Source organism: Streptomyces sp. AA1529 (assembly GCF_000280905.1).
Lineage (GTDB): Bacteria > Actinomycetota > Actinomycetes > Streptomycetales > Streptomycetaceae > Streptomyces.
This window is the reverse complement of the sequence record NZ_ALAP01000103.1, coordinates 114,436-172,106: the sequence shown is the minus strand read 5'-3', so window position 1 is coordinate 172,106 and position 57,671 is coordinate 114,436. Positions and strand designations below refer to the sequence as shown.

Sequence of the window (57,671 nt, the reverse complement as noted above, 5' to 3'; positions counted from 1 at the left end):
GGAGGTGCGCACGACGCCCAGCCGGTCGGCCGCCTCGACGAGCGCCGCCGCACGCCGCTCGTGTACGGCCATTTCCTCGGCGTCCCCTGCTTCCTCAGCGTCCTCAGCTTCCTCGGCTTGCGCGGCCTCCGCGGCTTGCGCGGCCTCCGCGGCTTGCGCGGCCTCCGCGGCTTGCGCGGCCTCCGCGGCTTCTTCGGCGACTTGATCGGCCGCCGCCCGCGCCGCGGCGTGCTCCTCGCTCCGCCGCCGCTCCTCCGCCGCCCGCAACCGCTCCTGGTCGGCGTGGCGCTGCGCGGTGCCGGCATGGCGGGTGAGTGCGTGCTCCACCGTGCCGAGCAGCGCGGCGAAGCGGATCGCCGCGCCCGATCCGGCCGCGGCCCGCAATCGGTCGAGCAGTTCGGTGCAGTGCCGCCGGCCTTCCGGGTCGTGTAGCGCGCCGTCCGGCCCGACCGCGGCCAGTTGCTGTTCGAACCGCGCCAGTACGGCGTCGTAGCCGGCGTCCGGTTGCGGGGCGTCGCCTCGGCTGCTCAGCAGGACGAGGCGGCCGCGCAGTTCCTCGACCGCCCCGCCGAGCGGCTCCCCACTGCCGACCTCCCCGCGCAACTGGACCAACCGCCCCTCGACCGCGGCGAGTTCGGCGGCCGGGGCGTCCGGTTCGACGGTCCGCACCCGGACGAGCAGGTCGTTCACCTCGTCGAGGCGGCGGGAGTCAGCAGCGGCCTGCTCCTCGCGTACCCGGGAGGCGTGCGCCTCCTGCTCCGCGGCCCGCCGATCGGCCGCCTCCCGCTGCCTGCGCTCGACGTCGGCCCGCGCCCGATCCCGGCGCGCCGCCCGCTCGCGGGCCCGCCGGGCGGCGAGTTCGGCGCGCTCCCGGGCGCGCTGTTCCTGCCGGCTGCGGCGTTCGGCCTCACGCTGGGCACGGCGCTGCGCCTCACGCCGGGCGTAGGCGGCAGCGACCGAGACGGTGCTGTACTTCGGTGATCCACTCATGTGTCCCTCCGGGCCTGGGTGTGCAGCACGAAGCCGCGTTCCGCGAGGTGCGCCTCGAGTCCCGCGCGGAATCCGGGCGTCGGCGGCACCCCGGCCCAGGAGAGCGCCCCTCCGGGCTCCACGGACACCTCGATCCCGGCGCTGGTGTCGGGTTCGGAACGCAGGTCGGGGTAACGGTCGGTGAGCGCGACGAGGCGCTGGTTCGAGGAGCCCCGCCAGCGCAGGCTGCCGTGCAGGGCCGCCACGTAGGGTCCGTCGACGAGGAGATCGAGGCGCCGCAGCAGGGCGAGCCGGTCGGCCCCGCCCCTGCACAGGGCCTCGTATCGGAGGCCCGAGTAGGCCATCGCGCTGAAACCGGGGCGCCGCGCGCGGACCGCGTCGAGCAGTGCCGCCAGCCCGGCCGCCTGGCTGAAGGGCTCTCCGCCGGAGAGGGTGACGCCCTCCACGTCCGGCAACCCGCACAGCCAGTCGGCGAGTTCGGACACGCTCCGGTCGGTGCCGCCCTCGAAGGGCAGCGTCTCGGCCGCGACGCACCCCCGGCAGCGCAGCGGGCAGCCCTGCACCCAGAGCACCGCACGGGTCCCCGGGCCGAGGACGGTGCAGCGGTCCAGCGTCCGGGCCACCGAGAGCCGGGTCCTCTCCGTCATGTGCCGTCCCTCCTTGCGTGCGCCCCGTTCCGCTCCCGTCCGGTCCCGGCCGGACCGTCGGCGGGCGGGTCGCCTCGTCCCGCCCGGTCTCCGGAACGGTCCGCGCCCCGGCCGGCCAGGTCGCACCAGGGGCACCACGGGCGCTCGATCGTGTGCACGTGCCCCGCGTCGACCCGGCACGTCCGCAGTCGTCCGGGGGCCGCTTCGGCCGCCAGCGCCTCGGCCCAGACGGCCGCGGTGGGGCGCACTCCGCCGAACGCCGCACGGAGCAGCTCCCGGATCCGCCGCGGCAGCAGATCCATGGGCGGCGCGGACGGCGGCAGCACGACCGACAGCCGGTCCAGCAGCCGGCAGCGTCCCCGCAGGACGTTGTCGTCGTAGGAGCGGTAGCCGGCCCCGTCCGCGGGGTGACCGGCGAACGGATGCAGGCCCTCGGCCAGCAGCTGGTGGACGAGGACGGCGAGAACGAAGTCGTCCGAGGTGCTGTCCGGCGGGGTGGCGGCGGGTACGCCGATCCGCTCCGGGGCCGTGTAGCCGGGGGTGCTCATCCGTCCGGGGAACACGTCGGCACCGTCCCGGAACTGCCAGGAGTCCACGTCCGCCACGCCGACTCCGCCCCGGTCGTCCACCCAGAGGTTGTCGGGCTTGAGATCGCCCACCACATAGCCCTCGGCGTGCAGGTCGGCGAGGAGCCGGGCGAGCGAGCAGGCGGCGGCGAGCGCGGTCTCCCAGGTCGCGTCCGGCAGGAAGTACCTACGGGGGGTGGGGAAGAGCAGCTGCGCCAACGGCCGGTAGGCGTGGCGCATGTCGGTCATCAGATAGCCGTCGGCGTCCGCGTTCCGGGTGCGCACCAGCACCATCGGCCAGGCGGCCCGCGGGGGTGTCGCAGCGAGCAGCCGGACCGTGCGCGGCTCGCGGCGCTGCCGGACCAGCCGGGCGAGGCGGCGCCGGTAGGCGACCGGGTCCGGCGGGTCGGGGACGAGCTTGGCCACCAGAGGCCAGTCGTCCTCGACGCCGTAGACCACCCCTTCCGAGCCGCTGCCGATCCGCTCGGTGAGGCGCCATGCGTGCCCGGCGGAGGACACCACCGTGAGAGACACCGTCACCACCCGTCCGTCAGGGCGCACAGCACTGTCAGGTCGTCACCGGTACGCGCTGCCTCCGGGCCGGCGAGCAGGGCTCTGAGGGGTTCGGCGTCGCCGCCGTTGGCGCGGAGGGTCGCCGCGAGTCCGCAGAAGAACCGCTCCGAGGGCAGCGGACCGGCCTGCGGCGGGAGCGCACGGGCCGAGGGGTGGTCGAGGGTCAGCGCCGTACAGCCGTCGGTGGCCAGGACCACTCCGGTCAGTTCCGGCTCCCACAGGGCGAACGTCCGCACCCGCAGCGCGGCGCCGGGCGAGGAGAGGAAGACCGGGCCGGGTCCGCCGGGTGCGGGCGGCGGGAGGACGAGGTGGCACCGCTCCGCGGTCTCCGGCGGCGGCCCGCCGGGCCCGGGAGGCGGCCCGGGGTCGGCCGCTTTGCGGGTGAGTACCGTGCCGAAGCAGTCGCCGACCGCGACGAACACGACCCAGGGCGGACGGAGGACAGCCGCGGCCACCGTGGCGGCCAGCGCTCCGGTGTCCACCGGCGGCGCGGAGGGTTCCTGGATCGCCCGCGGCAGCCCGCACGGTTCCGGGGGCTCGGCCCGCCCGGATCGTGCCGGGGGCCCGGCCGCGCGCAGTATCCCTTCGACGGCCCGCAGATGGTCGGCCACCAGTCGTGCGCCGCGCGCGGCGGCCCATCCCGTCCACGCCGCGGGGGGCTCGTGCGGGCCGGGGATCTCTTCGGCCAGCACCCGGCAGGCCGTGTCCACGGCGAGGTGTGCACCGAGCGCGCTGCGCTCCCTGCTGCCGGCGCCGTCCGCCACGGCGAGCACCACCGCGTCGCCCAGGTCGGCCGCTCGGAACGCGTCCTGGCAGTCCCGTCCGGCGGCCAGATGGCCGGTGCCCTGCACACTGGCCCCCGCGACGATCACAGGTGCTTCTCCTCGAGCAGCCGCATCCGCTCCTGCCGCTTCATCTCGGCCGACACCTGCTCGTGGATGTCGTCGACGGCCGCGCAGGCTCCGATGACGTCCGAGCTCCGGAACATGGCCTCCAGGATCTGCTCGAGGTCCAGGCCCTCGAGTCTCAGCGCCCCGTTGGGCGCGAGCTCCCGGAGCAGTTCCAGGTCGGCGCCGCGCACTCCGACCGCCAGGAGGACGCATTCGCCCTGCTCCTCCCCGCCGCGCACCTTCTGCGCCGTGGCGGCGACAGTCGCGGGGTCCGCGCGGCGGCCGTGCGCGTCGCTGGGTGCTCCGTCCGTCAGGACCCACAGGAACGGCCGCCGCACCTGCACCCGCTGTTCCTGCAGCGTCCGGTACCGGTCGCCGGCCAGGACCAGGGCGGTCTCCACGGCTTCGGTGAGCCGGGTGAGCCCGGACGCCTCCAGGTGCGGCGGGCTCAGCTCGTCGACCGGCACGAAGAGCCGGTCGGCCGGGGCCTCCCCGACGGGAACGAGGTCGCCCCGCGCGGGGTCGAGGACGCGCACCCGCGAGTCGAAGGTGATCAGGCAGAGCTCCACCCGGGCGCGCAGGCGCAGTTTCACCCGCACGCCGTCGAACAGGCGGACGAGCGCCGCGTTGAGCTCGTCGATCCGCGGACTCTCCGCGGGCCGCGCCATGGAGGCCGAGGTGTCCAGGAGCAGCACGACGGGTTGCCGCTCGTCGTAGCTCTCCGCGGGCCCGAAGCCGGGTGTGCTCATCCTCGGCCACCCCCGTCCTCCTCCTGGACCGCCGGGGCGGACCCGGCGGGCGGCTCCCGGTATGCGACGAGCCGCCGCCGCTCCGTGTCGTACCCCACGACGACCTCCGTTCCCGCGGGTGTCCCGGGGTCGTCCGGAAGCATCCGCAGCAGCACGCCCTCGACCAGTACGTAGGTGTCGGGAGCCGGCCAGGTCACGGTCCGGCCCGGCGCCCCGTGAGCCCATTCCGCCATCCCGCCGCCCATCCGCGAAGCCTAGGTGATGCGCCGTCAAAACGACGTGTTCCAGGGAAACTTCGTGCGGAAGGGCACCCCCCGGCGCGCCCTTCCGCACACATCCTCCGCACCGGCTCACGCGGCGCGGGACGCACTCCCATTCCACCGGGTCATCTGGTCGCCCGCCGGTCGTGTGCCGGGCGGATCCCGGCCGGAAGCCGCTCCACCAGCGCCGCCGCCTCCGGCGAACGCACCACGAAATGGATGTCCCAGTCCGCGCCGCGCGCCGCGTCCGCCTCCACCGCGGCCCATACCGCGGCGAGACCGGCACCGTACGACAGCCCGCCGCGCCCCGAGCCGAGCAGCGGGAAGCACACCGAGCGGAGCGGCGGGTCGAAGCGGTCGTGCTCCTCCGCCAGAACCGCGAGCGCCCGGGACGCGGCCCGGGTGACATCGGACTGCAGCACGTCGTAGTCGTTGGTCCCGGCCCGCGGGACGGCGACCGCCGCGTGGTAGATCCGCCGCACCCCCTGCCCGGTCAGCGCCCCCGCGCCGGTGGCGGCCACCGTGCCGGGCAGCACCGCACGCCCGGCGGCACCGTGCCGGGACGCCCAGCCGAGCAGCTCGTCGTGGAGCGGGTCCGCCAACAGGTCCCCGGTCACTCCGTGCACGGCGGCGGCCCGGCGCAGCGACGCGGCGACGGAGGACTTGAAGCGCTCGGGCAGCGCGAGATGGACGTTGACCGGGGAGACGACCACGTCCACGTCGCGCAGCAGATCCACCGGGTGCACATGGAGGGTCAACGCCACGGTCCGGCCGCCGACCGCGATCCCTACCGTGCGGTGCGTACCCGAGCCGCCCCCGTCCGCGGTCCGTGCCCCGGCGCCTCCGGCAGCCTCGGCGGCCGGCCGGCTCGCGAGGCGCACGATGTGCTCGGCGACCTGCCCGAGGACCATCACCTCGTGGTCCTTGCGGAACCGCTCGACACTCACCCCGTACACCGAGGCCGCCCTGGCGCGGCGGGAGGCCGCGGGCCAGTCGCGGGTGCCCTGCGCCAGCCCCAGGGTGTACTCGGCGGCGGTGCGCAGCGTACCGGCGTCCAACCGGGCCACGGCGAGCCGCAGCAGCGCCTCTACGGCGGCGCCGGGGGTGCGGGCACCGGGGGCCGCCACCGCCGCGGTCGACTCCAGCCCAGGCAGCACGCGCCCCCGCAGCCGGACCAGTCCCGCACGCCGAACCTTCTGCAATTCGGCGAGGAGTGACGCCTCATCAGGCGTGGTCGATGCCATACGACCACCATGCACCGGGCGTCAGCCGCGGACAAGACTGATCGCCGCGTCCGGGGACGCCGCCTCCGCTCGGTGTCCCGGGACGGGAACCTGCCTCACCTCCCCGCCGGCTCGGAGATCCGCGCCCGGAGGGGTTCGAGCAGCCGGTTGGCCGCTGCGATGCCGTCGGCGGAGTCCAGGGCCGGGACACCCCCGTCCGGCGCGACCTCCAGCGGTTTGCCGTCCCAGTGGGCGAACCGGTCGTGGAAGAGCACCAGCGCGTGCTGCGGCCGGTTGTGCCGCGACTGCCAGACCAGGCCCATGGCGCCCGGCGCCTGGGCCCGGATCTCGCTCGCCCAGCGCCTGGCCGGGACGTAGTTGCGCTCGTCCTCCAGAAGCGTGGCGTCCTGGCAGACCGCGGCCAGGTCCTCGGACTCGACCAGCGAGACCAGGTTCAGCTCGCACCTGGTCCGCACGGCGCTCAACGCGCGGCCCCGGACCGCGGCGTAGGGAATGAGCCGCAGGCCCGCGGGCGGCTCGAAGGGACGCGAGCGCAGCACGCTCTCGGCGAGCGCCGTGGTCGGGGTGTCGGCCAGGTACAGGCAGTGGTACGGGTCCAGCGACGTGCCGTCGAAGCGGTTGCCCTTCCGGTACTCGAAGGGGTCGGCGAGCGTCGGGTTGAAGACGTCCGGGGCACGGCGCGCACTGTGCACCCGCCACAGCAGGGTGCCCGCCGGGAGCACCCGGTGACGGGGGCGCAGTTGCAGCGGCGTCATGGGGAAGAGGCCGCCCATCAGTCCTCCTCCACCAACGCGGCGGCCGCACCGACCAGTTCCCGGTCGGGCAGGCGTCCCAGCAGCGAGGCGGGCGCACCGCCGAGCCAGGTGTTGCCCTCCAGCCACCAGGCCGCCGCACCCCAGGGGTCGATGTCCGCGAGCAGCAGCCGGTTGACCTCCAGGACGACCTCGTACGGAGCGCCGTCGCCCGCGGCGAACTGGAACGCCGGGTAGTGCTCACGCCCCAGCGGGTCGGAGAGCCGGATCAGTTCGGAGGGCGGCGCCGCTCCCCCGCAGCGGGCCCGCGCCTCGTCCGCCGGGAGGGCCGGTGCGCGCAGCAGCCGCTCGTGGGCGCCGAGGAGGCTTCCGGGGCCCGGATCGGGGTCGGCACCGCCCGTACCGGGGTCGATGCCGGGGCCGGTGGCGGGACCGGCCGGCGCGGAACCCGTCAGCACGGCTGCCAGCTCCCGTGCGTCCAGCACGGCCGCCGGTCCCGGCGGCACCCCCGCCAGCCGGTCGGAGTCCAGCGCGAGGTGCACCGGATGGTCGTAGGGCAGCGGCAGCCGCGTCAGAAGCACGCGCACGCCCTGGAAGGCCCTGCGCACCGCCCGGTCATCGTCCGCTGCGGTGCCCGCGAGGGCTGCCAACCGGGCGAGCAGCAGCGCGTACTGCTCCTCGCCGAGCGCCGCGCGGACATCCTCCCGGTGCTCACCGACCAGCATCAGCAGACGCTGCGCCGGAGTGCCTGGCCGGTCACCCGCACCGTCGTCGCTCATCCCCTCCCCCTCCTCTTCCTGCTCCTCTTCCTGCGTCCGGCTTCGTGCGCCCCGGGCCCGGGTGCCCCTGGTGGATGAAGGCGGCCCAGAAGCGGGCCCGGTCCAGATCGGGTCGCTCCGTCTGCCGCAGCAGCGGGCCGCGGAGCGAGCCCGGGTTCTTCCGGTCCGGGTCGAGCATCCACAGCTGCGCGGCCCTGAGCGCGTCGGCGGGGCCGAGCCCGTCGACGGTCACGTAGTGGTGGAAGACAGCCATCAGCAGCGCCGACACCGCGTCGTCGGTCCGCCACCGTGAGCCCACGACGTCCCGCGCCCCGCGCGAGACGAACGCCGTGGTGAGGGTCAGCGCCTCGTCGTGGTCGCGGGTGCTCAGATCGGTCTGGCAGGCGCTCAGCACGACCAGCGGTGCCCCGTCACCGGCGCCCGCCCGGGTGGCGTGCCCGCGGTCGGCGCCGCCTCGCGCGGAAGGCCGGTCCAGCAGCCGGGTCACGGTCAGCAGGCCGGCGTCCGGCCCGTTCCCCGGCGCGGCCCCGTCCGCTGCCGGGGCCCCGGTGTCCCCGGGGGCGGCGAGGTGCAGGGCCGAGACCGTGGGGCGGGGGCCGGCCGACCCGTGGGAGGCCACGTGGAGCAGCGACGCCCCGTCGGCGAGGAACGCGAGCACGTCCTCGGGCGTGCCGGGGAGCAGTTCCTCCTCCGGCAGCTCGAAGATCCCCCCGCACATCCGCGCTTCCCGGTAGAAGGCGTCCCGCAACGCCATGACCTCGACTTCCGCGTGCGCCAGGTCCATGCCCGGGTCGGCCAGCAGCACCGGCGCCGCCGCCGGATCCCGCGGCGCACGGCGCACCGAGCGCAGGAACTCGCCGCCGGACGCCGCATAGCTGACCACCGTCGTCCGGCACAGGTGCTCCCGGCCGGCCGCACCCTCGCGGCTCGCGGCGTGCCAGGGGACGATGCCGAGCCGCCCGCAGGGCACCAGGACGATCCGGAGCAATCCGTCCGCCCGCGCCCCCTCCGCCGTCGGCTGTTCCTCGGCCTCCCGTTCCTCCGCCGGTCGTTCCTCCGCCGGTCGTTCCTCCGCCAGCCCTTCGCGCACCCCGCCGAGTACCGGGTCGAGCACCTGGTGGGCCCAGTCGCAGAGTGCCGCGAGGGCCTCGTCCCAGGTCCGCTCGGCCGACGGGTCGGCGGGGCGGCCACTCTCCGCGGCGGCGTCGCGGGCCGCGGTGGCGTCGAGGTAGCTCTCCAGCGGGCCGGAGCCGGCACCTGACAGCAGCGGCGCCACCCCGACCGCGGCACCGAGCCGGGGCGCCACGACGAGCACCACGCCGGGGTTCTCGCCCTCGCCGGGGACGAGGTAGAGCAGCGCGTCGGCGCCGCTGTCCGCGAGGCCGTCCGAGAGGGCGCCCAGCGACGGGGTGCCGAGCAGCCCGTCCTCGTCCCGGTAGCCCAGTGCTTCCAAGGCCCGGCGGCGCAGGCTGCTCGGCATTCGGCCCGGTACACCGTCCCCGCCGGTCCCGGTGCCCGCGTCGCTCACCTCGCCGTCCCCGGCAGCCCTCCGGGCCGCCCGCCACTGCTCGGCGAGCTCGTGGTGTCCCGCTGCTTCGAGCAGTTCGGGGACCGCGGAGGACGTGGACGCCGCGTGCAGCACCAGCGCGCGGCCCAGTTCCAGCACGGCGACCGCGTCGTGCAGCCGCCCCTGGGAGGCCGCCCACAGCGCGGCCTGCACACCTCTGTTCGCACCGGAGCGGGCCGCCAGCAGCCCGTGCTCGGCACCGGCCTGGAGGAGGACGTCGGCGGCGAGCGCGGTCAGCGCCTCCTTGGCCGCCTCCAGCGCCGCGATGTCGGTCACATCGTCCTTGAGGACTCCGCGTTCGCGGTACGCCTGGGCCAGCTTCCACAGCGCGTCGGCGGCGATCCGCGGGGCCCTCCCCTCCCGGACCCGGTCGCGGACCCGCTCCAGTTGGCCGATCAGCGCGTCGAGGAGGGCGGGGTCGCGGGTGAGGGAGAAGCGCAGGGCCAGGTCGAGCGCGGCGGTGTGCAGTTCCTCCGGTGCGGCGTCGGGGGGCACGGGAACGTGCTCGTGCACCGGCGCGGGGTCGCCGCCGAGGCCCGCGCGGAGCAGGTCGAGGTCCGGGAGGGGCGGCAGCGGCAGCTCGTCGGCGAACGGGAGGGCGCTCATCCCCGCGTGCCCCGCCTCGATGTGCGGCAGCGCACGCAGCACCGTCGTCCTGTCCCCGGTGACGATGCCGAGTCTGGCGACGGCCGCGCCCAGGGCCCACAGGACGGCGCACCGGAACGGCTCGTCCTCCGGGACGGATTCCTCCAGCGCTTCGGCCTCGGCCACCAGTTCCCGGAGCATGTGAACGTCCTCCGTCTCCCCCGCCGCAATGACCCGGGTGTACAGCGCGAACGCACGCCCCCAGACAGCCGGGTCCCCGGCTCCGGCGGGCAGCACGCCTGCGAGCGAGCCGAGGTGGTCGACGACGGTCGCCAGATGGGCGCGCCCCGCCGAGGTGTCCTCGTGGGTGCCGCCGGCGCCGGGAGAGATGTTGAGCAGCAGCGCCCGCAGGCTCTCCAGCGCGTCGGTCGGGTCCGGGCCGGGAGGCGGCTGGTCCTGCACTGCGCGCAGGCGCCGGAGCAGGGCATCGAGTGCCTCGTGGTCGCCGCCCTTGAGCACGTCCTCCAGACCCCAGGTGGTGGCATGGACGGCGTCCATGGCAGCGGTGAGACGGCGGATGTCGTCCGGGGTGAGCCCGAGTCCCGGAGACGGGGGCGGACCACTCGGAGGCGGGACGCTGTCCGGGGACGGTCCCGCGGGTGGGGGCGGGCCGGGTTCCGTGGCCGCCCCGGCCGCGTCGGTCCGCTCCGCCGACGGGGGCGAGCCGGTGCCTCGTGAAGCGCCGGAGTGCCCGGAGGGCGCGCCCGGGGCAGGACGCGACGCCGGTTCCGCTTCGGGACTCCGGCCCTGCTCGGGGACCGCGTCCGGCTCAGGGGCCGCCTCCGAGCCGGAGGCCGCGTCCGGCTCGGAGGCCGAATCGGGCCCGGGAGCCGGGTCCGGTCCGCGGTCCTGGCCTGGCCCGCGGCCGGCCGGCTCGCGGTCGGGAGGTCCGGGCGGGGCCGCGGAAGCGGTGCTGCTGCCGGCGGAGCCCCCGGGCGCGTCGAAAGCGTTCTCCATCGTCTGCCGCATCTGCTCCGCGAACGGCGAGCCCGCGGGCGTCATGGTCGCGATCAGGTCGGAGAGCGACGGCCCCGACGGGGCGGTGGTGGCGCGGTGCATCTGCCGTAGCTGTGCCAGAAAGTCCTCCGGCAGCGGCAGTTCGAGCACCTCTTCGGTCAGCGTCTGGAGCTCCGCCGCGGCCCGCGCCATTCCGGCGGGGCCGGTCCGGGCCGCCCACGCGGCGTAGGCGGAGAGGTCGGGCGCGCCGCCCGAGGCGCCCGGCTGCATCTGCAGCGGCGACACGAGCGGCAGCAGGAAGAACGCCGCCCAGCGGCGGTCCTCCTCGCCGGCCACCGCGCCCTGCTCCGTACCGCGGTCCCGTACGGCCCGCAGCAGCGCCTCGGCACGCTCCCGGTCCCCCGGCCCGCCGCGCCCGGCGAGGCTCCGCGCGGCGAGCGCGCCGCCGAGCCAGACACGCACCGCGCTGCGCAGACCGGGATCGTGGTCCAGCAGCGGTGCCAATTGCTCGAGTTCGGCGACGGACGCGTCGTACGCGCCCGACGGCACGGCGCCGCCCCGCACGGCAGGAAGCAGCCGCTTGGCCCGCTCTGCGGCGTCGCCCGCCCAGGCGCGCAGTCCCGCGACCCCGCCTGTCTCCTCGCCGTTCACGGGCAGCCCGCCTCTCCGGGACCTCGACAGCCTTGTGGCCTCTCGTCCGAGCCACCGCCACTATGCCGATACGCGGGACCCGTTGGGACACGATCCCGCGCATTCCCGCTCAACGGTCCGGACCCGACGGTGAGACGCCCAGTTCGGCGCGCATCTCGCGGCGCACCTGCCGCAGCCGGCCCCACAGCGCGTCGATGCGCCGCTGGGCCGCGGACGGGGAGTCCCCTTCCCGCGGCGCGCCCTCGTCGAGGCGCCGGACGGCGCCGTAGACCGCTCCCAACTCGCGGCTCAGGTCGCCCGCGACGTCGAGCACCCGCTCCGGCACCCGCAGCTGGGCCTCGGCGTACACGTCCCGGTACAGGTCCCGGGCCTCGGTCAGCCGCTGCCGTGCGGAGGCCAGATCCTCGGTGCGGCCCAGCGCGTGCAACTGGTCGGCGAGTGCGGCCAGGTACTGCCGCGCGGAGGTGTTCAGTGCCACGTAGCAGGACCGCAGTTCCTGTGCCTGGCTGCGGCGCTGCCACAGCTCCTCGGCACGGTCCTGCTCGCGGCGGCGGCTGCGGTCGGCCGCGCGCTGGGTCAGCAGCGCGGAGAGCAGCGTCCCGACGACCCCGACGACCGCGACCACGGGCGCGGTCGCACCCTCGATCTCCATGCCGGCTCCCTCCGCCGTCTGCGGTCCGCCGCCAGCGAAGCAGCGGACCCGGCTGCGGTGAACCCCCGGGCCGGACATCGCCCGGTCTCCGCCCTGCGGCCGCCCACCGGACCGGACCGGGGCGGCTGCCGGCGGAGCCGGACCGGCTCAGGGGCCTGCGGGTGCGTGTTCCAGCGGGCCGGTGACCGAGCGGAGCAGGGCGACGATGTCCGCCAGGTGCCGGGACAGTTGAGCGCGGTCGTAGAGCTCGGCGTTGCCGTCCAGGGCGATCTGCAGGCCGCGGCCGTCCATCCGGTCGTAGACGTTGACCGTCAGGTCCTCGACCGGACCGGAGCACAGGGTGTGCACGGTGGCGGGCCGGCCCGCGTAGTCGCCGTGGTAGTTGAAGGACATGATGTTGACGTCGGGACCGAACTGCTTTCTGCCTTCGGGGAGTCCGGGCAGCTCGCGCACCAGGTGCTCCTGCGGGTAACGCTGGTGCCGGAGTGCTTCCTCCAGGCGCAGCGAGGTCTGGGCCACCACGTCCGCGAAGGGCGTGTGCGGGCCGAACGAGAGCCGCAGCGGCACCACGTTGGTCACCATGCCGGGCACTCTGCGCAGCATCGGTTCCGTACGGGCGGTCACCGGCAGGCCGACGACCGGTTCCCGGACGCCGGTGGCCTGCTGCAACCGCACGGCAATCGCGGCGACGACCACCTCGGGCCAGGTCACGTCGAGTGCGCGGGCCGCAGCGCGCAGGACGTCGAAGTCCGCGGGGGTGAGGTGACCGCTCTCGCGCAGCGAGGCGCGGGAGGCGGTCGGCCGCCAGTCGGTGAAGGCGGCCGCCTCGGTCTGCCCGGCGAGCCGGTCCAGCCAGAACTGCCGGTCGCGCGCGTACTCCTCGGACTCCTGGTAGGCGAGGTCCAAGGCGATGACCTGCTGCAGGGTGCCCGGCGGGCGCGGCCTGCGGGGCCGGCCGGTCACCAGCGCCGAGTAGACGTCGGCCACGTGGGAGGCGATCAGGGCCAGCCCGAAGCCGTCGAGGACGATGTGGTGCGCGGCGCGATACCACAGGGTGCGCTCGGCCCCCAGCGTGAACAGCGCCCAGGTGACGAGAGGTCCCTCGGCGAGGTCGTACTCCTTGGCCAGGTCCTGCCGCATCCACCGCTCGGCGGCCTGCCGGGGATCGGGTTCGCCGCTGACGTCGATGCGGTGCAGCGGTGCCTCGACGGTGTCGTCGAGATACTGGCACAGCCCCTCGTCACCGATGTCGAACCGCGCGCGCAGGGCCGGGGTCGCCGCCACGACCTCGCGGAGCGCCTGCTGGAGGAGGTCCGGGTCCACCGGGCCGGCGATGTCGCAGTACTCCCCGATGTTGAAGGACCTGTCCTCCGGGTCGAGCTGCTGCGCCATCCAGACTCCGGTCTGGGCCGAGGACAGCGCCAGTTGTGCAGCCATCAGTCATCCTCTCCCCGCCCGCCGAGCGGGATGTCCCTACGCCGCATCGTGCGGAGCGGCCGGCTCGGGCTGGGTACGCCCGGCACGCAGTTCGGTGACGAACTCGCAGATCGAGTCGAGGCTGTGGAACCTCTCCCCCACGGCGCTGCCGGTGGGCAGGACCACCTCGAAGCGCTTCTCGACGAAATTTCCGAGCCGGGCCACGGAGAGGGAATCGAGAATCCCCCATTCCAACAGCGGAGTATCCCCCTCCACTTCCCCTTGTCCTTTGAGGACGCTGTCCTCCACATATCCCTTGACAGCCTGGAAAACCTCATTGTCCCGCACGCGGACCCCCGAGTTCGCATCAGTTCTTCGCCGGAACCACCGCCCGACTCGCCGTCACGCTACTATGCTGGCGGATGCTACTGAGCCGCCGGAAAACCTGTCAAGGTTCGCAGGGTTTGACCAAATCCTCCCGGCGGTGCGGGCCAAGAGATACGGAGACGTACCGTGATGCTCCACCACCTCGTGCGGGACGCAGCCCGAAATACCCCGGACGCCACTGCCGTGGTCGGTCCGGACGGCGCGGCGACATACGGATATCTGGACGCCTGGGCCGATGCGCTCGCCCTGGAACTCGCCGGCCTCGGCGTGGGCCGCGGGGACCGGGTCGGAATATGGCTCGACAAATCGGCGGCCGCCGTCGCCGCGATGCAGGCAGTGCTGCGGCTGGGCGCCGCCTATGTTCCGCTCGATCCGCAGGCGCCGCCGCGCCGCACGGCGAAACTGCTGGCCGACTTCGCACCCCGGGCCCTGGTGGCACCGCCGGAGCGGGAAGCGTCACTGGCGGAGTTCGGCACCGCTCCGGCGACCCTGCACCGCTGGCCGGACGGCTCCCCCTGGGACCGTCTCCCCGCCGGTCCGCCGCCCGCGCCGGACCGGACCCTCCCCTCGCCCGCCGGCACCGGCGACGACCTCGCCTTCATCCTCTACACCTCCGGGTCGACCGGCGAACCCAAGGGTGTGTGCCACAGCCACAACAGCGCATGGGCCTTTGTCTCCTGGGCGGCCGAGACCCAGAAAGCACAGTCAGCGGACCGGTACTCCAATCACGCTCCATTCCATTTCGACCTGTCCGTCAACGATATCTACGTGCCGTTCTCGGTCGGCGCTTCCGTGCATCTGGTTCCGCAGGAGACCGCATATTCGTCGAAGGGTCTGGTGCAATTTCTGCTGGACCACCGGATAACCGTCTGGTATTCGGTTCCCGCGGCTCTCATGCTGATGATGCGGCACGGTGGCCTACTGGACACCCCCGTGCCTTCGCTCCGTTTTCTGCTGTTCGCCGGAGAGGTCTTCCCCATCGGTCCGCTGCGGGAGCTGCGCGCCCACCTCCCGTACTGCCGGTTCATGAATCTCTACGGGCCGGCCGAGACCATCATCAGCACCGGCCACGAGGTCGAGGAGATCGACCCGGACCGCATTCTCCCGGTACCCATCGGCACCGGCGCGTGCGGAAATTCCGTGACCGTTCTGCGGCCGGACGGCAGCCGGGCCGGGACCGGCGAGGAAGGCGAGATCGTCGTCACCGGTCCGAGTGTGATGCTCGGCTACTGGGGCCGCCCGGCGGTGACCGACCGGACCTATGCGACCGGCGATCTCGCCCAGGTGCTGGAGGACGGCAGCCTGCAGTTCGTCGGCCGCCGGGACAGCATGGTGAAGGTGCGCGGCAACCGCATCGAACTGAGCGAGATCGAGGCCGTGCTGCAGAGCCACGAGGGGGTGGCGGATGCCGCGGTCCAGGTGGCGGGCAGCGGCATCGACGCCCGCATCGTCGCGCACGTGGTACCGGCGGCGGAGCCCGCGCCGTCCCTCATCGAGCTGAAGCGCCACTGCGCGCAGCAGCTCCCGCGGCACTCGATCGTCGACAGCGTCCACCACCTGGCGTCCCTGCCCCGCAATCCCAACGGCAAGGTCGACCGCAGGCTGCTGGCCGCCCGGGCCGACGAGCACGGCTGAGCCCCGGCCGCAGCCGGACCGGCGCGGGGCTTGCGCCGCGCGCCGCCTGCCGGCCGCCGCACCGGGTTCCGCCGGTGCTCCCGGGTCGGCCGGTGCGGTGCGGGCCGCACCGGCCGGCCCCGGAGTGCTTCCGCCGGGCGCGGCGGTGCGCAGCGTCCGCCGCCGGGCCCGGACGGATCGGCCGGTACCGCTCATCGGGCCGGGAACTCGGCCAGCGGCGGACCGTCCAGCGCGGAGTCCTCCTCGGCGAACGCGGCGACCCCGTAGACGTCCTGCACCCAGGAGTTGCGGTAGACCGTGTCCAGATAGCGCTCGCCCAGGTCCGGTGAGATCGCCACGGCCGTCACCTCGGCTCCCGGCCGGTGGGTCGCGAGCCACCGCTGCGCACCGGCGACGACCGTCCCGGTCGAGCCGCCGAACAGGAACCCCGCCGAGGCCAGCCTGCGGCAGGCGCGCACCGTCTCCGGTTCCGGCACCATCACCACGTCGTCGACGTAGGAGGCGTCCAGGAGCTGCGGGCGGACACCCGCGCCGAGCCCCGGGATCATCCGCGTCCGGGGCGCACCGCCGAAGGTCACCGACCCCACGGTGTCGACCGCCACGACGGTCACCGGGCGTCCCGACTCGCGGAAGTAGCGGGCGCATCCCATCAGGGTGCCGGTGGTGCCGGCGCCGACGAAGAGCACGTCGAGATCCGGGAACTGCTCGGCGATCGCGGGAGCCGTGGTCCGGTGGTGGGCGATCCAGTTGTGCGCGTTCGTGTACTGGTTCAGCCACACATAGCGCGGGTCGGAGGCACACAGGTCCCGGACGTACTCCAGCCGCGCGCCCAGGAAGCCGCCTTCCGCATCCGGCCGGTTCACGGAGTACACCTCGGTTCCCATGGCCTCCATCAGGCGGCGCGTGCTCTGGTTGCACCGGGCGTCGGTCACGCAGAGGAACCGGTAGCCCGCGTTCGCGGCGATCATGCTGAGCGCCACGCCCAGATTGCCCGAGGAGGACTCGACCAGCACGGAGTCCTCCGTCAGCAGCCCGGACTCCTCGGCCTGGGCCACCATGGCCGCGGCCGCCTTGAGCTTGATGGAACCGGCGAAGTTGAATCCCTCGCACTTGAGATGGAGCGCGCTTCCCAGGAGCGGCCGCAGATCTATGTAGAGGTCCTCGGTGTTGAAGTCCTGCGGTGCGCTGATCACCGTCAACGTGGCCACCCCGCCCTAAGCGTGTTCATCGTCGGCCCCGGCGTCCCCGTAGCGGCTGGTCTCGTGGAAGAAGCCGTCGACGACGCCCAGTTCACCCCGCTCGCGCACGGTGTCGTAGACGTGCTTGCTCACCGCGAGGTCGAGCACGCCCAGCCCGAACGGCGAGAAGATCACGGGACGGTCGGCGGGCACCCGCACCCGGTCCGTCATCACGTCGAAGAGCGTCCCGTCCAGGAAGTCCCGGTGCCCCACCTGCTGTTCGGCCAGGTGCGGTGAGGTGTCGGCCTTCAGGCAGTGCTCGACGTCGTCGACGACGTTGGCCGACTTCAGCACGATCTCCGGCGCCAGGTCGCGCAGCGAGACATGCAGCACCACCGGGTTGTGCGAGAACCACGAGACGTCGCTGACGTGCGGGACGCCCGCCACCGTCGCGAACACCACCAGATCGCTGGAGCCGATCAGCTCCTCGGCCGTCCCGTGCACGGTGACCCGACCGCCGCCGCCGGACCGCTCCAGGTAGGAGCGGAAGCCGTCCGCGTGCTCGGGGCTGAGGTCGTGCACGCCCACCTCGTCGAACGACCAGCCGGCGGCGTGCAGATACGTGTGGATGTAGCGGGCGATGAAGCCGGTGCCGAAGAAGCCGACGCGCCGCGGCCGCCCCCGCTCCCTGGTCAGCCAGTCCGCGGCCAGGGCGGCCGAGGCCGCGGTGCGCGCGGCGCTGATGATGGAACTCTCCATGCAGGCGATCGGATAGCCGGTCTCCTGGTCGTTGAGGATCGCGACGGCCGAGGCGCGGGGGATCCCGGCCTCGATGTTCCGCGGGAAGCTGGATATCCACTTCATCCCGTCGACCCGGGTCCGCCCGCCGACGGACGCGGGCAGCGCGATGATGCGCGATGCGGGCCGGTCGGGGAAGCGCAGGAAGTACGAGGGCGGGTTGACCGTGTCTCCCGCACCGTGCACCCGGTAGGTGTCCTCGATCAGCTCGATGAGCGGCCGCTCCTGCCCGGTGAGTACCTGGTGGACCTGCGAGCCGGGAATGACGGCGAAAGGAGGGATCTGTGCGTTCATGACGAAGCGCGGCTCCGTTCTCGGAGAGGAGGTGTGCGGGGTGCGGCCGACGGGTCAGGAAGCCGCGTCGGGCAGATGGGTGGGAGCGCAGTCGGCGAGGCGCACCGGAGCGCCCAGGACCATGCCGACCTCGCGCGACCCGGTGTAGGGCTCCCGGCTGTGCGCCATGCGGACGTTGTCGACCAGGAGGACGTCTCCGGCCTGCCACGGCTCGCGTACCGTCGCCGCCTCGTACGCGTCGTTGATGGCCGCCACGACCTCCGCCCCGACGGCCGACCCGTCGCCGTACCGGCTGTTGAACGGCAGCCCGTCCGCGCCGAACTGCGCCACCAGGTACTCCCGCACCGCGGGATCCATCGTCCACTCGTTGAGGAACGCGATCTGGTTGAACCAGACCGGGCGCCCGGTCCGGGGATGCCGGATCACCGCAGAGCGGCGCTGCCTGGTCCGCAGCCCGCCGTCCGGCTGCCAGTCGTAGTCGATGCCGTTGGCCCGGCAGTACTTCTCCGCTGCCGCCCGGTCGGGCGCGCCCAACGCCTCCGTCCAGGGAACCCCCACGAGGTCGTTGTAGGAACGCGTCAGCGACCAGCCGACCTCCGTGAAACGCTCCACGACCTCCGGGGGCAGCGCCGCGAGCACCGCCTCGGCATCAGCGAGTCCGGTGACGCCGCCGGTGGCCGGAGGCGTGAAGCATCCCATGAGCAGCAGCCGGGGGAACTCCAGCGCGTAGCTCAACTCGTGGTGCATGCACATCGGCTGGTCCGGCGGCCACTCCAGGGACGAGAAGACCGGCCCGCCCAGCGGACGGCGGCGCGCGAACGCCTCCGTCTGGGTCAGGTGCCGTCCCGGAAGCCGCTCGCCGATGCGGCCGAGAGCTGCCGCGTCACCCGCCTCCAGGCCGCGGATCAGCACGGCCCCGTGGCGGAGCACGGCCGCCTCCAGCGACTGTGCGCGCTCGCCGATCCAGTCCTGGAGCGCGTCCGCGCCCACCGGCGAGGCGACCCGCAGGATCGGGGGCTTGCCGGGAGTCAGCTCCAGGCCGAGATCGTCGGCGGGCTGCTCCTGGGCAGTCGGCGTCGATGCGGACGGCTGCGTCATGCGCTCTGTCCCTTCCCCTGCTGCGGGTGCTCGTCCATGACCCTGGCCAGCTCGGCCAGGACGGGGTTGTTGACGATGTCCTCGAGGGAGGCGGTGCCGCCGCTCTCGACTCCGAGGCGGACCGCCGACAGCGAGGTGCCGCCGGATTCGAAGAAGTGCTGCCCCCGGCTGATCTCCGCGACCGGGATGTTCAGCACCCGCGACCACTGCTCGGCCAGCCGTCGCTCCGTCGCCGTCCGGGGCGCGGTGTCGCCGCCGGGCGCGGCGGGCTCCGCAGTGCGGGACGCGGCCTCGACCGCCTCCCGGGCCAGCACCTTCTTGTCGATCTTGCCGTTGCCGGTGAGCGGCAGAACCTCCCGGTGGTGGTAGATCCGCGGCACCATGTACGCGGGCAGGGCACCGCCGAGGACCTTGCGCACCTCGTCCACGGACAGCGGAAGGTCCGCGGCGTAGAAGGCGGCCAGATGCCTCTCCCCGTCGGTTCCCTCCACGACGACGACCGCGGAGTCCCGCACGCCGGGCACACGCAGCAGATGGTTCTCGATCTCGCCGATCTCGATGCGGAAGCCGCGGATCTTGGTCTGGGAGTCCCGCCTGCCCAGGAACTCCAGCGCACCGTCCGGGAGCCAGCGGCCGATGTCCCCCGAGCGGTAGAGGCGCTCCCCTGGCCGGTGGGGATCGGTGCCGAAGGCGGCGGCCGTCCGCACCGGGTCGTTGATGTAGCCGCGGCCCACACACACCCCGGAGAAGACGATCTCACCCGGCGCCCCGAGCGGGACCGGGACGAGCTGCTCGTCGACGACGTAGACCCGCACGTTGCGCACCGCGGGGCCGAGGGGCACCCGGTCGTGGGCGGGCACCCGGTCCATGACCGCGTGGTTGGTGTCGTCCGACGTCTCGGTCAGTCCGTAGGCGTTCACCAGTCCGATGTCGGGGAAGACCGCGAACCAGCGCTCGACCAGCTCCTTCTTCAGCGCCTCCCCGGTCGCGGAGACGACCCGCAGGCGGCCGAGTCCGCGTCGCCTCTCCTCCACCCAGGTGAGCATCACCTCCAGGTAGGAGGGGACCACCTGCAGCACTTCCACCCCGCCGTCGACCAGCGCTTCGACGTACCGCTCGATGTCGAGGACCTCGCGCTGCCCGACGACCAGCGTGCGGGCCCCCACCAGCAGCCCGCTCACGAGCTGCCACAGGGAGATGTCGAAGCACTGCGGCGCGGTCTGGGCGACCACCTGTCCGGCACCGATCTCCAAATCCTCGATCTTGGCGAGGAGATGGTTGAGCATGCCGGCGTGCTCGCACATCGCGCCCTTCGGCTCGCCCGTCGAACCGGAGGTGAAGTAGATGTACGCGAGTTGCCCGGCAGCGACGGGAACACCCGGATCGGTGTCCGCGCCCTCTCCCTCCTCCACCAGAACGTCGGCGAGATACAGGCGCTTCGGCACTTCGACATCCGGCGCCGGCTCACCGGAAGCCCCGCGCGTACCGGGATCCGCCGGCACCTGATCCAGGGTCGCGGTGCTGCCCGGCTCGGTGAGCACGAAGCGGCATGCGCTGCGGCCGAGCATGGCCGCGATCCGGTCGGCCGGGAAGTTCGGCTCCACCGGCAGATACACGCCCCCCGCCTTGAAGACACCGAGGACCGCGGCCATCCAGGACAGGTTCCGCTCGGTGACCACCGCCACCACGTCCTCGGGACGCAGCCCGCGGTCGAGCAGTGCGTGGGCGATCCGATTCGCCCGGCGGTTGAGTGCGTCGTAGCTCCACTCCGTGCCGTCGTGCACGGCGGCGACACGGTCGGGGTGCTCGCGCACCCGCTCCTCGAACAGCTCGTGCATCCGCCGGTCCGGCACGGCACGCAGCGGCCCGGCCAACCCGTCGATCTGCTGGGCGAGCTCCCCGGCGGACAACAGGCTCTGCACGTGGTGCTCCGCCGTGGCGTCGGCGGTCATCATCGCCAGGGCGGTGAGCAGATACCCGCCCACGCGCTCGGCGTAGGGGCCGTCGAGGACGTCGCCGCGGCCCAGCAGCCGCAGACGCAGTCCGTCCCGCTCCGGGAGGACGGCGACACGCAGAACGCAGTCGCCCGGCAATCCGGCATCGGCCGTCGAGTCGGCGCCCGCACGGGCGGCGGGCACCGCGGACACGGAGGGGGAGGCGGAGTGAGAGCCGGCGGAGAAGGCCGAGAGGTCGAGGACCACCTCGAACCCGGAGGCAGCGGGATGCTGCTCCGGCCCCGCCGACGACGGCATGGCACGCTCGGCGGCGAGCACCAACTGCTGCCAGTCGCCGTCCGCCACCAGCAGACCGCACGGCTCGGGAACGGCGCCGCCGGGGGCGACGAGCCCGGTCAGGACATCCCGCTCGCCGCAGAGCCCCGCGAGGACCTTCGCGTGCGCGGCGAGGAGCACGGACTCGGTCCGCACCCGCAGCCGGTCGGCGAGCGCTCCGAGACCCCGGACGGTATCGGCCGGGACCGGGCACTCGTAATCGGTCCTCGGCGTGTCGGCATGACGCGGCTCGCTCCGCCACCGCGGAACGGCCGAAGCGATGCCGGGTCCGGGTGGTGTGCCGTCGGCCACTGTCGCTGTACCCATCGAATCCGTGCCCTTACCAGAGAGGTTGGAGACCGGTGGCGCTCTCCCGCTGAGAGCGCCACCGGGGGGTGCGGCCTTGCAGCCGCCGCTTCAGGACTCCGCGGCGGCCATGGCCGCGATCAGGCTGGCCGGGCGCATGTCCGTCCAGTTCTCCTCGACGTACGCCAGACAGGCGTCCCTCGTGTCAGCGGGCTTGGCGACGGTCCAGCCGCCTGGTACCTCGATGAACTCGGGCCACAGCGAGTGCTGTCCCTCGTCATTGACGAGTACGACGTAGGTGCCGTCGGGGTCCTCGAAAGGGTTGGTCATGACTGTTCCTCTTCTCCATCTCATGGCTCAGCCGACTACGCGGCTTGCTCTCTCCCGGGCCGGCTCCGTCTGCCGCCGGGAATCTCTCAGGGCTTTCCGGTCGGTCGTGTCATGCGGCGCAGCGCCGGTCGCTTCCGCGTGGCGGTGCGGGACACCGTCGTCAAGTGCTCCGCCAGCCCGGCGACGGTGGGGGTCTCGAAGATCGTGCCGATCGCGACTTCCGCCTGCAGTTCGCTGCGGATGCGGCTGACCAGGCGCGTGGCCAGGAGGGAGTGGCCGCCGAGGTCGAAGAAGCTGTCGTCGATCCCGACCCGTTCCAGACCCAGGACCTCGGCGAACAGCCCGCACAGCGTCTCCTCCTGCGGAGTCCGTGCCTTGCGTCCACCCGCGCTCGCCGCGTACTCGGGTGCGGGCAGCGCCTTGCGGTCCAGCTTCCCGTTCGGCGTGAGCGGCAGCCGGTCCAGCACCATCACCGCCGAGGGCACCATGTACTCCGGCAACCCCTCAGCCAGCCGCTCACGCGCAGCCTTCACCACGGTGCCAATGCCACGCGCGGCCACCGGACTGTTCACCCAGGGGCCTCCCGCACCGGCCGGGAGATAAACACCGGAGAGGGGGCGCTCGTCCCCGTCGTCCGGCAGTACGACCGCGTCGAAGAGGGCCACCGAGCGGGACGACCACGTCACCACCACCCGCAACCCCAGCTCAGCACCCCGAAGCACCAGCTCCTCCGGATCCACCCCGGAACCCGGATCGCCGGCATCCAGACCGTCGAGACGCCGCTCGGCAGCCACCTCCCCGATGAGTCGCGCATTCGGAATCCCCGAGATCCGCACCGGGCTATCCACATCCGCCAAGTCGAACTCCGGCGACCACACACGGCCGGGAATCCCGGAAACCTCCCGGACCTTTGACGGCGCCTTGTGCAGCACGACCTCATACCGGTGGCGTGTCAGCTCGTTGTGATACCCACCCCGCTTGAGCCGCACATCCACAGCCCCCACCCGCGCATCGCGCTCGGCCAGCTCCGTGAAGAACTCCGGAGCCACCACCAGCTCCTTCTCCAACAACACCGCACGATCCACCACCGCACGCGCCTGCACACCCCGATCGCCATGCACCGCCGCATGCAACACCCGCAACGAACCCGCATGCCGCACATCGCCGACCACCAGCCGGCCACCCGGTACCAACAACCCCAGCGCACGATCCACCACCCGGGACAGATACTCCCCATCCGGGAAATACTGCACCACCGAATTGATCACCACCGTGTCGAAATACCCCGACGGCAAATCCCCGACCGCATCCGCCGCCTGACACCGCAACCGAACACGGTCCGACAACCCGGCCTCAGAAACCTGACCACGAAGCCGCTCGATCACCGCACCCGACAGATCCGTACCCCAGTACTCCTCAACATCCGCCGCCAAATGCCCCATCAACAGACCGGAACCCACCCCGATCTCCAGAACCCGGCCACCACCCAAACCACGCACCCGCCCGACAACCGCATCCCGCCACTCCCGCATCTCACCCAACGGAATCGGCTCACCCGAATACGAACTGTCCCACCCCGCAAAATCCTCACCAAAACCACCGGACCCCACCCCCGAATACACCGAGTCATAGATCTCCCGCCACTCACCTACCTGGGCGTCCTCGTCGGACGGCGTCTCGTCGGCATCGCCCTCGGCGGTCGTGGCGGCCGCCGCCAGATCCGGCACGACATAGGCGGCGAGCCGCTGGTCCCCCGGCACATCCTCACGCGCCAGGACCACGGCTTGGCGGACACCTTCGCAGCCGGTCAGCAGGGACTCGATCTCGCCGGGCTCGATCCGGAAGCCGCGCACCTTGACCTGCTCGTCCGCACGGCCCATGTACTCCAGCTGTCCATCCGCTCGCCAGCGGGCCAGATCACCGGTCCGGTACATCCGCGTGCCGGGCTCGAAGGGGGACGCGACGAAGCGTTCGGCGGTCAGGTCCGCCCGCCCGACATAGCCACGGGCCAGACCGGCACCCGAAGCGTAGAGCTCACCGACCACCCCGGCAGGAACCGGTCGCAGTACTTCGTCCAGGACGTGGGCCCGGGTGTTCGCGACCGGGCTCCCGATGGGCACCACATCGTCGGAGAAGGTGTCGCTCATCGAGATCGCCACGGTCGACTCGGTCGGACCGTAGGCGTTCACCACGCGGCGGCCCCGCGACCAGCGCGCCACCAGTTCCGGCGGCGCCGCCTCGGCACCGACGACCACGCATGCGAACTCGGTGAGCTCCTCCTCGGAGCCCGCAGGAAGGGTGGCCAGGACCGAGGGCGGGATCAGTGCATGGGTGATGCGCTGGGTGGCCAGTACATCTCGCAGTGCCTCGCCCACCAGTCGGGCGCTGTCGGGCACCACGACCGCGGCGCCGGCCGCGAAGGCGGCGACCAGTTCCCAGACTGCCGCGTCGAAGCTGGGTGAGGCGAACTGCAGGACGCGGCTGCGGGGGGTGGTGCCCAGGCGCCGGAGCTGGGTGTGGGCCAGGCTGGCCACTCCGCGGTGTGAGACCACGACGCCCTTGGGCCGGCCCGTCGAGCCGGAGGTGTAGATCACGTACGCGGGATGCGTCGCCTGCACCACCACTCCGGGATCGGTCTCCGGGTAGCCCGACAGATCCTGCGCCAGCTCCTCGTCCCTCAACATCAGCAGCGGATCCGCATCCCGGACCATGAACGCACGCCGCTCGACCGGATACTCCGGATCCACCGGCACATACGCACCACCCGCCTTCACCACCGCGAGCACAGCCACCACCAACTCCACCGACCGTGGCAACTCCACCCCCACCAACACCTCAGGCCCCACACCACGACCCACCAACCAATGCGCCAGCCGATTCGCCCGCGCATTCAGCTCGCGGTAGGAGAGGCTCTGCTGTCCATGGACCAGAGCCGTCGCATCCGCATCACACCGCACCTGCTCCTCGAACAACCCCGCAAGCGAGACCTCCGGCAACACCACCGCCGTGTCATTCCACCCGGCCAGCCGCCCCCGCTCCACCTCCGACAGCAACTCCACCGCACCCACCGACAACGACGGATCCACCACCACCTGCCCCAACAACCTCACCCACCGCGCCAACAACCCCTCAACCGAAACCCGATCGAAGAGCCGTGTCGAGTATTCGACGGTCCCGGTCACCCCTCGCTCACCGGAGCGCTCGGCCAGGCTCAGCAGCATGTCGAAGCGCGACCTGCCGATCCCGACGTCTTCGGGCGTCACCCGCAGACCCGGCAGGTCGAAATCACCTTCGGGCGCGTTCTGGAGTACGAGTGCGACCTGGAAGAGCGGGTGGTGGGAGGTGGAACGGTTCGGGTTCAGCAGCTCCACCAGGTGCTCGAAGGGCACGTCCTGGTGCGCATACGCCGCCAGACTCGATTCCCGCACCCGGGACAGCAACTCCTCGAACCCCGGATCACCCGAGGTGTCCGTCCGCAGCACGAAGGTGTTCACGAACAACCCGACAAGATCGTCCAACGCCTCATCGGTACGCCCCGCCACACCACTGCCCAACGCGATGTCGGTCCCCGCACCCAGCCGGGTCAGCAACGCCGCCATACCGGCCTGCAACACCATGAACACCGTCGTGTTCGACCGCCGCGCCAACTCCACCAGACCCCGATGCAGCTCAGCATCCAGTGTGAAGTCGAGATGCGTGCCCTCGAACGAGGCGACTGCCGGCCGAGGCCGGTCGGTCGGGAACGTCACCAGCTCCGGCAGACCCGCCAACTGGTCGCGCCAGTAGTCGACCTGCTGCGTGAAGAGGCTGTCCGGGTCGTTCTCGTCGCCCAGCAGCTCGCGCTGCCACAGCGTGTAGTCGGCGTACTGCACCGGCAGCTCCGACCACTGCGGCACACCACCCTGCGCACGCGCCGTGTACGCCGCCACCAGATCCCGCGCGATCGGACCCATGGACCAACCGTCACCCGCGATGTGGTGCACCAGCAGCATCAGAACGCTGTCCTGCGGTCCCACGTCGAACAGCCATGCCCGCACAGGTATTTCGGACCCCAGCGCGAACGCGTACCGAGCCGACTCCTCCAGAACCTTCGGCAACTCCTCCTCCGTCACGGAGCGGCGCTGCCAGTCCAGCTGAGCGCTCTGCGGATCGAGGATCGACTGGCGGGGCTCACCGTCGGCTTCGGGGAAGACCGTACGCAGCGACTCGTGCCGGACGACCAGGTCACGCAGGGCGCTGCCGAGCGCATCCGCGTCCAGCTCGCCCTTCAACCTGAGCGCCAGCGGCATGTTGTAGGTGGCCGACGGCCCCTCCAGCTTGTGCAGGAACCACAGACGACGCTGAGCGAACGACAGCGGCACCACATCCGGCCGCTCCACCGGCACCAGGGCCGCACGCGTGCGACCGTCACCCGTGAGACGCGACGCCAGCCCGGCCACCGTCGGGTTCTCGAAGACAGCCGCAATCGGAACCTCGGCGCCGATCACGCTGCGGATGCGGCTGACGAGCCGAGTCGTGAGGAGGGAGTGGCCGCCGAGGTCGAAGAAGCTGTCGTCGATCCCGACCCGCTCCAGACCCAGGACCTCGGCGAACAGCCCGCACAGCGTCTCCTCCTGCGGAGTCCGTGCCTTCCGGCCGGCCGCACCGATGGCGTACTCCGGCACCGGGAGCGCCTTGCGGTCCAGCTTCCCGTTCGGCGTCAACGGCAACCGGTCCAGCACCATCACCGCCGAGGGCACCATGTACTCGGGCAACCCCTGGACCAACTGCTCACGCGCAGCCTTCACCACAGCACCGATCCCCCGCGCAGCCACCGGACTGTTCACCCACGGACCACCGGAAGCAGCCGGCACATACACACCCGACAGCACAGACCCGTCCCCGCCGTCCGGCAGCACGACCGCATCGAACAGAGCCACCGACCGGGACGACCACGTCACCACCACCCGCAACCCCAGCTCAGCACCCCGCACCACCAACTCCTCCGGATCCACCCCGGAACCCAGATCCTCGGCAGCCAGGCCGTCCAGACGCCGCTCGGCCGCCACCTCACCGACCAGCCGCGCATTCGGAACCCCGGAGATCCGCACCGGCGAGTGCACCTCGGCGAGGTCGAACTCCGGCGTCCAGTCATGCCGGGGCAGCTCACCCACATCCACCACCGTGGTGGGCGCCTTGTGCAATACCACCTCATACCGGTGACGTGTCAGCTCGTTGTGACAGCCACCCCGCTTGAGCCGCACATCCACAGCCCCCACTCGCGCATCGCGCTCGGCCAGTTCGGTGAAGAACTCCGGAGCCACCACCAGCTCCTTCTCCAACAACACCGCACGATCCACCACCGCACGCGCCTGCACACCCCCATCCCCATGCACCGCCGCATGCAAAGCACGCAACGAACCCGCATGCCGTACATCCCCCACCACCACACGCCCACCCGGAACCAACAACTCCAACACCCGGTCCAGCACCCGGGACAGATACTCCCCGTCCGGGAAATACTGCACCACCGAATTGATCACCACCGTGTCGAAATACCCCGACGGCAAATCCCCGGCAGCATCCGCCGCCTGACACCGCAACCACACCCGATCCGCAAGCCCCGCCCCGACCACCTGACCACGAAGCCGCTCGATCACCGCACCCGACAGATCCGTACCCCAATACTCCTCAACATCCGCCGCCAAATGCCCCATCAACAGACCGGAACCCACCCCGATCTCCAGAACCCGGCCACCACCGAAACCACGCACCCGCCCGACAACCGCATCCCGCCACTCCCGCATCTCACCCAACGGAATCGGCTCACCGGTGTATGCGCTGTCCCAGCCGGCGAAATCCTCACCGAACTCGCCGTGGGCGCTCTCGGCATACACCGAGTCATAGATCTCGCGCCATTCCTCCACCTGGGCCTCGCTCACCATGGCGGGCTCCGTGACCGCACCGGGACCGGCGGCGGTCCCGGCCGCGGCGGCCGCCTCGAGGTCCGGCACCACGTACGCGGCGAGTCGCTGGTCACCGGGCACGTCCTCACGCGCCACCACCGCCGCCTGCCGCACACCCGCGCAGCCGGCCAGCACCGACTCGATCTCCCCCGGCTCGATCCGGAAGCCCCGCAGCTTCACCTGCTCATCCGCACGCCCCACGAACTCCAGCTGGCCGTCCGCACGCCACCGCACCAGATCGCCGGTGCGGTACATCCGCGCACCCGGCTCGAACGGCGACGCCACGAACCGCTCCGCCGTCAGCCCGGGACGCCGCAGATAGCCACGCGACACCTGGACGCCGGCGGCATAGAGCTCTCCCACGACACCGACCGGGACCGGCTGCAGGCCCGCGTCGAGGACGAACAGCCGGGTGTTCCACATCGGCCGTCCGATGGGGACGCTGTGCGCGTCATCGTCCGGCCCCTGCCAGACGGAGGAGGCGACCTGGATGGTCATCTCGGTCGGGCCGTAGAGGTTGGAGAGTTCACTGTTCCAGGACTCACTGATACGAGTCGCAAGGTCCGGGCGCAGGGCCTCGCCGCTGGCCCAGATACGGCGCACCGAATGCCCGGCAGGCGGCTCGGGCAGATTGGCCAGCAGGGACGGCGGGAACTGCGCGACCGTGACGCTGTTCTCGGCCATGAAGGAAACGAGGCGCTGGGGATCACGCACCACGTCGGCGGGGGCCACACAGACGGCGGCGCCGTGCAGCAGAGGGAACCAGATCTCCAGACCGACGGAGTCGAACCGCACAGAGGTGCGGAACAGCAGCACGTCGTCGGGCCCGACCGGGTAGGTGTCCTGCATCCACTGCAAGTTGTTCGCCAGCCCGCGGTGCTCGACCACGACGCCCTTCGGCCGACCGGTGGAGCCCGATGTGTAGATCACGTACAGCGGGCCGGAGGGAGTCAGCGGGGCCGTGCGGTCGGCGTCCGTCAGGTCGGATGCGTCGTGCAGAGCGACCGATTCCGCTGTCGCCCCCTCGTCCACGACGACGCACGGGATCCCCGCCTCCACGGCGCCGAGGTCGTGGTCGCGGGAGACGAGCAGCAGTACGGGCCGCGCGTCTTCCAGCGTATGGCGGAGACGCTCGACCGGGTCCTCGGGGTCGAGCGGGAGATAGGCGGCACCGGCCTTGATCACCGCAAGGAACGCCACGACCGTGTCGGCGGAGCGGGGCAGCGCAACGGCCACCAGTTGCTCGGGCCCGACGCCCCGGGTGACCAGATGACGGGCGAGTCGGTTGGCTCGCGCATTCACCTCGGCGTAGCTGAGCGTCGTGTCGCCGGACAGCACCGCAGGGGCGTCCGGAGTGCGCGCCACCTGCTCCTCGACCAGGCCGACGAGGGTCTCTCGGCGTACGTCGGCCGCGGTGTCGTTCCAGGTCGTCAGAGTCTGCTGCCGCTCGGCCTCGGTCAGCAGGACGGCATTGCCGATGGACTGCGCCGGATCGCTGAGCGTCTGCTCCAGCAGTCGCTTCCAGCGGTCGAAGAGCGCCTCGACGGTGGAACGGTCGAAGAGGTCCGTCGCGTACTCGACGACGGTCTCGATTCCCGCGGGGTTCCCGCCGGCGTCCTGCCGTTCGGTCAGTGACAGCAGCATGTCGAACCGCGCGGTGCCCGGATCGGCTTCGGTAGTGCTGACCTGCAGCCCCGGGAGCGTGAAGTCCCCCTGGTCGGTGTTCTGGAGTACGAGTGCGACCTGGAAGAGCGGGTGATGTGAGGTGGAACGATTCGGGTTCAGCAACTCCACCAGGTGCTCGAAGGGCACGTCCTGGTGCGCATAGGCCGCCAGACTCGACTCCCGCACCCGGGACAGCAACTCCTCGAACCCCGGATCACCCGAGGTGTCCGTCCGCAGCACGAAGGTGTTCACGAACAACCCGACAAGATCGTCCAACGCCTCATCGGTACGCCCCGCCACACCACTGCCCAACGCGATGTCGGTCCCCGCACCCAACCGCGTCAGCAACGCCGCCATACCTGCCTGCAACACCATGAACACCGTGGAACCGGTCCCGCGGGCCAGTTCCGCCATGCGCCGGTGCAGCGCTCCCTCGATCTCGAACGTGACGGTCTCACCGGCGTACGAAGCCACTGCCGGCCGGGGCCGGTCGGTCGGGAACGTCACCTGCTCGGGAAGATCCGCCATCTTGTCGCGCCAGTAGCCGACCTGCTGCGTGAAGAGGCTGTCCGGGTCGTTCTCGTCACCCAGCAGTTCGCGCTGCCACAGCGTGTAGTCCGCGTACTGCACCGGCAGCTCCGACCACTGCGGCACACCCCCCTGCGCACGCGCCGTGTACGCCGCCACCACATCCCGCGCCAACGGACCCATCGACCACCCGTCCGCCGCGATGTGGTGGAACAGCAGCAAGAGGACGCTGCTGTCCCCATCCGTGTCGAAGAGCCAGGCCCTGATCGGTGCCTCGGAGGCCAGTTCGAAACCGTAGCGGGAGACTTCCCGCACCACTGTCGGCAGCTCCGCCTCGGTCACCCGACGGTGTTCCCAGCCGAACGCGGCATCAGCAGGATCGAGCACCACTTGGCGGGGCTCGCCGCCCACCTCGGGGAACACCGTGCGCAGCGACTCGTGCCGAGTGGCCACATCGGCCAGCGCAGCGTGCAACGCCTCCGCATTCACGGAACCGGTCAGGCGGAAGGCCAGCGGCATGTTGTAGGTCGCGGAGGGGCCCTCCAGCTTGTGCAGGAACCACAGACGACGCTGAGCGAACGACAGCGGCACCACATCCGGCCGCTCCACCGGCACCAGCGACCTACGTATCCGGCCCTCGCCACGCAGCCGCTCCGCCAAGAGCGCCACGGTCGGAGCCTCGAAGACGTCCTTGATGGGAAGCTCGACGCCGACCACGCTTCGGATCCGGCTGACCAGCCGCGTCACGAGCAGGGAGTGGCCGCCGAGGTCGAAGAAGCTGTCGTCGATCCCGACCCGTTCCAGGCCCAGCACCTCGGCGAACAGCCCGCACAGCGTCTCCTCCTGCGGAGTACGAGCCTTCCGGCCGGCCGCACTCACCGTGTACTCAGGAGCGGGCAGCGCCTTGCGGTCCAGCTTCCCGTTCGGCGTCAACGGCAACCGGTCCAGCACCATCACCGCCGAGGGCACCATGTACTCCGGCAACCCCTCAGCCAGCCGCTCACGCGCAGCCTTCACCACAGTCCCAATGCCCCGCGCAGCCACCGGACTGTTCACCCACGGACCACCCGAAGCAGCAGGTACATACACACCCGACAGCACAGACCCGTCCCCGTCGTCGGGCAGCACGACCGCATCGAACAGGGCCACCGACCGGGACGACCACGTCACCACCACCCGCAACCCCAGCTCAGCACCCCGCACCACCAGCTCCTCCGGATCCACCCCGGAACCCAGATCCCCCGCGTCGAGACCATCGAGACGGCGCTCGGCAGCCACCTCACCGACCAGTCGCGCATTGGGGATGCCGGTGATTCGAACCGATGACTCCGCTTCGGCGAGGTCGAACTCGGGCGTCCAAGCACGCCGGGGCAGCTCAGCGACGTCCACCACCTTCGACGGCGCCTTGTGCAGCACCACCTCATACCGGTGACGTGTCAGCTCGTTGTGACAGCCACCCCGCTTGAGCCGCACATCCACAGCCCCCACACGGCCATCACCCTCGGCCAGCTCCGTGAAGAACTCCGGAGCCACCACCAGCTCCTTCTCCAACAACACCGCACGATCCACCACCGCACGCGCCCGCACACCCCCATCCCCATGCACCGCCGCATGCAAAGCACGCAACGAACCCGCATGCCGCACATCCCCCACCACCACACGCCCACCCGGCACCAACAACTCCAGCACCCGGTCCAGCACCCGGGACAGATACTCCCCGTCCGGGAAATACTGCACCACCGAATTGATCACCACCGTGTCGAAATACCCCAACGGCAAATCCCCGGCAGCATCCGCCGCCTGACACCGCAACCACACCCGATCCGCAAGCCCCGCCCCGACCACCTGACCACGAAGCCGCTCGATCACCGCACCCGACAGATCCGTACCCCAATACTCCTCAACACCCGGAGCCAAATGCCCCATCAACAGACCAGAACCCACCCCGATCTCCAGAACCCGACCACCAACAAACCCACGCACCCGCCCGACAACCGCATCCCGCCACTCCCGCATCTCACCCAACGGAATCGGCTCACCCGAATACGAACTGTCCCACCCCGCAAAATCCTCACCAAAACCACCAGACCCCACCCCCGAATACACCGAGTCATAGATCTCCCGCCACTCCTCCACCTGAGCGTCCCCACTCGAGGAGGCGGCTTCCTGATCCGCACCGGCGTGGGCCGCCGACCGCAAATCCGGCACGACATAGGCGGCGAGGCGCTGGTCTCCCGGCACGTCCTCACGCGCAATCACTGCAGCCTGGAGAATTCCTGCATCGCTGGTCAGAAGAGATTCGATCTCGCCGGGTTCGATGCGGAAGCCGCGCAGCTTCACCTGCTCGTCGGCACGTCCCGCGAATTCCAGCTGACCGTCCGCACGCCACCGCACCAGGTCGCCCGTGCGATACATCCGGACGCCCGGCTCGAACGGAGAGGCGACGAACCGCTCCGCGGTCAAGCCGGAACGGCCCCCGTATCCGCGGGCCAGGCCCGCGCCCGACACATACAACTCACCCACCACACCCACCGGAACCGGCCGCAACACCTCATCCAGCACAAAAACCTGCGTATTCACCACAGGACGGCCGATCGGCGCGTCCCCCTCGCCCAGCTCGCCGCTCATCGACACACACACCGTCGACTCCGTCGGCCCATACGCATTCACCACACGACGGCCGTCCACCGACCACCGCGCGATCAGCTCCGGCGGCGCCGCCTCACCCGCCAACACCACCGACTCCAACAACGGCAACCCGGACTCCGCACCCACCGGCACCGCACCCAGCGCCGACGGCGGCAACGTCACATGCGTGACCCGACCCCGAGACAGCACCTCCAACAAATCGTCGCCGACGACTCGACCGCCCTCCGGCACCACCAAAGCGGCACCGGACCCGAAAGCCATCACCAGCTCCCAGAACGCCGCATCGAAGCTGGGTGAAGCGAACTGCAACACCCGACTCCGCGAGCTGACACCCAAACCCTCCACCTGGGCACGCGCCAGACTCGCCACTCCGCGGTGTGAGACCACGACGCCCTTGGGCCGGCCTGTGGAGCCGGAGGTGTAGATCACGTACGCCGGATGCGTCGCCTGCACCACCACTCCGGGATCGGTCTCCGGGTAGCCCGACAGATCCTGCGCCAACTCCTCGTCCCTCAACATCAGCAGCGGATCCGCATCCCGGACCATGAACGCACGCCGCTCGACCGGATACTCCGGATCCACCGGCACATACGCACCACCCGCCTTCACCACCGCGAGCACAGCCACCACCAACTCCACCGACCGTGGCAACTCCACCCCCACCAACACCTCAGGCCCCACACCACGACCCACCAACCAATGCGCCAGCCGATTCGCCCGCGCATTCAGCTCGCGGTAGGAGAGGCTCTGCTGTCCATGGACCAGAGCCGTCGCATCCGCATCACACCGCACCTGCTCCTCGAACAACCCCGCAAGCGAGACCTCCGCAAGCTCCACCGCCGTGTCATTCCACCCGGCCAGCCGCCCCCGCTCCTCCTCCGACAGCAACTCCACCGCACCCACCGACAACGACGGATCCACCACCACCTGCCCCAACAACCTCACCCACCGCGCCAACAACCCCTCAACCGAAACCCGATCGAACAACTCCGTCGCGAACTCCACCAGAGCCTCGATGCCCGCCACGTCACCCGCGGTGTCGTGGCGTTCGTACATCTCGACGAGCATGTCGAAGCGCGAGGTGTCGGTGCTGATGAACTCGGTGCGCACCTGGAGGTGGGGGAGCCGGAAGTCTTCTGACGGTGCGTTCTGCAGCACCATGGCGACCTGGAACAGCGGGTGGTGGCTGGTGGAGCGCTGCGGGTTGAGCGCCTCGACGAGGTCCTCGAACGGCACGTCCTGGTGCTCGTGCGCACTCATGCTGCGCTCCCGCACCCGGGCGAGGAGTTCCTCGAAGGCAGGGTCGCCCGAGGTGTCCGTCCGCAGGACGTAAGTGTTGACGAAGAGACCTATGAGGTCGTCGAGGGCTTCGTCCGTGCGGCCCGCCACACCACTGCCCAACGCGATGTCGGTCCCCGCACCCAACCGCGTCAGCAACGCCGCCATACCGGCCTGCAACACCATGAACACCGTCGTGTTCGACCGCCGCGCCAACTCCACCAGACCCCGATGCAGCTCAGCATCCAGTGTGAAGTCGACCCGTGTCCCCTCGTAGCAGGCAGTAGCCGGCCGGGGCCGGTCGGTCGGGAAGGTCACCTGCTCCGGCAGGTCCGCCAGCTCGGCACGCCAGTAGTCGAGTTGCCGTGCGTAGACGCTCTCCGGGTCGTCGACGTCGCCGAGCCGGTCGCGCTGCCAGAGCGTGTAGTCGACGTACTGCGCGGGCAGTTCGGACCATTCCGGGTCGCGCTGCTCGACACGGGCGGTGTACGCCTCCACCACATCACGTGTGAGCGGAGCCATCGACCAGCCGTCACCCGCGATGTGATGCAGCAACAGCAGCAGCGTGCTGTGTTCCGCGTCCGTGTCGAACAGCCAGGCCCGGAAGGGGATCTCGGTGGAGAGGTCGAAGGTGTGCCGGGCCGTCTCGCGGAGGGTGCGCTCCAGGTCGGCCTCGGGCACCGACCGCCGCTCCCACCGGAAGTCGGCCTCGTCGAGGTCCCGTATCAGCTGGTAGGGCTCGCCGTGCACGTCGGGGAAGACGGTGCGCAGCGACTCGTGCCGGCCGACGACATCGAGCAGGGCCGTGTGCAGTGCCTCGGCGTCGACGGTGCCGGTGAGGCGGAGGGCCAGCGGCACGTTGTAGGTCGCCGAGCGGCCTTCCATCCGGTGCAGGAACCACAGGCGGCGCTGGGGGAACGACAGCGGCACCACGTCGGGGCGTTCGACACGGGTGAGAGGGGCGCGCGCGCCGTCGGCGGCCGCTCCGGTGAGCCGCCCGGCCAGCGCGGCGGGGGTGGAGAAGTCGAAGATCTCCTTGATCTTCAGCTCCTCGCCGAGGGTCGCACGGATCCGGACGAGCAGCCTGATCGCCGTCAGCGAATGACCGCCGAGTTCGAAGAGGTCGTCGTGGGGGCCGACGTGGTCCCTGCCGAGTGTCTCGGCGAACAGGGCGCACAGCGCCTCCTCGCACGATGCCTTGGCGTCCAACTTCTCGCTCCCTCTTCTGACGGTGTCGAATCCGTGCTGCATCGGCCCGGGCCGGCTCATGGGCGGCCGCTCCGGCGGTCGGTCACTCGGTGGGGTGGGACGTGGGGTGGGGCATGGGAGGGGATGCGGGAGGGGACATGCGATGCGGCGCGGTCTGCCGGAGCTTCTCGGCCACGAGCGGGCCGATCTCCCGCAGCGGTTCCGGGTTCATCATCTGGGTGTGCCGGTGGTTCAGCTGCTGGAACTCGACGGCGCCGGTGAGATAGGGGTCCCATGTCCCTGGTTCGAGCTGGTGGTCGTGCTCGCCTCCGGTCGCGGCCAGGATCAGCGTCGGCGCGGAGACCGGCCGGGGCCTGTTGTCCAGGCCGAGCAGGGTGTGGTTCATGGTCAGGTGCATCATGGCGGCGACCTCGGTCTCGCCGAGGCCGGCCAGGGCGGAGTTCTTCGTGGTCAGCAGCTCCACCGTGGTCTCGTGGGTGAGCTGCTCCGCCTCCTCGTCGGTGAGTTCGATGTCGAAGAGGCCCAGCATGGCGCGGTGCACGTCGGCGACCCGCACCTTCGGCATCGACTCCTCGACCTCGCGGCGGCTGACCGGGTTCACCGGGAAGCAGTCCAGCAGCGCCAGCCGCGCGACCTGCTCACCGCGCTCCTCCAGCAGCGCGGAGACGGCGTGCGCGACGACTCCGCCGAACGACCAGCCGAGGAGGTGGTAGGGCCCCTCGGGCTGGACGCGCCGGATCTGTTCCAGGTAGTCCTCGGCCATCTCCTCCACGGACTGCGCCAGCTCTCCGCCCGTCAGGCCGCGGGCCTGCAGCGCGTACACCGGGGTGTCCCGGTCGAGGTACTGGAGCAGACCGGCGTAGGACCAGCCCAGGCCGCTTCCGGGGTGGATGCAGAAGACGGGGCGGCCGCTGCCCTGCGGGCGGAGCGGCAGGAGCACATCGAGGGCGTTCCCGTCGCCGCCCGTCTCCAGCCGGGCGGCCAGCCCCGCCGCGGTGGGCGCCCCGAAGAGGGTACGCAGCGGCAGGTCCACACCGAGCACGCCGCGGATGCGGCTCATCAGCCGGGCGGCGAGCAGGGAGTGGCCGCCCAGGTCGAAGAAGCTGTCGTCGACGCCGACCCGCTCCAGCTCCAGGACTTCCGCGAACAGGCCGCACAGCACCTCTTCGTGCGGGGTGCGGGGGGCGCGGCCGCGGCCTGCCTCGGCGAAGTCGGGTGCGGGCAGGGCGGCGCGGTCGAGCTTGCCGTTGGGTGTCAGCGGTATGTCCTCGACGGCCACCACGGCGGCCGGGACCATGTACTCCGGCAGCCGCTCCGCCACGTGGGCACGGAGCGCGCGCACGTCCGGCTCGGCCGTACCGCGCTCGGGCACGACGTAGCCGACGAGCCGGGCGCCGCCGGGGCCGTCCTCGCGGGCGACGACCACGGCCCGCCGCACCGCGGGGTGCGAGCCGAGGACGGCCGCGATCTCGCCCGGCTCGATGCGGAAGCCGCGCACCTTGACCTGCTCGTCCGCGCGGCCCGCGAATTCCAGCAGGCCGTCGGGGCGCCGGCGCGCCAGGTCGCCGGTGCGGTACATCCGCACCCCCGGCTCGAACGGGCTCGGCACGAACCGCTCCGCGGTCAGCCCCGGACGTCCGAGATAGCCGCGGGCGACCTGTGCTCCGGACACGTACAGCTCACCGGTCGTGCCGGGCGGTACCGGCTGCAGCCCGGCGTCGAGGACGTAGGCGCGCATGTTCCAGAACGGGCGGCCGATCGGCACCGGCCCGGACGGCTGCTCGGCGCCGGGCGCCAGTTCGAACTGGGTGCAGTTGACGGTCAGTTCGGTCGGTCCGTAGGCGTTGATCACGGTGGCGGCCGGGTGCCGTTCCCGCCAGGCGGCGACGGCTTCGCCGGTCAGGGCCTCGCCGCCGAGGATCAGCGTCTCGGTGGGCGACCAGTCCGCGGGCAGCTCCGCCAGGAGCGGCAGGTGCGAGGGGGTCGCCTTCATCAGTGTCACCGGGGCGCCGTCGGCCGGCTCCCGCCCGGCCAGTTCGCGGAGGCTGCTCAACTGGACGCGGCCGCCACGGGCGAGGGTGGTGTAGAGGGCGGTGACCGTCAGGTCGAAGGCGAGGGAGGAGTGCACCAGCGTGGTGCCGCGCGCGGCCGGGTAGTGCCGTACCGCCCAGGTGAGGTAGTTCGCCACCGAGTGGTGCTCGACCACCACGCCCTTGGGCCGCCCCGTGGAGCCCGAGGTGTAGATCACGTAGGCGGGGTGCCGGCGCAGCAGCGGAGCCGTGCGGTCGGCGTCGGACAGGTCGTGCGACGGCAGTCCGGCCAGGGCGGCGGCCGTCTCCGGGAAGTCCAGCAGCAGGCGGGTGTGGGCCGTCTCCGGGAGGTGCGGCGCCGCTTCGGTGGTGGTGAGCACGCACAGCGGTGCGGTGTCGTCGAGGGCGTACGCGAGTCGGTCGGCCGGGTGGTCGAGATCGAGGGGCAGGTAGGCCGCTCCGGACTTCAGGACCGCGAGCATCGCCACCAGCATCGCGGCCGAACCGGGCACGGCCAGGGCGACGAACCGCTCCGGTCCGGCGCCCAGCGCGGCGAGACGGCGGGCGAGCCGGTTGGCCCGTTCGTTCAGCTCCCGGTAGGTGAGAAGTGCGTCGTCGGCCTCGACCGCGACCGCGTCCGGGCTCGCCTCGGCCCGGTCCTGGAGCAGTTGCACGACGGTGGCCGCGGGCGTCTCGCGGTCGGTGTGGTTGCCTTCGTGCAGCGCCTGGTGGCGCTCGGCCGCGGTCAGGACGTCGATGGCGCGGACGGGCCGCTCCGGGGCGGCGACGACCGCCTCGGCGACCCGGATCAGGCGGCCGGTGAGCGCCGTCGCGGCGTCATGGTCGAACAGGTCGGTGGCGTACCGGAGCTGTCCGGTCACTCCGGCCGGTGCGCCGTCGTCGGTGAAGTGCTCGCCGAAGGTGAAGTCCAGGTCGAACTTGGCGGCGCCGGTCCCGGCGTCGAGGGGTGCGACGTCGAGACCGGGCAGCGTCAGATCGGCGCGGTCGGTGTTGGCCAGCGACATCATGACCTGGAACAGCGGGTGCCGGGACGTCGAGCGGTCCGGGTTGATGATCTCCACGAGCCGTTCGAAGGCCAGGTCCTGGTGGGCGTAGACGGCCAGGTCGGTCTCCCGGACGCGGCCGAGCAGTTCGCTGAACGAGGGGTTGCCGGACAGGTCCGTGCGCAGTACCAGGGTGTTGACGAAGAAGCCCACGAGGTCGTCGAGCGCTTCGTCGGTGCGTCCGGCGATCGGGGCACCCATGACGATGTCGTCACCGGCGCCGACCTTCGACAGCAGGACGGCCATGGTGGCCTGGAGCGTCATGAAGACACTGGCGCCGGAGGCGGAGGCCAGTTCGGCCAGTCCGCGGTGGACGTGGGCGGGCAGTTCGACGGTGACGGTCGCGCCCTGGTGGCTGGGCCGCTCGGGGCGGGGTCGGGTGGTGGGCAGGTTCAGTTCTTCCGGTGCTCCGGCCAGCATCTGCCGCCAGAACGCCACCTGCCGGGCGATGGAGCTGTCCGGGTCGTCCTCGCGTCCCAGGGCCTGCTGCTGCCAGAGGGTGAAGTCGGCGTACTGGACGGGGAGCGCGTCCCACTCGGGCGCGCTGCCGGCGCAGCGTGCGGAGTAGGCGGCGACGAGGTCCTTGGCGAGGGGCGCCAGGGACCAGCCGTCGGCCGCGATGTGGTGCATCAGCACCAGCAGCACGCACGTGTCGCTCCCGCCCTCCGGCTCCTCGAAGAGCCAGGCCCGCAGGGGCGTCTCGGTGGCGAGGTCGAAGGCGTGACACGCGGCGGCCTCCAGCGCCGCGGGCAGCTCGTCCGCCGCGACCGCGCGGGTCTCCCAGGGGACCGCGGCCTGGTCCGGGTCGAGCACCACCTGGTGCGGCTCGTCGTCGGTCTCGGGGAAGACGGTGCGCAGCGACTCGTGCCGGGCGGCGACGTCGAGCAGCGCGGCGTGCAGTGCTTCCTGGTCCACACGGCCGGTGAGGCGCAGCGCCAGCGGCATGTTGTAGGTGGCGGACGGGCCCTCGAGCTTGTGCAGGAACCACAGCCGGCGCTGTGCGTACGACAGGGGTACGAGGTGCGGCCGCGGCATCGGTACCAATGCGGCGCGGGCCTGCTCCCCGTCGGACAGGTGCTGGTCGAGTCCGGCGACGGTCGGATCGTCGAACACGGTGCCGATGGCGATCTCCACCCCGAACACCGTGCGGATGCGGCTGACCAGGCGGGTGGCCAGCAGGGAGTGGCCGCCCAGGTCGAAGAAGCTGTCGTCGATCCCGACCTGCTCCAGACCCAGCACCTCGGCGAACAGCCCGCACAGTGCGGTCTCCCGTGCGGTGCGCGGCGCCCGGCCCTGTTGGAGGGCGCGGTAGTCGGGAGCGGGCAGCGCCTTGCGGTCGAGCTTGCCGATCGGGGTGAGGGGCAGCCTGTCCAGCACCACGAAGGCGGTGGGAACCATGTATTCCGGCAGCCATCTGCGCAGGCCGGTGCGGAGTTCCCGGTTCAGTTCGACGGTGCGCCGGTGCGCGGCGGGGCTGTTGGCGTGCGGTGCGGCGGCCCGGGTGGTGTCGCTGCCGCGGTAGGCGGCCACCGGGGTGCCGGTGCCCTCGGGCCTGACGACTGCGTCGAAGCAGTCGTCGCGGCCGGAGTCGGCCCAGGTGGTGACGGCTTCCATGCCCAGCGCCGCGGCGAGTCCGTGCACGGCCTCCGGATCCAGGCCGGCCGGGGAGTCCGCGGCCGGGTCGCCGCTTCCGTCCAGGGCCCGCAGCGCGAGCTGGTCGGCGCGCAGCCGGGCGTTGGGCACATCGACCAGGCGCAGTCCGGCCGGGTGCGCGCGCAGCGCGGCCGACAGTCCCTCGGCGTCGGCGCCCGCCGCCTCCCAGGTGAGTTCCGGCAGGCCGGTGGCGGTCTGCGGGACGGACGGGGTCTTGTGGACGACGACGTCGTAGCGGTAGCGGGAGAGCTCGTTGGCGTACGCGGCGCGCTTGAGGCGGATCTCGACGCCGCCGACGTCCTCGAGGGTCTCGCCGAGCCGCACGAAGAAGTCCGGGGCCAGCAGCAGTTCCTCCTCCTCCCTGATGCGCTGCTCCAGGAGCGCCCGGGCTTCCTCCGGTGCGGAGGCGGCCTCCGGGCGATGGGAGACGACACCGGCCTGGAGGTGGCGCAGCAGCCGCAGGTTGCGGATGTCGCCGAGGAAGAGCGAACCGCCGGGGGCCAGCAGCCGCAGGCTCTCGCGGACGACCCGGGCCAGATAGTCGGCGTGCGGGAAGTACTGGGCGACGGAGTTGAGGACGACGGTGTCGAAGAAGCCCTCCGGAAGGCCGCTGGTGTCGTCGGCGGCCTGGGCGCGCAGTTCGACGCGCTCGGCCAGCTCCGGCCGCTCTGCCGTCCGTGCCCGCAGGCTCTCCACGGCGGCGGCGGAGAAGTCGGTGCCCCAGTAGGTGTCGCAGTGCGGCGCGACCTGGGACAGGATCAGTCCGTTGCCGACGCCCAGTTCGAGGACGTTGCGCGGGCCGAGCCGGAGGATCTCGGCGACGGCGGCGGAGCGCCACTGGTGCATCTCGGTCAGGGGGATCGGGGAGCCGTCGTAGCTGCTCGTCCAGATCCCGAAGTCCTCCCAGAAGCCGCCGCTGTCGGCCTGGTCGCGGTAGACCGACTCGTAGACCTCCCGCCAGGAGGCGACGCGGCGGCCGTCCTCCGCGCCGTCGCTGCGCCGCGCCCACTCCTGGTCGGGGACGACGTAGCCGACGAGCTGCGGGGCGTCGGCGTCCTCCCGCACCAGGACGGTGGCCTCGGCGACGCCCGGCTGCCGGGACAGTGCGGCCTCGACCTCGCCCGGTTCGATGCGGAATCCGCGTACCTTGACCTGGTCGTCGGCGCGGCCGACGAATTCGAGTCCGCCTTCGGCACGCCATCGGGCCAGGTCGCCGGTGCGGTACATGCGGGTGCCGGGTGCGCCGTGCGGGTCGGCCACGAAGCGCTCGGCGCTGAGTGCGGGCCGCCCCAGATAGCCGCGGGCCAGGAACGGACCCGCCAGATACAGCTCTCCGGGGACGCCGTCGGGCACCGGGCGCAGCCGGGAGTCGAGGACGTACACCTGGGCGTTGGCCAGCGGCCGGCCGATCATCGGCGGCAGCGGCGGGCCGGTCACCTCACTCGCGGTGATCCAGACGGTGGCCTCGGTCGGTCCGTACAGGTTGACCGCTCCGCCGCCCTGTGCGTGCAGTTGCCCGGCCAGCGAGGCGGACAGCGCCTCGCCGCCGACCAGGAGCCGGACGCCGGCCAGCCCCTCGGGGTCGTGGGTGAGGATCGCGCGGTACACCGAGGGGGTGCCCTGGAAGACGGTGGCGCCGCTGTCCCGGATGAGGCGGTACAGGGCGATGGGGTCCTTGCCGACCGGGTCGGTGGCGACCTCGACGCTCGCACCGGCCAGCAGCGGGGCGTAGAGCTCCACGGCGGCGATGTCGAAGGTGAGGGTGGTGGCGGCCACCATGCGGTCGCGTGCGGAGAATCCGAGGCGGGCGCCGACGGAGTCGAGGAACTGGGAGAGGCTTCCGTAGGAGATCACCACGCCCTTGGGCCGGCCGGTCGAGCCCGAGGTGTAGATGACGTAGACGGCGTCGGCCGGGTGGACCGGGGTGTGCCGGTCGGTGTCGGTGACGTCGTGCGGCAGGCACTCCGCGAGCTGCTGCTCCACGTCGGGGTCGTCGAGGGTGACGACGAGGTCCGGTCCCGCCGCGGGCAGGTGTTCGCGGATGTCCGCGGTGGTGACGAGCGCGGCGGGTGCGGCGTCCCGGAGTACGTAGGCGAGCCGGTCGGCGGGGTGTGCCGGGTCCATCGGCAGGTAGGTCGCCCCGGCCTTCTGCACCGCCAGGAGCGCCGCGACCATGTCGACGGAGCGGGGCAGTGCCAGCGCGACCACGCTCTCGCGGCCGATGCCGCGGTCGAGGAGCAGCCGCGCCAGCCGGTTGGCGCGGCCGTTCAGGTGGCGGTAGTCGGCCGTCGCGTCCCCGGCGCGTACGGCGGGCGCTTCGGGGGTCAGCGCCGCCTGCCGTTCGAAGCGGACGTGGGCGAGTGCCGCGGGGGCCGGCGCGGTGGTGGCGTTGCGGTCCACCAGGGCCTCGGTCAGCTCCTTCTCGGAGAGCAGTTCGACGTCGGCGACGCGTACCGCCGGGTCGGCCGCCACGGCGCGCAGCAGGTTCTCGTAGAGCCGGGCGAGCTGCTCGGCCGTGGCGCGGTCGAACAGCTCGGTGGCGTACTCCAGGGTGCCGCTCAGTCCGGCGGGCCGCCCCTCCTCGTCCTGCGCCTCGGCGAGGCTGAGGAAGAGGTCGAATTTGGCGTTGTCGCCGTCCAGCGGGTAGGGCGCGGCCTCGACGTCGTGCAGCTGCTGCGTCGGTGCCGCCACGTTGTGGAGCTGGAACATCACCTGGAAGAGCGCGTTGCTGGCCAGCGACCGGACCGGGTTGAGCGCCTCCACGAGGAACTCGAAGGGCAGGTCCTGGTGGGCGTACGCGCCCAGTGCGGTGTCCCGGGCGCGGTCGAGGACTTCGTGGAAGCGGGGGTTGCCCCGGGTGTCGGTGCGCAGCACCAGGGTGTTGACGAAGAAGCCCACCAGGTCGGTGAGGGCCTCGTCGGTCCGGCCGGCGATCGGGACGCCCACGGGGATGTCGTGGCCGGCGCCGAGCCGGGAGAGCAGGGCGGCGAAGCCGGTCTGCACCACCATGAACAGCGTCGCCCGGGAGTCGGTCGCCACCTGCCGCAGCGCGGCGTGCAGTTCGGCGTCCAGGGTGAAGTCCAGGGTGTCGCCGCGGTAGTCGGCGACGGCGGGCCGCGGCCGGTCCGTGGGCAGCTCCAGCTGGGCCGGGATGCCGTCGAGGGCCTCCCGCCAGTAGGCGAGTTGCTGTGCGGCCAGGCTGTCCGGCTCGTCCGTCGCGCCCAGGAGCTGCTGCTGCCAGATCGAGTAGTCCGCGTACTGGACGGGCAGCGGCTCCCAGTCGGGCGCTGCGCCCGCCACGCGGGCACCGTAGGCGCGGCCGAGGTCGCGCATCAGCGGGGCCCGGGAGGCGCCGTCGCCGATGATGTGGTGCATCAGGACGACGAGTACCGGGCCGGTCGGCTCGGCCGGTTCGGCGGCCGCCGTGCCCTCCTGCGCGGTCTCCGCGGAGGGCAGGAACAGCCAGGCGCGCACCGGGGGCGCGCTGTCGAGGCGGAAGCGGTGACCGATCGCCTGCTGCACGGCCCGGTGCAGCGAGGAGGAGGGCAGCTGCTCGACGTCGAGGCGGACCGCGGCCTGGGACGGGTCGAGCACGACCGGGCGGGGCTCGCCGTCCGTCTCCGTGAAGACCGTGCGCAGCGACTCGTGCCGCACCGCCAGGTCGTTCAGCGCCGCGCGCAGTGCGTTCTGGTCGACCGCCGAGGACAGGCGCAGCGCGAGCGGCCAGTTGTACGCCGACGAGGGGCCTTCGAGCCGGTGCAGGAACCACAGGCGGCGCTGGGCGAAGGAGAGCGGGATCGTCTCCGGCCGCGGCATGGGCGCCAGCGGGGTGCGGGTGCGGCCGCCGGCGTCGAGGCGGGCGCTGAGCCCGGCCACGGTCGGTGACTCGAAGACCGCGGCGATCGGCACCTCGGCGCCCAGGGTCGCGCGGATCCGGCTGATCAACCGGGTGGCGAGCAGCGAGTGGCCGCCCAGCTCGAAGAAGCTGTCGTCGAGCGTCACCCGCTCCACGCCGAGGACCTGCGCGAACAGGCCGCAGAGCAACTCCTCCTGGGGGGTGCGGGGAGCGCGCCCGCCGGTGAGCGCGGTGAAGTCCGGGGCGGGCAGGGCCTGCCGGTCCAGCTTGCCGTTGGGGGTCAGCGGCAGCTCGTCCAGGGCGACGACCGCGGCCGGAACCATGAACTCCGGCAGCCGGTCGGCGACATGTGCGCGCAGCGCGGCGAGATCGGGAGAGCGGTGCCCGGCGGCCGGTACGACGTAGCCGACGAGGCGGGTGTCTTCCTGCTCCGTTCCGCGGGCCACGACGGCGGCCTGTGCCACGTCGGGGTGGTCGAGCAGTGCGGCGGCCACCTCGCCCGGCTCGATGCGGAACCCGCGCACCTTGACCTGCTCGTCGGCGCGGCCGGAGTACTCGAGCTGCCCGTCGGCGCGCCATCTGGCCAGGTCGCCGGTGCGGTACATGCGTGCACCGGGTTCGAAGGGGCAGGCGACGAAACGCTCGGCGGTCAGACCGGTGCGGCCCAGGTAGCCGCGGGCCAGCTGGGCGCCGGAGATGTACAGCTCACCGACGGCGCCGGCCGGCAGCGGGTTGAGGCGCGCGTCGAGCACGTAGGCCCGCATGTTCCAGAAGGGGCGCCCGATGGGGACGGCTCCCGCGGGCAGCTTCTCCTTCGGGCCGATGCGGAACTCGGTGCAGTTGACCGTGGTCTCGGTGGGTCCGTACGCGTTGACGACGGTGACCCGGCGGTGCGCGGCGCGCCACTGGGCCAGGGCCTCGGCGGTCAGCGCCTCACCGCCGAGGATCAGCATCTCGCCGGGCGACCGGTGCTTGGGCAGTTCGTTCAGCATCGGCAGGTGCGACGGCGTGGTCTTGGCCAGTGCCACCGGCACGCCGCCGCTCTCGGCCGGGACGTCCTCGAGAGCGGACAGGTAGACGCGTCCGCCGACCACGAGAGTGGTGTAGAGGCCGGTGACGGTGAGGTCGAAGGCGATCGAGGTCGGCACCAGCGTGGCGCCCCGGGCCGCCGGGTAGTGGTGCGTGGTCCAGTTGAGGTAGTTGGCGACGGCGCGGTGTTCGACGACCACGCCCTTGGGCCGGCCGGTCGAGCCCGAGGTGTAGATGACGTACGCCGGGTGCTCCATCTCGACGTCGACCTCGGGATCGGTGTCCGGCTCCGCGGTCAGGTCGCGGTTGAGCGCTTCCTGGTCGAGCACGAGGGCGGGCGCCGCGTCGCGGAGGATGAGCTCGCGCCGGTCGCGCGGATACTCGGGGTCGACCGGAACGTAGGCGCCGCCGGACTTGAGCACGGCCAGGACGGCGACCACCGTCTCCACCGACCGCGGCAGCTCCACCGCGACCAGCTTCTCCGGCCCCACGCCACGACCGATCAGCCAGTGCGCCAGCCGGTTGGCGCGCGCGTTCAGCTCCCCGTAGGAGACGGACTCCGCACCGCAGACCAGCGCCACGGCGTCGGGGCTGCGCCGCACCTGCGTCTCGAACAGTTCGAAGAGCGTCGCCTGCGGCACCTCGACGGCCGTGTCGTTCCAGGTGGTCAGCAGCTGCCCGCGCTCCTCCTCGGCGAGCAGTTCCACCTGGCCGACGGTCAGCGACGGGTCGGCCGCCACCTGCTCCAACAGCCGCGTCCACCGGTCCAGGACGCCGCGGACGGTGCAGCGGTCGAACAGGTCGGTCGCGTACTTCACCGCGCCCACGATTCCCGCGGGCGCGCCGGATCCGGTGTGCCGCTCCAGCACGTTCACCGACAGGTCGACCTTGGCGGTCTCGATGTCGACCGGCTCCCCGGCGACGTCCAGACCGGGCAGCTCGAACGCTCCGGTGGGATTGTCCTGCACCACCAGCATGACCTGGAAGAGCGGGTGGTGCGCGGACGAGCGCCGCGGGTTGAGCAGCTCCACCAGATGGTCGAACGGGACGTCCTGCTGCGCGTACGCGGCCAGGTTCGTCTCCCGTACCCGCTCCACCAGCTCCCGGAAACTCGGATCACCCGAGGTGTCCGTGCGCAGCACGAGCGTGTTCACGAAGAAGCCGACGAGATCGTCGAGCGCGGTGTCCATCCGTCCGGCGATCGGCGACCCCAGCGGGACGTCCGTGCCCGCGCCCAGCCGGGTGAGCAGCGCCGCCAGCGCCGCCTGCACGACCATGGGCACCGTCGCGCCCGTCTCGCGGGCGAGGTCCGCGAGGCTCTGGTGCACCTCCGCGCTCGTCGCGAAGTCGACGGAGGCGCCTTCGAAGGAGGCGGCCGAGGTCCGGGAGCGGTCGGCGGGCAGGGCGATCCGCTCGGGAAGTCCCGCCAGCCGTCCGCGCCAGTAGTCCACCTGCTGCGAGTACAGGCTCCCGGGGTCGTCCTCGGCACCCAGCAGCTCCCGCTGCCACAGCGTGTAGTCGACGTACTGCACCGGGAGCGGTTCCCACTCCGGTGCCCGGCCCCGGCAGCGCTCCGTGTAGGCCGTCACCACGTCGCGGGCGAGGGGGCCCATGGACCAGCCGTCACCGGCTATGTGGTGCAGCAGCAACAGCAGCACCCAGTTGTCGGGGCCGGTCTCGAAGAGCGCGGCCCGGAACGGCACGTCACCGGTCAGGTCGAACGCATGGCGGGCTGCCTCGTCCAGCACCGTCGGCAGCTCCGCCTCGGTCACCTGCCGGTGCTCCCAGCCGAACGCGGCGTCGGCCGGGTCCAGGACCCGCTGTCGCGGCTCTCCGTCGGCCTCGGGGAAGACGGTACGCAGCGACTCGTGCCGGCCGACCGCGTCCTGCAGGGCCGCCCGCATCGCCACCGGATCCACGCTGCCCCGCAGCCGGAGCGGCAGCGGCATGTTGTAGGTGGCGGACGGGCCCTCCAGCTTGTGCTGGAACCACAGGCGGCGCTGCGCGAAGGACAGGGGCACGCTCTCGGGGCGGGGCATGGGGGCCAGCGCGTCACGGGTGGGGCCGCCGAAGTCCAGTGCCTCCACGAGCCCGGCCACCGTGGGGGCCTCGAACAGGATCCGGAAGGGGATCTCCACGTCGAGTTCGCTGCGGACCCGGCTGACGAGCCGGGTGGCGAGGAGGGAGTGGCCGCCGAGTTCGAAGAAGCTGTCGTCGATGCCGACCTGCTCCAGATCCAGGATCTCGGCGAACAGCCGGCAGAGCGTCTCCTCCTGCGGGCTGCGGGGGCCGCGTCCCGCGTCGCCGGACGCGGCGTAGTGGGGTGCGGGCAGGGCGTTGCGGTCCAGCTTGTCGTTGGGTGTCAGCGGCAGCCTGTCCAGCACCACCACCGCCGACGGCACCATGTGCTCGGGCAGCCGCTCGGCGAGGTGAGCGGTCAGCGCCTCCGGGTCGGGCGACGCGGCACGTTCCGAACCCTCCGGTACGACGTAGGCGGCGAGGCGCTGGTCGCCGGGTGTGTCCTCCCGGACCAGGACGGCTGCCTGCCGCACTCCCCCATGGCCGACCAGCAGCGACTCGATCTCGCCGGGTTCGATGCGGAAGCCGCGCAGCTTCACCTGCTCGTCGGCACGTCCCGCGAATTCCAGCTGGCCGTCCGCACGCCAGCGCACCAGGTCGCCCGTACGATACATCCGGACGCCCGGCTCGAACGGAGAGGCGACGAACCGCTCCGCGGTCAAGCCGGAGCGGCCCCCGTATCCGCGGGCCAGGCCCGCGCCCGACACATACAACTCACCCACCACACCGGCCGGTACCGGCCGCAGTGCACGGTCCAGCACGTGGACGCGGGTGTTCACCACAGGACGGCCGATCGGCGCGTCCCCCTCGCCCAGCTCGCCGCTCATCGACACACACACCGTCGACTCCGTCGGCCCATACGCATTCACCACACGACGGCCGTCCACCGACCACCGCCCGATCAACTCCGGTGGCGCCGCCTCACCCGCCAACACCACCGACTCCAACAACGGCAACCCGGACTCCGCACCCACCGGCACCGCACCCAGCGCCGACGGCGGCAACGTCACATGCGTGACCCGACCCCGAGACAGCACCTCCAACAAATCGTCGCCGACGACTCGACCACCCTCCGGCACCACCAAAGCGGCACCGGACCCGAAAGCCATCACCAGCTCCCAGAACGCCGCATCGAAGCTGGGTGAAGCGAACTGCAACACCCGACTCGACGAACCGACCCCCAAACCCTCCACCTGGGCACGCGCCAGACTCGCCACACCGCGATGCGAGACCACGACGCCCTTGGGCCGGCCCGTCGAGCCGGAGGTGTAGATCACGTACGCGGGATGCGCCGCCTCCACAACCACCCCGGGGTCGGTCTCCGGGAAGCCCGACAAGTCCTGCGCCAGCTCCCGCGGACCCAGCACCAGCAGCGGAGAAGCATCCTCGACCATGAACGCACGCCGCTCGACCGGATACTCCGGATCCACCGGCACATACGCACCCCCCGCCTTCACCACAGCAAGCACCGCAACCACCAACTCCACCGACCGCGGCAACTCCACCCCCACCAACACCTCAGGCCCCACACCACGCCCCACCAGCCAATGCGCCAGCCGATTCGCCCGCGCATTCAACTCGCGGTAGGAGAGGCTCTGCTGTCCATGGACCAGAGCCGTCGCATCCGCATCACACCGCACCTGCTCCTCGAACAACCCCGCAAGCGACACCTCCGCAAGCTCCACCGCCGTGTCATTCCACCCGGCCAGCCGCCCCCGCTCCCCCTCCGACAGCAACTCCACCGCACCCACCGACAACGACGGATCCGCCACCACCTGCCCCAACAACCGCACCCACCGCGCCAACAACCCCTCAACCGAACCCCGATCGAACAACTCGACCGAGTACTGGACGGCCGTCACGATGCCGCCAGGAGCACCGTCGTCGTTGTGTCGCTCCACCACGTTCAGTTCGAGGTCGGCCTTGGACACGCTCAAGTCGACCCCGTCCACCGCGACGTGGAGGCCGGGGAGTTCGAAGGAGCCTTCCTGGGCGTTCTGGAGCCCGAGGATGACCTGGAAGAGCGGGTGGTGTGAGCTGGAACGGTTCGGGTTCAGCAGCTCCACCAGGTGCTCGAAGGGCACGTCCTGGTGCGCATACGCCGCCAGACTCGACTCCCGCACCCGGGAGAGCAACTCCTCGAAACTCGGGTCCCCCGACGTGTCCGTCCGCAGCACCAGCGTGTTCACGAAGAAACCGACCAGATCATCCAGCGCATCGTCCATACGCCCCGCGATCGGCGACCCCAGCGGAATGTCCTCCCCCGCACCCAACCGCGTCAGCAACGCCGCAAGACCCGCCTGCAACACCATGAACACCGTCGTGTCCGACCGCCGCGCCAACCCGACCAGACCCCGATGCAACCCCGCATCCAACTCGAAGGCGAGGGAGGCGCCCTCATGCGAGGCGACGGCCGGGCGGGGGCGGTCGGCCGGGAACGTCACCTGCTCGGGAAGATCCGCCAACTGGTCACGCCAGTAGGAAACCTGCTGCGCATACACGCTGTCCGCATCGTCCTCACTGCCCAGCAGTTCGCGCTGCCACAGTGCGTAGTCCGCGTACTGCACCGGCAGCTCCGACCACTGCGGCACACCCCCCTGCGCCCGCGCCGTGTACGCCGCCACCACATCCCGCGCCAACGGACCCATCGACCACCCGTCACCCGCGATGTGATGCATCAGCAGGAGCAGGACACACTCGTCCTCTCCCACCTCGAACAGCCACCCACGCACCGGCATCTCGGAGGCGAGATCGAACGGGTACCGGGCCTTCTCGGCCAGGACGTCCGGCAGCTCCTCCGCCGTCACGGGCCGGTGGTCCCAGCCGAACGCGACATCGGCAGGGTCGAGCACGACCTGACGGGGCTCGCCGTCCCGCTCGCGAAAGACCGTGCGCAGCGACTCGTGCCGAGTGACGACATCGCGGAGCGCCGTGTGCAGTGCGTCCGCGTCGACGCCGCCTCCCAGCCGCAGGACGAGAGGCATGTTGTAGGTGGCCGACGGGCCCTCCAGCTTGTGCAGGAACCACAGACGACGCTGAGCGAACGACAGCGGCACCGCCTCGGGCCGGGGAGCGGGCACCAGCGGCATGCGCGTCCGGCCCTCGAACGCGGCCACGCGGCCGGCGAGACCGGCCACCGTGGGTGCGCCGAACACCTCCCTGATCGGCAACTCCACACCGAGCACACTGCGAATCCGACTGACCAGGCGCGTGGCCAGCAACGAATGACCGCCCAGCTCGAAGAATCCGTCGTCGATCCCGACCCGCTCCAGGCCCAGCACCTCGGCGAACAGCCCGCACAGCACCTCCTCCTGCGGAGTACGAGCCTTCCGGCCAGCCGCGCCGATCGCGTACTCAGGAGCGGGCAGCGCCTTGCGGTCCAGCTTCCCGTTCGGCGTCAACGGCAACCGGTCCAGCACCATCACCGCCGACGGCACCATGTACTCCGGCAACCTGTCGGCCAGCCGAGCGACGAGCGTCGCCGGCTCGAGGGCGACGGCAGCACCTTCGGACTTCTCCGGCACCACGTACGCGGCGAGTCGCTGGTCACCAGGCACGTCCTCACGCGCCACCACCGCCGCCTGCCGCACACCCGCGCAGCCGGCCAGCACCGACTCGATCTCCCCCGGCTCGATCCGGAAGCCCCGCAGCTTCACCTGCTCATCCGCACGGCCGGCGAACTCAAGTCGGCCGTCGGTGCTCCAGCGGGCCAGGTCGCCGGTGCGGTACATCCGCCCACCCGGCTCGAACGGCGACGCCACGAACCGCTCCGCCGTCAGGCCCGCACGGTCCAGGTAGCCGCGAGCGAGCCCGGGACCCGACACATACAGCTCGCCAGGCACGCCTGCGGGAACCGGTCGCAGGCCCGCGTCGAGCACGAACAGGCGGGTGTCGGCCACCGGCCGTCCGATCGGGACGACACCGCCGGAAGACGGCTCGCCGTCGGTCACGGTGTGGGTGGAGACGCAGACCGTGGCCTCGGTCGGACCGTACGCGTTGAGCATGCGGCGTCCCGCGGACCAGCGGGCCGCCAGCTCCGGCGGACACACCTCTCCTCCGGCCACCACGGTCTCGAGGCAGGGGAGGGCCGACTCGACCCCGTCGAGGGTGAGTGCGCGCAGCACCGAGACGGGAAGCTGCACATGGGTGACCTCGGCATCGGCCAACAGCCGCAGGAGGGCCTCACTCGACAGCTGCCCCGGTTCGGGAAGAACGAGCGCGGCACCTCCGGCGAAAGCGGTGCACAGATCCCCGAAAGCCACGTCGAAGCTGGGCGAGGCGAACTGCAGCACCCGGCTCCCGGAGGACACGCCCAGCCGCCGCACCTGGGTGCGCGCCAACGCGGCGACACCCGTGTGTGTGACGACCACGCCCTTCGGGGTGCCGGTGGAGCCGGACGTGTAGATGACGTACGCCGGGTGGTGGAGAGCGGCGCCGCGCGGCGGGTCGGTCTCCGGCAGGCCGGACACATCCTGTGCCATGGCGTCCGGGTCCAGGACCAGCACCGGCTGTGCGTCCTCCAGCATGAGGTCCCGCCGGTCCCGCGGGAGGTCGGGGTCCAGCGGCAGATAGGCGCCGCCTGCCTTCGACACCGCCAGGACGGCGACGACCATCTCCACCGACCGCGGCAGCTCCACCGCCACCAGCTCCTCCGGCCCCACACCACGACCGATCAGCCAGTGCGCCAGCCGGTTCGCCCGCGCGTTCAGCTCCCCGTAGCCGACTCGCATGCCGGCGAACACCACCGCGGTGGCCTCGGGAGTGCGGCGGGCCCCGGCTTCGAACAGTCCGGCCAGCGTCTCGGCTGGGGGCTCGACCGACGTACCGTCGTTCCATTCGGCGGACGTGTCGTTCCACTCGGAGAGGATCCGGTCCCGCTCCGGTCCGGTCAGCAGCTCGGCCCGACCGATCGGGGCCGAGGGGTCCGCCACCAGCTGCTCCAGCAGCCGCACCCACCGCATGGCGAAGCCCTCGACCGTGGAGCGGTCGTACAGGGCCTCGGCGAACTCGGCGAGTGCCTCGATGCCGGTCGGCTCGCCCGCGTCGTCGTACCGCTCGATGACATTGACCGCCAGGTCGGTCTTTGCCACGCCCAGATCGACGCCCTCGGCCTCGACGTTCAGGCCGGGGAGTTCGAAGGAGCCTTCCTGGGCGTTCTGGAGCCCGAGGATGACCTGGAAGAGCGGGTGGTGTGAGCTGGAACGGTTCGGGTTCAGCAGCTCCACCAGGTGCTCGAAGGGCACGTCCTGGTGCGCATACGCCGCCAGACTCGACTCCCGCACCCGGGAGAGCAACTCCTCGAAACTCGGGTCCCCCGACGTGTCCGTCCGCAGCACCAGCGTGTTCACGAAGAAACCGACCAGATCATCCAGCGCATCGTCCATACGCCCCGCGATCGGCGACCCCAGCGGAATGTCCTCCCCCGCACCCAACCGCGTCAGCAACGCCGCAAGACCCGCCTGCAACACCATGAACACCGTCGTGTCCGACCGCCGCGCCAACCCGACCAGACCCTGATGCAACCCCGCATCCAACTCGAACTGCAGATGCGCACCCTCGTAGGAGACCACGGCGGGGCGGGGCCGATCGGTCGGGAACGTCACCTGCTGCGGCAGACCCGCCAGCTGGTCGCGCCAGAAGCCGACCTGCTGGGCGTAGAGACTGTTCGGATCGTTCTCGTCACCCAGCAGCTCGCGCTGCCACAGCGTGTAGTCCGCGTACTGCACCGGCAACTGCGACCACTGCGGCACACCACCCTGCGCACGCGCCGTGTACGCCTCCACCACATCCCGCGCCAACGGACCCATCGACCACCCGTCACCCGCGATGTGATGCACGAGCAGCAGCAGGACACACTCGTCCTCTCCCACCTCGAACAGCCACGCACGCACCGGCATCTCGGAGGCGAGATCGAATGCGTGGCGGGCGGCATTCGCCAACGCCTCGGGGAGTTCCTCCTCCGTCACCGGGCGACGCTGCCAGTCCAGCTCGGCACTCGCGGCATCGAGCACCACCTGGCAGGGCTCGTCCCCGACCTCGGAGTAGACGGTTCGCAGCGACTCGTGCCGGACGACCAGATCCTGCAACGCGGTGTGCAGCGCTTCCGCGTCGACACCGCCCCGCAGCCGCAGGACGAGAGGCATGTTGTAGGTGGCCGACGGGCCCTCCAGCTTGTGCAGGAACCACAGACGACGCTGAGCGAACGACAGCGGCACCGCCTCGGGCCGTCGCATGGGCACCAGCGGGGTGCGCATCTGCCCCTCCGCCGCACTCAACCGACCGGCGAGACCGGCCACTGTGGGTGTGCCGAACACCTCTCTGATCGGCAGCTCCACGCCGAGCACGCTTCGGATGCGGCTGACCAGACGCGTGGCCAGGAGGGAGTGGCCGCCGAGGTCGAAGAAGCTGTCGTCGATCCCGACCCGCTCCAGGCCCAGCACCTCGGCGAACAGCCCGCACAGCGTCTCCTCCTGCGGAGTACGAGCCTTCCGGCCGGCCGCACTCACCGTGTACTCAGGAGCGGGCAGCGCCTTGCGGTCCAGCTTCCCGTTCGGCGTCAACGGCAACCGGTCCAGCACCATCACCGCCGAGGGCACCATGTACTCGGGCAACCCCTCGACCAACTGGTCACGGGCCGCCTTCACCACAGCACCGATCCCCCGCGCAGCCACCGGACTGTTCACCCACGGACCACCCGAAGCAGCCGGCACATACACACCCGACAGCACAGATTCGTCCCCGCCGTCGGGCAGCACGACCGCATCGAACAGAGCCACCGACCGGGACGACCACGTCACCACCACCCGCAACCCCAGCTCAGCACCCCGCACCACCAGCTCCTCCGGATCCACCGCCACACCAGCGTCCTCGGCAGCCAGGCCGTCCAGACGCCGCTCGGCAGCCACCTCACCGACCAGCCGCGCATTCGGAACCCCGGAGATCCGCACCGGACCATCCACATCTGCCAAATCGAAATCCGGGGACCAAGAAATCCGCGGCACCTGCGCCACATCCCAGACCTTCGACGGCGCCTTGTGCAGCACCACCTCATACCGGTGACGTGTCAGCTCGTTGTGACAGCCACCCCGCTTGAGCCGCACATCGAGCCCGCCAACCCGCTCATCCCGCTCGGCCAGCTCCGTGAAGAACTCCGGAGCCACCACCAGCTCCTTCTCCAACAACACCGCACGATCCACCACCGCACGCGCCCGCACACCCCCATCCCCATGCACCGCCGCATGCAAAGCACGCAACGACCCCGCATGCCGCACATCCCCCACCACCACACGCCCACCCGGCACCAACAACTCCAGCACCCGGTCCAGCACCCGGGACAGATACTCCCCGTCCGGGAAATACTGCACCACCGAATTGATCACCACCGTGTCGAAATACCCCAACGGCAAATCCCCGACCGCGTCCGCCGCCTGACACCGCAACCACACCCGATCCGCAAGCCCCGCCCCGACCACCTGACCACGAAGCCGCTCGATCACCGCACCCGACAGATCCGTACCCCAATACTCCTCAACATCCGCCGCCAAATGCCCCATCAACAGACCAGACCCCACCCCGATCTCCAGAACCCGGCCACCACCCAAACCACGCACCCGCCCGACAACCGCATCCCGCCACTCCCGCATCTCACCCAACGGAATCGGCTCACCGGTGTATGCGCTGTCCCACCCCGCAAAATCCTCACCAAAACCACCAGACCCCACCCCCGAATACACCGAGTCATAGGTCTCGCGCCATTCCTCCACCTGGGCCGCTGCCTCATTGTTGGCCCCGATCGAGGCCGCCGCCTCCAGGTCCGGCACCATGTACGCAGCAATCCGCTGATCGCCCGGCTCGTCCTCCCGTACGACCACTGCGGCCTGACGTACTCCCTCACAGTCGGTCAGTCGGGATTCGATCTCGCCGGGTTCGATGCGGAAGCCGCGCACCTTCACCTGCTCGTCGGCACGTCCCGCGAATTCCAGCTGACCGTCCGCACGCCACCGCACCAGATCGCCCGTGCGATACATCCGGACGCCCGGCTCGAACGGCGACGCCACGAACCGCTCCGCCGACAACCCCGCACGCCCCAGATAGCCACGCGCCAGACCCGCGCCCGACACATACAACTCACCCACCACACCCACCGGAACCGGCCGCAACACCTCATCCAGCACAAACACCTGCGTATTCACCACAGGACGACCGATCGGCGCGTCCCCCTCGCCCAGCTCACCGCTCATCGACACACACACCGTCGACTCCGTCGGCCCATACGCATTCACCACACGACGGCCGTCCACCGACCACCGCCCGAGCAACTCCGGCGGCGCCGCCTCACCCGCCAACACCACCGACTCCAACAACGGCAACCCGGACTCCGCACCCACCGGCACCGCACCCAGCGCCGACGGCGGCAACGTCACATGCGTGACCCCCTGATCGGCGACCACCCGGTGAAAGTCCTCCCCCACCAAACGACCGCCCTCCGGCACCACCAAAGCGGCACCGGACCCGAAAGCCATCACCAGCTCCCAGAACGCCGCATCAAAACCCGGCGACGCGAACTGCAACACCCGACTCGACGAACCGACCCCCAAACCCTCCACCTGGGCACGCGCCAGACTCGCCACACCACGATGAGAAACCACGACCCCCTTGGGCCGGCCCGTCGAACCCGACGTATAAATCACATAGGCAGCCTGATGACCTTCAATATCGACTCCGGGGTCGGTCTCCGGGAAGCCCGACAAGTCCTGCGCCAGCTCCCGCGGACCCAGCACCAGCAACGGAGAAGCATCCTCGACCATGAACGCACGCCGCTCCACCGGATACTCCGGATCCACCGGCACATACGCACCCCCCGCCTTCACCACAGCAAGCACCGCAACCACCAACTCCACCGACCGCGGCAACTCCACCCCCACCAACACCTCAGGCCCCACACCACGCCCCACCAGCCAATGCGCCAGCCGATTCGCCCGCGCATTCAACTCCCCATACGAAAGCGACCGCTCACCACACACCACCGCCGTCGCATCCCCGTCACGCCCCGCCTGCTCCTCGAACAACCCCGCAAGCGACACCTCCGCAAGCTCCACCGCCGTGTCATTCCACCCGGCCAGCCGCCCCCGCTCCTCCTCCGACAGCAACTCCACCGCACCCACCGACAACGACGGATCCACCACCACCTGCCCCAACAACCGCACCCACCGCGCCAACAACCCCTCAACCGAAACCCGATCGAACAACTCCGTCGCGAACTCGACAACGGTCTCGATACCGGCCGGGCCATGGACGCGGTCATGGCGTTCGGTGAGGGAGACGAGCATGTCGAAGCGCGACGTCCCGGAACCGATCACCTCGGCCTGCACCTGGAGCCCGGGAAGTTCGAACTCCTCGGTCGGTGCGTTCTGGAGGACGAGCGCGACCTGGAAGAGCGGGTGATGTGAGGTGGAACGATTCGGGTTCAGCAACTCCACCAAGCGCTCGAACGGGACGTCCTGGTGCTCGTAGGCCGCCAGGCTCGCCCGTCGTACCCGCGCGAGCAGGTCCTCGAAGGCTGGGTCGTCGGAGGTGTCCGCACGGAGGACGAACATGTTGACGAAGAAGCCGATGAGGTCGTCGAGGGCTTCGTCCGTGCGGCCCGCCACACCACTGCCCAGCGCGATGTCGGTCCCCGCACCCAACCGCGTCAGCAACGCCGCCATACCGGCCTGCAACACCATGAACACCGTCGTGTTCGACCGCCGCGCCAACTCCACCAGACCCCGATGCAGCTCAGCATCCAGCTCGAAGATCAGCTGGGCGCCCTCGTAGCCGGCCGTGGTCGGCCGGGGCCGGTCGGTGGGAAAGGTCACCTGCTCGGGCAGGTCCGCCAGCTCCGCACGCCAGTAGTCCACCTGCTCGGAGAACACACTCTCCGGGTCGGCCTCGTCGCCGAGCAGTTCGCGCTGCCAGAGCGTGTAGTCGACGTACTGGACAGGAAGCTCGGGCCACTCCGGGTCGCGCTGCTCGACACGGGCGGTGTACGCCTCCACCACATCACGCGTCAGCGGAGCCATCGACCAGCCGTCACCCGCGATGTGATGCATGAGCAGCATCAGGACGCACTCGTCGGGCCGGAGCCGGAACAGCCATGCGCGCAGGGGGACATCCGAGGAGAGGTCGAAGGTGTGGCGGGCTGCGGAGTCCAGGGCACGCGGCAGCTCGTCCTCGGAGACCGGCCTGCTCTCCCAGTCGAGGTCGAAGGCGTCCGCGGGGAGGACGAGCTGGTGCGGCTCGCCGTCGACCTCCGGGAACACCGTACGCAGGGATTCGTGCCGCTTCATCACGTCCCGAAGTGCCGCCCGAAGCGCCTCCGCGTCGACATCGCCTTTGAGCCGGAGCGTCAGCGGCATGTTGTACGTGGCCGACGGCCCCTCCAGCTTGTGCAGGAACCACAGGCGACGCTGAGCGAAGGACAACGGGATCACGAGCTGATTCCTTCTGGGTCGTCGGACAAAGCCCTTGGCACGCCCCCATGGCACCCGCGACTCGTCAGGTGGACGAGTCCGTGCGGCGGAGGACAGCGGAGTGGCTGTCAGCAGGCGTGGATGAAGTCAGGTTGAGGAGAGAAAAAGGAACACGGCACAGGAATGCCGGCCGGAAAGAACGGCGGCCGAAGCCGTGGCATCAGAGCTGTTCGGCAGATTTCGTGATGCGGTTCCGCGGCTATCGCGTGTCGGCTCTACCGCGTGCGCACACGTCGGACCCCGCCGCAATCGGCCCTCTCGAGGTCGCCCGCTCCGGGCGCACCACACCGGCATCGTCGGTCGTCTTCGGACCCCAACACAAAGCCCCCCGTAGCGCCTTGTCGTTTGGTCGGGCGTAACAGCGCCCGGGCGGCGTCATATTGGCCGCGTACCCCCGGAGTGAAACACACCCGACCCACGACGTGTCAAGGTCGAATCCGGCGCCCCCGGGAGGGCCGCTGGAGTCGTCAAACCCGTGTATGCGTAGGCAAGTTGAGCCTTCGAGCGCGATCCGGGCATGGCTGCCGGAGCGTCGCCCGGA

At 71.4% G+C, this 57,671-nt stretch carries 21 protein-coding genes (1 of these 21 running past the window's edge); 1 reads left to right on the top strand and 20 read right to left on the bottom strand.

The features are described from left to right. From A949_RS0130680 to A949_RS35140, 13 genes are all read right to left on the bottom strand, one after another. Positions 1-990: the 5' portion of a hypothetical protein gene (locus A949_RS0130680; RefSeq protein ID WP_019359893.1), read on the bottom strand. It extends 573 nt beyond the left edge of the window; only the first 990 of its 1,563 coding nucleotides appear in the window; it begins with the start codon at positions 988-990; its stop codon lies off the left edge, out of view. Continuing rightward, positions 987-1,637, bottom strand: a complete 651-nt coding sequence (locus A949_RS0130675) for a 4Fe-4S single cluster domain-containing protein (RefSeq protein WP_019359892.1) — start codon at positions 1,635-1,637, stop codon at positions 987-989. Before A949_RS0130675 ends, A949_RS0130680 begins: the two co-directional genes overlap by 4 nt. Next, positions 1,634-2,743 (bottom strand): hypothetical protein, encoded by a 1,110-nt coding sequence (locus A949_RS0130670; protein ID WP_019359891.1) that lies wholly within the window; start codon positions 2,741-2,743, stop codon positions 1,634-1,636. Before A949_RS0130670 ends, A949_RS0130675 begins: the two co-directional genes overlap by 4 nt. Further along, a complete protein-coding gene (locus A949_RS0130665; protein ID WP_019359890.1) occupies positions 2,740-3,648 on the bottom strand; it encodes a protein phosphatase 2C domain-containing protein in 909 nt (302 codons plus the stop codon). The genes A949_RS0130670 and A949_RS0130665 overlap by 4 nt, the downstream gene beginning before the upstream one ends. Then, positions 3,645-4,415: a vWA domain-containing protein gene (locus tag A949_RS0130660; RefSeq protein ID WP_019359889.1), complete on the bottom strand. Its 771-nt coding sequence runs from the start codon at positions 4,413-4,415 to the stop codon at positions 3,645-3,647. The genes A949_RS0130665 and A949_RS0130660 overlap by 4 nt, the downstream gene beginning before the upstream one ends. Then, a complete protein-coding gene (locus tag A949_RS35145) occupies positions 4,412-4,648 on the bottom strand; it encodes a hypothetical protein (protein ID WP_019359888.1) in 237 nt (78 codons plus the stop codon). Before A949_RS35145 ends, A949_RS0130660 begins: the two co-directional genes overlap by 4 nt. A 152-nt stretch (positions 4,649-4,800) precedes the next feature. Further along, on the bottom strand, positions 4,801-5,919 hold the full coding sequence (locus A949_RS0130650) for a hypothetical protein (protein WP_026005197.1): 1,119 nt from the start codon (positions 5,917-5,919) through the stop codon (positions 4,801-4,803). Positions 5,920-6,014: 95 nt separating this feature from the next. Continuing rightward, entirely contained in the window at positions 6,015-6,692 is a 678-nt protein-coding gene (locus A949_RS0130645) for an RES family NAD+ phosphorylase (protein WP_019359886.1), read from the bottom strand. Further along, a complete protein-coding gene (locus A949_RS0130640; protein WP_019359885.1) occupies positions 6,692-7,450 on the bottom strand; it encodes a hypothetical protein in 759 nt (252 codons plus the stop codon). The genes A949_RS0130645 and A949_RS0130640 overlap by 1 nt, the downstream gene beginning before the upstream one ends. Then, on the bottom strand, positions 7,428-11,270 hold the full coding sequence (locus A949_RS0130635; protein WP_019359884.1) for a CHAT domain-containing protein: 3,843 nt from the start codon (positions 11,268-11,270) through the stop codon (positions 7,428-7,430). Before A949_RS0130635 ends, A949_RS0130640 begins: the two co-directional genes overlap by 23 nt. A 109-nt stretch (positions 11,271-11,379) precedes the next feature. Continuing rightward, positions 11,380-11,922 carry a hypothetical protein gene (locus A949_RS0130630; protein ID WP_026005196.1) on the bottom strand — a complete coding sequence of 181 codons (543 nt, stop codon included), beginning with the start codon at positions 11,920-11,922 and terminating at the stop codon, positions 11,380-11,382. Between the two features lie 147 nt (positions 11,923-12,069). After that, positions 12,070-13,359, bottom strand: coding sequence for a condensation domain-containing protein (locus tag A949_RS0130625; RefSeq protein WP_019359882.1), 1,290 nt, complete (start codon positions 13,357-13,359; stop codon positions 12,070-12,072). A gap of 36 nt (positions 13,360-13,395) precedes the next feature. After that, entirely contained in the window at positions 13,396-13,686 is a 291-nt protein-coding gene (locus tag A949_RS35140) for an acyl carrier protein (protein ID WP_063826289.1), read from the bottom strand. Positions 13,687-13,854: 168 nt separating this feature from the next. Here A949_RS35140 and A949_RS0130615 point away from each other — a divergent pair, with 168 nt between their 5' ends. Beyond that, positions 13,855-15,360, top strand: a complete 1,506-nt coding sequence (locus A949_RS0130615; protein ID WP_019359880.1) for an amino acid adenylation domain-containing protein — start codon at positions 13,855-13,857, stop codon at positions 15,358-15,360. Positions 15,361-15,551: 191 nt separating this feature from the next. Here the strand turns inward: A949_RS0130615 and sbnA are convergent, their stop codons facing one another. The 7 genes from sbnA to A949_RS0130580 form a co-directional block, all read right to left on the bottom strand. Beyond that, on the bottom strand, positions 15,552-16,559 hold the full coding sequence (gene sbnA / locus A949_RS0130610) for a 2,3-diaminopropionate biosynthesis protein SbnA (protein WP_037708303.1): 1,008 nt from the start codon (positions 16,557-16,559) through the stop codon (positions 15,552-15,554). Positions 16,560-16,574: 15 nt separating this feature from the next. Next, positions 16,575-17,630 carry a 2,3-diaminopropionate biosynthesis protein SbnB gene (gene sbnB / locus A949_RS0130605; protein ID WP_019359878.1) on the bottom strand — a complete coding sequence of 352 codons (1,056 nt, stop codon included), beginning with the start codon at positions 17,628-17,630 and terminating at the stop codon, positions 16,575-16,577. Between the two features lie 54 nt (positions 17,631-17,684). Continuing rightward, on the bottom strand, positions 17,685-18,728 hold the full coding sequence (locus A949_RS0130600) for a TauD/TfdA family dioxygenase (RefSeq protein ID WP_019359877.1): 1,044 nt from the start codon (positions 18,726-18,728) through the stop codon (positions 17,685-17,687). After that, positions 18,725-21,325, bottom strand: coding sequence for an amino acid adenylation domain-containing protein (locus A949_RS0130595; RefSeq protein WP_037708262.1), 2,601 nt, complete (start codon positions 21,323-21,325; stop codon positions 18,725-18,727). Before A949_RS0130595 ends, A949_RS0130600 begins: the two co-directional genes overlap by 4 nt. Positions 21,326-21,415: 90 nt before the next feature. After that, positions 21,416-21,634: an MbtH family protein gene (locus tag A949_RS0130590; protein ID WP_019359875.1), complete on the bottom strand. Its 219-nt coding sequence runs from the start codon at positions 21,632-21,634 to the stop codon at positions 21,416-21,418. Positions 21,635-21,720: 86 nt separating this feature from the next. Continuing rightward, positions 21,721-34,968 carry a non-ribosomal peptide synthetase gene (locus A949_RS0130585; RefSeq protein WP_020699830.1) on the bottom strand — a complete coding sequence of 4,416 codons (13,248 nt, stop codon included), beginning with the start codon at positions 34,966-34,968 and terminating at the stop codon, positions 21,721-21,723. A 22-nt stretch (positions 34,969-34,990) separates the two neighbouring features. Continuing rightward, on the bottom strand, positions 34,991-57,091 hold the full coding sequence (locus A949_RS0130580; protein WP_020699829.1) for a non-ribosomal peptide synthase/polyketide synthase: 22,101 nt from the start codon (positions 57,089-57,091) through the stop codon (positions 34,991-34,993). Positions 57,092-57,671 lie beyond the last annotated feature (580 nt).

Bases quoted from the DNA above. Each gene is read 5' to 3' on its own strand.
- A949_RS0130625 (WP_019359882.1), bottom strand. From the start codon at position 13,359: ATGGCTGCACAACTGGCGCTGTCCTCGGCCCAGACCGGAGTCTGGATG.
- A949_RS0130595 (WP_037708262.1), bottom strand. From the start codon at position 21,325: ATGGGTACAGCGACAGTGGCCGACGGCACACCACCCGGACCCGGCATC.
- A949_RS35145 (WP_019359888.1), bottom strand. From the start codon at position 4,648: ATGGCGGAATGGGCTCACGGGGCGCCGGGCCGGACCGTGACCTGGCCG.
- A949_RS0130630 (WP_026005196.1), bottom strand. From the start codon at position 11,922: ATGGAGATCGAGGGTGCGACCGCGCCCGTGGTCGCGGTCGTCGGGGTC.
- A949_RS0130590 (WP_019359875.1), bottom strand. From the start codon at position 21,634: ATGACCAACCCTTTCGAGGACCCCGACGGCACCTACGTCGTACTCGTC.
- A949_RS0130615 (WP_019359880.1), top strand. From the start codon at position 13,855: ATGCTCCACCACCTCGTGCGGGACGCAGCCCGAAATACCCCGGACGCC.
- sbnB (WP_019359878.1), bottom strand. From the start codon at position 17,630: ATGAACGCACAGATCCCTCCTTTCGCCGTCATTCCCGGCTCGCAGGTC.
- A949_RS0130645 (WP_019359886.1), bottom strand. From the start codon at position 6,692: ATGGGCGGCCTCTTCCCCATGACGCCGCTGCAACTGCGCCCCCGTCAC.
- A949_RS0130585 (WP_020699830.1), bottom strand. From the start codon at position 34,968: ATGAGCCGGCCCGGGCCGATGCAGCACGGATTCGACACCGTCAGAAGA.
- A949_RS0130640 (WP_019359885.1), bottom strand. From the start codon at position 7,450: ATGAGCGACGACGGTGCGGGTGACCGGCCAGGCACTCCGGCGCAGCGT.
- A949_RS0130660 (WP_019359889.1), bottom strand. From the start codon at position 4,415: ATGAGCACACCCGGCTTCGGGCCCGCGGAGAGCTACGACGAGCGGCAA.
- A949_RS0130600 (WP_019359877.1), bottom strand. From the start codon at position 18,728: ATGACGCAGCCGTCCGCATCGACGCCGACTGCCCAGGAGCAGCCCGCC.
- A949_RS0130675 (WP_019359892.1), bottom strand. From the start codon at position 1,637: ATGACGGAGAGGACCCGGCTCTCGGTGGCCCGGACGCTGGACCGCTGC.
- A949_RS0130650 (WP_026005197.1), bottom strand. From the start codon at position 5,919: ATGGCATCGACCACGCCTGATGAGGCGTCACTCCTCGCCGAATTGCAG.